Genomic DNA, 57,671 nt, shown 5'->3' with positions numbered 1-57,671 from the left:
TTGGAATTGTGACAGATCGAGAGCCATTCGACGGCAGGAACGTGATGAGTCATGTAGCCGATTTGCATCCCGATACCGCCGCGGTGTTTGCCGTGTCCACAGGAGTCGGTTCCGTGTCGGAAATATTGGTGGGTAAACGGATACTCGTTCTCGACGAACTCCATGTTCGAGGCGTGACCGAACGGACACCACGGGAAGATCGCCTCGTCCTCGCCGTCACGTCGGGCCTGACCGCCCATTCCGTCGGTGTTGAGGGCATGAGACATTAGATCTGCGACAGGCTCGCCGTGTTGGCTCACTGCACCGAATGCGTATCCTGCCCCCGTATTTGACATCGGTGCAGTGACGTGTTCGTTGCTGGTTTCGTCGTCGTACATCGATCGCGAGAATAACGTCGTCGTCGAGTCCATGACGACCTGATTGACCATCACCGCTTGAACAGTTGCTGCCTCTGCATCCGGATAGAGAACGGAGCCCTTCGGGATGTGAAAGTCGATCAAATCGTACGTTCCATTGCTTTTCGGAAGATCGTGGAAGGGGACGCTAAACAGGTAATTCGCCGTGTGAGCGATCGATGCGACCGGTTGTGAGTTGAACGAGCCATCGTTCTCCGGGGACGTGCCGGTGTAGTCGATGGATATCTCGGGGCCGTCCTTCTCCATCGTCGCATCGAGTTTCCAGAGTCCGTCCTCGTAGCCCACCGAATCGGCGAAATGAACCGTTCTGAAAGTCCCATCGTTCCATTCGTCGACGCGTTTTTTAGCACCTTCGCGCGCTTCCTCGATGTTTCGTCTTATCAGACCCTTGAAGAATTCCGGGCCTTTCTTCTCGATAATGAGCTCTTTCACACGTCGCCGGACTCGATCGCAGGTCGTTAGCCGAGCTCGCAGATCGATCTCGTGCATTCGGGGTGCACGGGAGATGAAGTTCTTTTGCATCTCCACCATGTCGCTTTTGAGCTGGTAGTCCTCACCAATCTTTATCGGCGAGAGCTTCATTCCTTCGTCGTGGCGCGTCCGAGCCGAAATCGGCATCCCACCGGGTTCGATCGCCCCGGTTTCAGTGGTGTGGACGGCTGCAGAAACCCACGCCATAATTTCTCCGTCGTGGAAAACCGGCATGAACGCGATCTGATCGGGATTGTGTATCCCACCGTACAACGCATCGTTTGCGTAGAAGACATCACCGGGTTCGACACCGACGGTCGGATCGTCGGCAAAATTATTGATGACGTACTTCAACGGTGGAATCCCCGTCACCACGTGAAGGTATGCTCCAGCGGCCGAATCGACGAGATCGCCGTCGGCCGTGTAAATCCCGACTGCGAGATCGCGAGCGGCGATGAACTGCGAGACGCCCGAGCGGACGAATACGTCTATCCCCTCGTCGAGGACGAGTCGCAGTCGTTCCGAGTAAATTTCGTAATCGCCGTGGTCCAGTTCGTCCATGCAGGCGAGTTCGTCGGCTGACGGTTCTTCGAGGTCGACCCAATCGATCAATTGATCTCTGTTGACTGTCATTAGTTATCACCGGTTGTTTTGAGGATTCCGTTGCGGTATTCGTCCAAGCTGTACGTCCACCCGCCGGGCACTGCCGTCGTGGTATAATCTGCATCGATCACTGCTGGCCCCTCGAGGTGCATGCCGGCTCTCAGATCATCGTATTCGAAGACCGGCGTCGACACGGAGCCGTTCGTGTCTGGCCAGAACACGTCTCGCGTGTCGTTTTTCGCTTTCGACGGGCCGGCGTCGATCATCTCGTCAGTCGGCAACTCGATGTTGGGGCTGGCCACTCGGGCTCGTAGCGCGAAGTTTTCGACGGTGATTCCGTGACTCGGCGTCACCGAGTACGAGGAGAATCGGTCCGTGTACTCGTCAATGAAATGATTACATATCGCTTCGACGTCAGCCTCCTCGGAGACTTCGATGACCGGCGACTGCACACGAGCGACGTGGATCTGTCCACCGAATCGCATGTCCAATTCGAGTTCGTAGGTGATGTTGTCCGGATCGTATCCTTCGCTTTTGATGTCCTGACGTCCTTTCGCTCGGAGCTCCTCGACGACGGCGTTGAACGTCTCGTAATCGGTGCTGTACTCGGGTTCTTCGCCGGAGTCTCGGAGGTACATCGAACGAGATTGCTCGTAGATGTGGAGCGTGTCCATCGTCGCAGATCCCATCGCACAGAACACGGGAGAGTACTGCGTTGTGACGATGGTATCGATGTCAAGGTACGACGAGAATGAAGCGGCATGCAATGGACCTGCCCCACCGAAGCTATACAGGATGAACTCACGAGGATCGTGCCCGCGGAGCATCGTCTCCTTGCGGACGGTGTTCCCCATGTTGCCGTCTGCGATACGTCGGATATTCTTGGCCGCTTCGACGGTGTCCATTCCAGCGGGATCAGCGACATGAGTCTCGATAGCTTCTCGAGCACGATCGACTGCTAACCGCTGGTTCCCGGCGTAGAACTTCTCCGGATCGATATACCCGAGTACCACGTCGGCGTCGGTCACCGTTGGTTTCGTCCCACCGCGGTTGTAACAGGCGGGCCCGGGATCAGCGCCGGCGCTCTCCGGACCGACCTCGATCCTGCTACCGAGTTCCTCGTTGACCGAGGCGATCGAACTGCCGCCGGCCCCGATAGATTTGGATTCGATCATCGTTCCGGAGACGCGCCACCGGTCGATAATCGGCTCGAATTCGTAGGATTGAACGCCGCCCTGGGTGAGGATCCCAATGTCGAAACTCGTTCCACCCATATCGGTGACGACGGCCTTCTCGTAGTCCAGAAGATCGCAGAGATACTCCCCACCTTTTAACCCTGCGACCGGCCCACCGTTGAACGTCTCGACGGCGGTCGTCTTGTAAGACTCCGCCATTCCGCCCGTGTTGTGGAGCATCTGCACGTCGCCCTCGTAGCCGTACGCCTCGAGACGCTCCTTGATGTCGGCGATATGCTCCTGCATTAACTCAGAAAGGTACGCATCGAGTAGCGTCGTGTTGGTCCGTTCGTACTCCTGTTTGGTCGGCATGACCTCCGAGGAGAGGAATACGGGGATACTTCCGAGGTACGACGGCGGGTATTCTTCTCGTACGAGTTCCCGAACGCGTTGTTCGTGCTCGGGATACTCGTACGCCCAAAGCAGGTTCACGACGATCGCTCGAGCACCGCTGTCGACGAGATTTCGAATCTGTTCGCGAGCGTGGTCTTCGTCGAGCGGGCGCAACACGTTGCCTTCGCTATCGACCCGTTCTCTGATGCCATTGGTTCGGGAATCGGGAACGAGGTGCTCGGGTTTTTTTGCGGCAGAGATGTTTCGCTGTTCGTTGTCGGTCAGCCCGTCGGCCCACCGCGGGCCGCGACCGATTTGGGGATAATCCTGAATCCCCTCGGTCGTGAGCAATCCGAGTTTCGGCCCTTTCCGTTCGATGAGGCGATTCATCGCGGTCGTCGTCGAGTATCGGATCGAGTCGACATCGCCGATGAGTTGGTTGAGGTCGACCGCGAGTTGGTCTGCGCACTTCTCGATCCCCCGGAAGAAACATTCAGACATATCGTGCTCGGTCGTCGGCGTCTTCGCGGAGACGGCTTCACCCTCGTGGATTGTAAAGCAGTCGGTAAACGTCCCGCCGGCGTCGATATTGATACGAGTCGTCATTGGTCCCCTCCGTGCTGTTTGACTAGTTTATCGACATCGAGTTCGGTATCGTGGGTGATCGGATGTCCAGGCGGGAGATATTCGTTTTCGACCATTGTCCCGCACCCTGGACAGTAGAACTCGATGATTCGAACCCAGTCTGGATCGGGTGAGAAATCGTACGCTTCATCCTCGAGGATCAGACGGTGTACCTCCTCGGGGTTTCGTTCGCGAACCAGACAGCCGTGTTTGTAGTTCTCTACGGCCGGTCCGATCGATTCCGAACACACTGTACACTGCCACTCTCGATTCGCGAGGTTGATCTCGAGGTACTCGGTTACTCGTTTCGTATTACTCATGCATCGTCACCTCTAGAGAACGGAATGTCTGCGAACTGTGCTGTCGTTGGGCTTTATTCGGGATCATAGCTCGTTAATTGTTCACACTTTCTGCGGCACGGTACGCGGTCTGGAGTTTCCGCGGGTGCGTATCGGGAGCAACCTCTCGGCCCGACGCGACGAACGCCTCTTTCGAGAGGTCGCCAACTGTCTCCGTAATTGTCCGTTCGATCTCGTTGTCGTCGTTCTCGAGCAGCGATGCGGTGATCGCTCCACCGACACGGACGTCGGGCAGGTTGTCGGCCACCGAGCTAGGATTGACGACATCGAGAAACACCGCGTCGAGCGCAGTGGCGTCGACGACCGATTCGACTGCAGCTGTCGAATAGCCGCCCGGTGCGAAACCGAGAACCGTCCCGAAGAACTCGCCAATGTTGTCGAGAACGTCGAGGAGTTCAACGGCCGGATCAATTACGTGCTCATTTCGATCGGTACCGTCTCGAGTCGGCGATTCAATGACGAGGAACCCATCGACACCGTTCCGGCCGAACGCTCGAGCGAGTTCTCCGGTGGCCGTCCGGATCGGCTTCATTCGCTCGTCCTCAGTCGATGGCCGTTCACCGAAGACGGTCTCGAATGTCGTGTGTGGACCCGGTAAGACGCCAAGGACTGCGGCGTCGTCCATGCTGGTAACCAACCGATCGGACGCTTCGATAACGGTCGGGACGCGACCAGTTTCCGTGATAGCGTTCGGATTTTCCACGTCGTCGCTGGTCGACAGGTGGTCAGTTGGAACGAACTGATCAGCTGTTTCGTCCCATTCTACGGTCACACCGAGCCCCTCGGCGACCAGCGTCGGATCGGGAACGACACAAACAGCGTCGAGATTGAACAACCGGTGGGCTCGCTGCAACCCGTTGGCGAGTCGCGTTGGATTCGAGAGGAACACGTCCGGCGGTACCTGGTCGACCGACGCTGCTAGCGTTCCAACGATGGGAATAAACGGCCTGTCAGCTGCTGGCCGCCCTTGCAGGTATGCAGAGGCTGTCGGTGTTGATCGGCTCATTGTTCGATTGCCCCGTTCTTATATTCGTCAATTCGGTACGTCCACCCCTGAGAGACGACATACGTCGTATCTTCGGCTTCGACAATAGCTCGTCCGTCGACAACGTTTCCTGGGGCGAGTTCTTCTCGTTGGTAGATGTCGGTTTCGACCCACCCGTCTTCCGGCCAGTAGGCCTCTCGCGTCCCCTTATGGGCCGGACCTGGATCTTCCCCCTGTAACTCGTGAGACTCTAATTCCTCCGTCTCTACAGGGCCGATCGCCGTGAGTACCAGTGTCTCGAGATCGATCTGGGATTCGTGTGCCGAATCGAAAGCATCGACAACCGGCGCGAGATCCGAGCCAGATTCGATGCGTGAGGGGACCGATACCTCCTGCAATTCGTTTCCTGCCCGCGCGAGGAGTCGATGGTCGAGGGTGATGTCGTCGACGGTGAATCCCTCCCCAGCCATGTCTTGTACGGCTTCATCTTCGAGCCGTTCAGCGGCTTCGTTGAACTGGTTCTCGTCGACAGTTATTTCGTCGGCTGAGATCGTCTGACCGAACGCCTCCGTGTATTGGTGTTCGACATCGAGGGTGGCTCCACCGAACGCGCTGAATTCGGCCGCAGACGGTGCCGTGATAATCCGTCGAACGCCAGCTTTCTCGGCGAACGAACAGCAGTGAGCGGGTCCAGCACCACCATAGGCGATTATCGTTATCTCATCAGGGGAAACGTCGTACTCTTCCAGTTGTCGTTCGATACTGTCTGCGATATTTTGGTCAACATCTTGGCGGATGCGAAGCGCTGCTTCGGCGACGGAAGTATCGAGTGGATCGGCCACTTCCCGCTCGATAGTTTCTCTCGCTCGCGACGCGTTCAAGTCCTGCTCGCCGCCAAGGAAATAATCGGGATCAATGTAGCCGAGAGCAACGTCGGCATCGGTCGTCGTTGGATCGAATCCTCCAAGATCGTAACATGCTGGTCCTGGTTCGGCACCGGCACTCTCCGGACCAACCGAAAGTGTTCCATTCTCGACGGAGGCAATCGAACCACCGCCAGCACCTGCAGTTGTGACGTCGATCATCGGGACGTGAACCGGGAGATCCGCCACAGTGGGACGAAGATCTCGTTCGACCTGTTCGTTGACTATCGTGCCGAGGTCGATACTCGTCCCACCCATATCAGTACTCATCACGGCGTCAAGATCGTACAGCTTCCGGAACGCCTCGGCACCGAGAACGCCGGCAACTGGCCCTGAATTATAGGTATGGAGTGCAACGGTCTTGGAGACCCCTGCAACTCCACCAGTGGATTGTCCGACGAGTAGGGAGTGCGAATAACCACTATCTCGGATGTCATCTTCAGCTTTGTACAGTGATCGAGCCATCGGTCGGTGAATGTAGGCGTTGATAAGTGCGGTATGTGTGCGCGTTTGATACCCTGGTCTACTGGTCACTTCATTAGCTGTCAACACTTGATTCGGGCCGAGATAATGAGGAGGATACTCGGCTTCGATGATGTGACGCGCTTGCTCCTCATTTGCCTCGTTAGCGAACGAATTATCGAAGCTAACAACCAATAGCTTAGCCCCACGGTTCATGAGCGTCTTGGCAGCATTACGAACGTCGTCTGCATCGACTGACTCGATAATCTCTCCGTCCGTCGTCGTTTTTTCGCTCACACCAACAATGAGATCGGTATGTGCAAGTAGGGTATCATCCTCGTCTTCCGTAGTACTCATCATTCCCGCTTCACCCTCAGAAACGATGAGACCAATCTGTGGACCAGTACGCTCAATGATTGTGTTCGTCCCGATCGTCGTCGAAAAACGGATCGTATCCGTATTTACCAGAAACGCTTCTGGTGATTGACCCAGTTTCTGGGCTGCTTTGTCTATGCAATTTCGAAAACAGACTGTGAGGTCGTGGTCTGTCGTTGGCACCTTTACTGTCGTCGCGCCACCAGAATAGGAGACGTAGCCGTCAGTGAAGGTGCCGCCGGTGTCGATACTGACGTAGTATCTCTCCTCTGTTGCCATGCGACTGGACTATCGTCAATATACATTATAAATATTGTGGTGGATGACAACATTTGACATTGTTGCGGTGAATATTCTCTCTTGCTCATCTCTTCTCGAAACGATACGGTTTGACATATACAAATAACTCTATCCATGATTCAAATAGTGACGTGATTCTCATGACCTCTATCCTATCTATTACACACATAGGTTTGTAATGTATTATTGGCTCGCAAATATTTGTTTGATATGCGAGAGGTGACCGCTATACTACATTAATTGAGTATTTGAGGTTGATCATTGCGTCCGCTCTTTAGAATGGATGTTAATCTCGATTGCGTTTGCAGCTTCGCTCACTTTTGCCGGTATCTTTTCGGTAAATCGGTCCTCTGACCAGTTCGCCGCAGGGCCTGAAATACTGACAGTACCGAGCACGCCGTCTTCATCATCCTTGCAAATCGGGACGCCAACCGCCCGAACCCCTGGCATATGTTCCTGATCGTTAAGTGCAAACCCCTGCTCGCGGACATACGCCAATTCGTCCAACAATTGATCGCGGTCAGTGATCGTATTTGAGGTGCGTTTGGGGAGACCGTGATTGTCGAGAAGTTGTTGCATATCCTTTTCAGGAAGATGAGCGAGAATTGCTTTCCCTCCTGCAGTACAGTGGATATGGTGTTGGAGTTTTCCACGTTTTTCGATATGAAAATCCATTCCAATTGCTGACTCACCATACACTTCCTCCAGAATAAGCAACCGTCCCTCATATTCGGTCATCAAGTGTACGCACCCACCGACTTCCAGCGCGAGCTCTTCAATCACGACTTTCGAACACTGGTACAGTTCGTTTTCGTTTCGTACACGCATTCCAAACGGAATGAACATCGATCCGAGCCGGTACACTGTCCCTTCTTTTTCGATGAATCCATGGACTTTCAGTGACGCAAGATATGTATGGATCGTCCCTGCTGAGACCTCGACTGTAGACTCGAGGTCTGAAATGGTCGACGGACCGTTTTGGCGCAGATACTCGAGTATTTGGGACGAACGTTCCACCGATTTGATCGTTCGCCTCGAATCATCCGAACTCATTATTCGGCATTCAATATTATCCATGAAATAGTTTGGCATTATCAAAGAGATCACATTCTATAGCTTGGCTACTTGATTAGCAAGATATCATATCTATACTTATATCAACAAACGAATCTGTACGGATTAGCGCAGATAGCACTGTCTGATTGAAGAAATCGCCATTTTCTGTCTGATAAGTCTCTAATATAATTATTACGGGTTATCGTATACTCACAACCGAGAACCTCTGTTCCAATGCGTCGACAATTGGAAGATCAATTTATCATAACTCATCATTGTTCAGATGTCCAATATACGGACGATCTCCTAAGCGCTCGAGCTACCTTACTCCGGAACGATATCACACGCCCCTTCTGGGAAAGTACCGAGAACATCATTTCTGAACAACCAACAGCCCGAACTGAAGTACGGCGGGCTACTGCAAGAGACTGAAGGAATCTTCGTCTAACGTACGAAGTCTATAAATTAAACCCTGGTAGTACTGTCCCAAATGTGGGCAGCCTAGGTTATCTACTTTGGACGCGTAACTGCACCAATGGGACGAAAGAAGCATATTGTCGATCTCTCAGAGGAAGAACGCAGTGAACTCACGGAGTTTGTTTCGAAGGAAAAACACCGAGCTGAAGCCATCACCCGTGCCAAAATCCTCCTCAAGAGTGATGAAGGGTTCACAGATCCTCAGATCTGTGAACACCTCGATTGCTCGATTTCCACACCTCACCGAACGCGTAAAGCCTACTCCGAGAGAGGGCTTGCGGCGATTTAGTGCTTGAGATAAGTATTGCAAGTCGAGAGTAATCGTGAAATTCTTACAAACAAGCGGACATCCATTCTGCAACAGTTGTCTGGTAACGGCAAAGAAAGCGTGCTGACTGCTCACACACATCAAATCAATGGCCCAGTCAATATATTTACTCCCATGTTTCTGTAATATAGCAATGTGGTACCATAGAACAGGAAGACGAACTCCTCCAAAAGTTTCCTTGAGTACTACATCACTGCAAGCCCGATCGAGATTACGAGCCGAAACTCGACGGCCGTGCTGAGCTCACCTCGTTGCACTCGCCTGTTCGGAGCCACCAGAGAACCGAAATCGCTGGACGTATGCTTTGCTCGACGACCGACTCGATCTCCGAGGAAACAGTGCGACAGCGTCTAAAAAATGACCTGAAGCCACACCGCTCTGAATATTGGCTCCCAACGAAAGAGAACGCTGAGTTCGTCTATCGAATGGAAACGATTCCCTCACTCTACCAAGAACCGTACGACGAGAACCGTCCAGTTATCTGTTTCGACGAATCCAGTAAGGAACTTTGAAAGCACACCCGCGATCCGCTCCCGGCAAAACCGGGAGCGGTCGTCCGGAAGGATCACCACTATGAACACACTGGACACGAATGCTTCACGTAGCGACCGAACCGCTGACTAGGTGGTGTCATTTTGAGGTAACCTAGCGGCGTCGGCAAGCGAGTGGATCGAGTGTATGCAAGCGATCGCCGATGACTACTACCCGGATGTAGCCAGCATTCGGGTAGTCCTGGACAACCTCAGTACAGACAATCTAGCAGCCTTCTATCGGTTATTTCCGCCTGAAAAGGCACGAGAATATCTGGACCGGTTTGAGTTCTATTTCACACCCACGCAAGGGAGCTGGTTGAATATGGCCGAACTCGTCTGGAGTTCGCTTCAGACACAGTGTCTCAAGCGTCGGATTCCCGACGCAGCGACTCTCCGTTCGGAGGTCGCTGCGTGGGAAGAGCACGCAATGAGCTGGATGTCACGGTCAACTAGCAATTCAGGTCTGAAGATGCTCAAACGAGACTTCATCGCCTCTATCCGTCCCTCGAAGGGAATACGAGCTAGTTACTCGACGCTTGGAACGGTACTAGTGGCGGTCCAAGCCTGAATTGATGGGTGAAATCGATAGCGTGTTCCCGATTTTACTCAGCAGTCGACGCTTGGAACGGTACTAGTACCGTCCCAAGTCTCGAGTGACTAGTTCTCTACCCCCTCAAGGGACGGATAAAGACGGTGAAGCTTCGTTCGAGCGTCCTCATTCGTGAATTGCCAGTTGATTGTGGCATCCATTCCATTGCGCTCGGTTTCCCACGCAGCGACCTCCGACTGGAGAGTCGCTGCGTCTGGAATGCGGCGGTTGAGACACTGCGTCTGGAGCGAACTCCAGACGAGTTCGGCCATATTCAGCCAACTCCCGTGCGTGGGCGTATAGTAGAACTCCAGTCGATCGAGATACTCGCGTGCTTTCTCGGGCGGGAAGAACCGATAGAATGTGGCGGGATTGTGTGTGCTGAGGTTGTCCAAGACTACCCGGATGCGGACTGCATCCGGGTAGTCGTCAGCGATCGCCACCATGCAGTCGATCCACTCACACGTTCGTCGACGTTCTGTTACGTGAAGGCGGCACTGGCCGGTCAACGGTTCAGTCGCAACGTGAAGCATTCGGGTCCCGTTCCGTTCGTAATGGTGGTCAGTTCGAGCGACCGCTCCCGGTGACGCCGGGAGCGGGTCGCGGACGTGCTTTCGAAGTTCCTTGCTGGACTCGTCGAAACAGACGACTGGACGGCTCTCGTCGTACGGTTTTTCGTACAGCGAAAGGATCGTTTCCATCCGGTAGACGAACTCAGCGTTCTCTTTGGGCGGAATCAGCCAGTACTCAGAACGGTGTGGCTTCAGGTCGTTTTTTTAGACGCTGTCGGACAGTTTCCTCGGAGATCGAGTCGAACTCGATCTCCTCGAGGGTAACGAGCCGTTCGGCGAGCAGGGCATACGTCCAGCGCGTTCGGCCTTCTGGTGGCTCCGAGCAGGCAAGTGCAACGAGGTGAGCTTCGCCTCGGCCGTCGAGTTTTGGCTCGTAGTCTCGATCGGGCTTGCGGCGGTGGATCGCCGCAAGCCCTCTCTCAGAGTACGCTTTGCGTGTGCGATAGGGCGTGGCGATCGAGCAATCGAGGTGCTCACAGATTGTCGGATCTGTGAGCCCCTCGTCGGTCTTCAGGAGAATCTTTGCTCGGGTGATCGCTTCGGCTCTGTGTTCGCCTTTCGAGACGAACTCCCTCAGTTCGTTCCGCTCCTCGTCCGAGAGATCGACAACGTGCTTCTTTCGTCCCATTTGTATAGAGATGTGCTCAAAGGAGATAACCTAGACTGTCCACGTTTGGGACGGTACTAGTACCGTTCCAAGCGTCGACTGCTGAGTAAAATCGGGAACACGCTATCGATTTCACCCATCAATTCAGGCTTGGACCGCCACTAGTAGTGCGCTCGCAAGTGTGGATAGCCTAGTCCTGCTCTTTCTCCTTGATGGTTGGATAGAGCCGGTGTAGCTTCGTTCGGGCATCATCGGTGGTGACCTACCAGTCGAGTGAGACGGTAGCCTCGTTGCGCTCGGTTTCCCACGCGACGACCTCCGTTCGGAGTGTCGCCGCGTCAGGAATGCGCCGGCTGAGGCACTGGGTGCTAACCGCACTCAGCTCGATTTTCGCCATATTGAGCCAGCTCCCGTGTTTCGGCGTGAAGTGAAACTCAAATCGGTCGAGATACTCTCGTGCTTTCTTCGGGTTACAAAACTCGTAGAAGGCAACCGAATTGTGCGTGTTGCGGTTGTCGAGAACTACCCGGATGCAGGCCGCATCCGGGTAGTGTTCATCCGCGAGCTCTTGCATTTGGTCGACAAACTCGCGCTTGCGTCGTCTCGGTGTGACCGTGACGTGGCGCCAGCCGGTGAGCGGTTCGATGGCGATATGGATTTTTCTCTCACCGTTGCGTTCATAATGAGTGTCCTCGCGTGCGACCGCTCCCGGTGCTAGTAATTCAACTAACTTTTGGGTAGACTCAACTTAGGAGTCAGCGGAAGAGCACTAGTCCTGGCTAAATGCGCTACATCTTGTACCAAATTCTTCTGTGAATTACTAGACCGGGAGCGGTCGCTCGCTACGACTACACGTATGAACGCAACAGCACGAGGAACTTTTTCATGATGAGTGAACCACGCAGCGGATGGCGAGATGTCGAAGTCCGAAGCACCGGCGCAAGCAAGAGTTCGTCCAGCAGATGCAGTCACTCGTTGATGAGAATTAACCACCAAATGCCTCTACCGGCGGATTCTCGACTCAGCGGCCTCATCACGGAGATTCGCTGCGTGGGGACGCACCCAAAGTGAGGATGAGTCCGCGATCGACTGGCAGTTCACGACCGAGGATCCACGTGTCAAACTCCGTCAGCGATACCCAATAAATCACGATTGGAACACTACTAGTTGGATACCTACTTTCTTCTGGAATTCGGGTTAGCACTGAATGGATTTACATTCATTAATGGTGAATCTCATTCACCGTTAAGTCCTACTTGGATACTATCATGAGATATGTTTCTTACAACCATACGATTATAATTAGTATCGATGCAAACATTTTGTAATCCAAATTCAACTATGGGAGCAATATCTGTGATCTGAATATCGCTAAATATGGTTGAAAAATGGAAGCTATTTTGACCGCTCATAGTTACGTTTAGTATTGGTGAAAATTTGTAACGGAAATATGCAAAGTTCTGGGATTGACTGGGACTCTCCTCTTGACTTCAGCGAGGCTCAAATCTACACCGTCGGTGAAACAGAGTGGACCACTCGCTACGGCTACGAACCGATGGTACGGGCGTTCTACTGTAAGGAATTCGCTGGCTTCACGACCGAGGAACTTCACGAGTACCTCGCCGACGCCGAGCGTGCCCGCACGCTCGGCTTCAGCCCCAATCAGTTCGCTGCGGATAAGACCGCGCCGGGGCGGATCACGCTCGGTCGTGCATGGCGTGACCAGTTTCCCGACCAGCTCAAGACGTTCATTCAGACATCTGCTGAGCATATCCCCTCGGACTGCGCGCGCTCAAACCTGAAGACAAGAGCGATCTCTCCAGCCGCTCGGAGCAGCGCTACATCGACAGCAAGGCGAAGAAATTGACCCAGGCGCTGTGTGAGTACATCTTTCCGGCGATGGACCTCGACCGACCGGGCGAGGGAACGCGGCATGACGATACCGCGTTTCTCGAACTGCAGAGCTACCTCGGATTGACGGATACAGCCGCCAATCAAGGTAGCCGACTCTTCACCGAGGAAACTACCCGCGAGAGCGGCGGTCCTGACAGTGACACCTATCTCTACTACATCAAGCAACTTGAGGCGATGGAGATCGCTTCGGTGGTCAATGGACGGTTGCAGAGATGGTGGACGTTGCCAAGCGGTATTACTCGATAGATCGCCATGTCGACATGGCGATCGACATCACCCACATTGCGTACTACGGTGATGGTGACGAGTTGGAGATGAGTACAGGTGCTCCATCAAGCAAATCGTATTCGTGGTGTTACAAACTGGCGACTATCCCGATCGTTGGAGAGGAGGTGAAGTTCACGCTGGGGATGCGGCCGCACAACGCGAACCTCGACGAACTCGCCCAACGGTACGCTGGTGCAGAAGCCGCAATTAAGGCGAACAGCAACTACTACCACATCCACGATACGCTATCAGAGCATTTGGATGTGACTGTTGCTCACCCGAAAGATCTGAACCAAATCGCTGACACTGACAAGAAAACCGATCGCGTTGATGCGAAGAAGTTGGCATGGATGGTTTGGTTGACTTCAGTGCCGGAAGGCTACGTTCCAACTGACGAGATCAGGGAAGTTCGTGCGCGGGCGACAGAAGTTGGTCGAAAACCGAACAGAGTACGCCAACAAGATTCACGGATTGCTGTCCGATCACGGAATTACTGAGGACGTGAAGCCGTTGAGTGTAAAGGGACGAGAGTTCCTGCGTGAACTCTCGCTCCGGCACCATGAAACACACTGCTACTGTAGCTTCAAGTTTGGTCTCGCTAGCCCTCATCGAGCGGAACAGGGTAGAGGGAACGGAGTTTGATGCGTGCATCGCCGGTGGTAAATTGACAGTTGATTAGGCCATCAGCACCATTCCGCTCGGCGTGCCACGCAGCGACCTCCGAAAGGGGGTCGCTGCGTGAGTAATTCGTCACCCAAGACACTGGCGTTTGAGCGCGCCAATCTCGATTTCGGCTATGTTCAGCCAGCTGCCGTGTGTTGGTGTGAAGTGAAACTCGAATCGATCGAGATATGCGCGTGCTTGATCAGGTAGAAAGAACCGATAGAACGCGGAGGGGTTGTGCGTGCTGAGGTTGTCGAGCACAACTCGGATGCACACGGCATCCGGGTAGTGCGTCTCCGCAAGTTCAATCATCTGCTCAATCCACTCGACTGTTCGGCGTCGCTCGGTGACTGTGGCGGTAACCCATCCGGTCAACGGTTCGGTAGTGAGATGAATTATCTGCGTCCCATGTCGCTCGTAATGAGTATCGATACGAGCGACCGCTCCCGGTTTTGCCGGGAGCTGGTCGCGTTTGTGTCCGTGGAGTTCCTTGCTGGTTTCGTCGAAGCAGATGACTGGACGGGTTTCGTCGTACGGTTCGTGGTAGAGTTCGAGAACGTCTTCCATATGGTAGACGAACTGACCGTCGTCTTCAGCTGGAATCGCCCAGTAGTCGTACAGATGGGGTTTCAGGGTGTTTTTTAAAGCCTGTCGAACGGTTTCGTGAGAGATGGACTCGAAGTCGATCTCGTCGAGGGTGACGAGTTCGTCGGCAAGAAGGTGAAGCGTCCAGCGGGCGCGTCCTTCTGGTAGGTCGGTACAGGCGAGTTTGATGGAGCGGGCTTCCGCGTCGCCGTCGAGCTTACGGTCGTACTCACGATCGGGCTTGCGGCGATGAATCGCCGCGAGCCGCCGATCATAGTAGGCCTTCTGCGTTCTGTATGGCATGCCGATACTGCACCCGACGTGCTCACAGATTTGGGAATCTGTGAGTCCGTCGTCAGCCTTCAGGAGAATACGCGCCATCGTGATATCTGATATCTTTTGCCTTTCGTTCTCCGGTCGAAATGAACCACTCAAGCGTGTTGCAGTCTTCCTCGGAGAGATTGACGACGTGTTGTTTTCGTCCCATTCCTGTAGATACGCTCTCAGAGAGCATAACCTAACCAGTAGAGATCTGAAGCTACACTAGAGTCGGGCCTTAGCGTGATCAAGACGCTTACAGATGAAATTGAACATGTTGAAATGACGATTGAAGAGCGCGCTGAGTCTCTGAAGGAGACCCAGCTGCTCATGACTATTCCGGGGGTAAGCTACTATTCGGCACTGACGATTTATGCAGAGATAGGCGAGATAGATCAATTTGATGGACACAAGGAAGTCGTGAGCTACGTCGGATTAAACCCAGTAATCCGCGAGCCAGACGGCCCGCGGATTGAGGGGAGTATCTCGAAACGTGGATCAGGTCGGATGTGATGGATTCTTGTCCAGTCTGCATATGTCGCGATACACACCTGTAATGACGAGTACCTGAGTCGATTCTACAACCGGATAGCAAGCCGGAAGAACTCGAAGAAAGCGATTGTGGCAACAGCTCAAAAGTTGCTGGTATTAATCTACCATATGATGCTCGATTGGGGAGAAGTGTACAATCCGTCAGGTGTGAGTACGTAGCCGAAGACCGATCTGAGGGCCGCCTGATCGGCGGCCCTCAGTGGCCGGCCGAGGGAAGCATTAACGACTGCTCAACTCTGCCAGCAACCGCACCGTAATATGAGATTCCGACCGCCTGCCGACTGCGAAGGCGGCAGCCCTCAGTTTTGGCACAACTATTTGTGGTCAGCAGTGGTTTGTTTAGTCAGCAGCGTTTCTATAGGTGAAGTACTGATACTAAACTAGTAGTAGTGCTCGTGGTTCAGATCCCTCAGTATCAAGAGTACCTGCAAACGCGTTTCTATACAATAGTAGTCACTTGTATGATTATGTTTATTTGACTCTGATGAATCCTAGATTGCGTCGAGTTAGTCTGTCAGAACTAGGAAGTCGAAGCGGGAAGACAACACCTATCTCAGTTGTCAACTCGCCCACCGCAACGTGGGCGAGTTGAACAGTCTCGCATCCGACTAGGTTACGACTGGCATCAGTTACGTGAGAGACTGTGGGAAGAGGGCGTAAGACCGCTGATCAAACATCATAGCTTCTACCCATCAATCACGCGCATAACGCGCGGACCGATGTAACAGAGAACGGTCTCACACAACGCTCTCTGGCCGTAACGACGGTGATTAAGCGCACGCTCGGCGACGCCGTGCGTGCACGAAGCTGGTATCGAGAGTTCCGTTAAATCGTCCTGCTGTGCGTCGGCTACAACATCAACTGCACCGTGAGCTAGGAAAATCGTCTGCCGTATGGTGATTCACCACGGCCGTTTATTTTGAATACGCCTCGGACTTAATGATGGTAATGGCCATAGTCGGTCATGCTTTCGAAACATCAGCAATCACAATCTCCTCCATCGATTACAAAAGTATGGATGTAATCGCATGATACTCTTCGAATTGTAGTTTCCAAGACTGGGTTGGATTACATAGAGACCCTTGACATACTATAGCCGAATATTCTTCTGTTCGCTTCTTGCGAACAGGACCTATCAATTATGTATATGTGATAGGGTGTAGGTGGACCTATAGTTGAAAAATATAGCTACTATTAGTCGATGAACGACAGTATTTTCTCAGTCAGTTCTTTCGAGTACTCCTTCGCAAACTGGTGACTCAGTCATGTGTGACGACGATCACGTCGTTGCGACGTACTCTCTTAGGTCTGGACCACTTCATCAATGAAGGAGTGCCTCCGACAGTGTACACTGGGTGTTCGAGTTTGTCTTCGGTTATAGCCTCGAAGAATTGGGTTTGGAACATCGTGTACATAACGTTTGATCAGAGATTCTGGCGTACGTAAACCATTGGACAGGATGCCTGTAGAAGAACTGACTGAGCACGGTCGCCGAATACAACTTTTCCAGTTGAGACCGCCTTCCCCTCAATCAACATCATATCGATATTCAACTGACTGGCTCTGTGTGTGACTTGATCTGTCGGGTCTCCATCAGCTATCCCGCGTTCCTCATAATTGATGTCGCGTGCGTCGAATAGATTGAGTTAGCTGGACTTCTGCCGACCGTGTCGCCAGTTCGTCCGGTGGTAGTGCTCCAGATGTCGAATCGTGGTCCATTTCAGCTAATAGCTTGTTGTAGCCGTCTTCGGGGATGTTCTCTGAGCGCGAACGGGGGTCTTGCAATTACTCGGCTCTGCACGTTTAAGTCGGAACGCGATGTAGCCAATATTGACGGACGATGATGCCGATTACGTGCTTCCTGTCCTGTACCGACCCGTTGGACGAGTTTGACTCGCTATCGTACCACCAGATTCAGCATCCAAAGCGTACGTGACAGGTCTTGCTGCGGCCAGCAGCAAGACCGTGACCGGAATCGCCCGTGAAGTCCTTCCCAGGGCGACCGAGCGCTCAACAAGTTCATTACTGAGTACAACTGGGACGAGGACCAACTCAACCACGAGCGGTTAGATGAACTGCAAAAACACAGTGAGACGCGGTGGTCACAGGATAGCTACATCGTCATCGACGATTCGGTATTCCAGCGAACCGGGAAGGAACTTCCCGGTGCTGGAAAGTTCTACGATCACGCCGAAGGTAGACCCGTCTGGGGACAGAACCTCGTCTATTCGTTCTTTACCGACGACAAAACCTCCTATCCGCTCACCTTTCGGCAGTACGAGAAAGCCGACGACGCAGACCAGGATGATGCGGACGAAGACGAAACGAAGTACGATCTCTCCCGGAAGATGATCACTAAATTCGAAGAAGAGGTTCGCTCATGACTCGAAGCTGATCAAACACATCGAATCCCACGGCAAAGACTGGGTTGGACCGTTGCGGAGCAATCGGCAAGTGACCTACGCCAACGAGGAGATGCGAGTCGATGCGCTGGAAGAGCGCATCGACAAGGTAGAGCGAAAGATCGATGAGGAAACGTACAAGATCTGGACGAAGACGTTACCGGTCTCGAAGTTAGGTACGGTACGTCTGGTAATCGCCGAGAAAGTCACTGACGACGACGAAGACAACCCGGTCAAGTACCTCGCGACGAACAAGATCGACGCTCCCTCGGTACACATTATTCGGAGCTATTCATATCGGTGGCGAATCGAGACGTTCTTCGAGGACTCGAAACAGGATCCCGGCCTTGGAGACTGTGAGGTGCATGATTCTGACGGTGCCAGTCGTCACTGGCACCTTCAGATGCTGACCTACAGCCTTCTTCGTCTTGGTCCCGAATCGAGTGCCTCGGAGCGACGAGGCTTTCGAGACGAGTTGCTCCGAGCACAGCTCGAACACGGCCTCAAAGAGGCGATCTACAATATGTTCTCGTGGGTACGCGACCAGCCAGACCGCAATCTCGACGGATTGATAGAGAAAATCGACCACCTCTTCCTCCATTCTGAAGGGAGTTTATGAACGTGCAGAGCCGAGCAATTAGTAAAACTCACGAGGAACGTGTGACCCCTGTTCGAGGGCTTCGCGGGCCCGCAGAGAGTATTTCACTTCGATGAAGTTGGTCGTCTGTGTTATCATCTCAGGTAGCTGGTCTCGAAACCGAGTATCTGGGAGCAATGATACCGGTCCGGAGATTGCGACTGCACCGAGAACACTGTCTTCGGGTCCAAAAATCGGCTTTCCAACAGCACGCATTCCACGGACGTGTTCTTCGTTCTCGAATGCGATTCCTTCTTTCTGGATCGATGCAAGCTCCTCCTGTAACTCGCCGGGTTTTGTAATAGTCATCTTCGTATTAGTAGCGAGCTCTGATTCGAATAGTTTATTTTTCTCATCTGGCGGGAGGTGGGCAGCGATCGCCTTTCCAGCTGCGGTGCTGTGAAATTGAACGGAATCGCCGACATCTATATCGGCTGCAACGGAACTCTCACCCTCAGATTTGTATACGCAGTACGCTGTGTCGTTCTCAAAAGCGACAAGGTAGGCTCCGTTCTTGACGCCAGCTGCCAACGAATCAATCTCGGAGGTACTGATATTGTACAATAAACTGTTTTGCTTGACAAACTCTCCTTCTCCTACAAATTTGAAGCTCAATCGGTATTCTCCTCCATCGTTCACCAAATATCCTGCTTCAACCATCGTCGAGAGATGCTTGTGAACACCACTTTTTGACATTTCGAGGGCATTTGATAGCTCCGTCACTCCGGCTCTGTTACGTTTCTTAAGGAGGCGGATGATTCTGAATGTCCGCTCTACCGCATCGACAGTTTCGGACTTTGAGCCGGTGGGCATCGTAGCATGATCTTCAGAATTATTCTACTTAGGTATTTGGTCACGGATGCAACCATTCTCCACGCCAACAAGACGTACCCAACAACTATGAACCAGAACCACTATCGGATTATGTATGGATCTGTCCGATATTACGGTTGATGGGCTGGCCGGTAGCGGCCCAGACGGTGAGAGACCTGCTCCGAACGACGCCGTTAGACTCTCCACGGAACAAGTAAAGACAGTCAGAAACGGCGATTACACCGTCGCAATCGTATTTCACCACCTGAAAACAGCGTGGACTGAGCTACAGAGAAAAGGGCTGGAAAGCCGATTCGAAGAACTTTCGATCGAGGTCACGGATGTTTACGGCGCGAGGTTCGACGCCAGCGAGCAAACCGAAATTCTTCAACACCTCGATTCGAGTGACGTTGACGCTGTAGTTTCCATTCCAGTGGATACGTCAGAAACATCTGAGGCCTATCGTACTCTAAACGAATCCGATACTGAGCTGGTCTTTATGGATAATATCCCCGATGGATTTGAGCATCCATCGGATTATGCAGGCTGTGTTTCCTCTGATAACAAAGGTGTAGGTATCGTCGCTGGCCGGCTCCTTCGTGAATTTCTCAATGGAAGTGGAAAAGTAGGAATAATAACGTTCGATGCGCCGTTCTATGTGAGCTCCGAACGGGAAAGTGGTGTTCGTGAGGTTTTGGAACAGACAGACGGAATCGAGATCAGCGCGGAAAGCGGATTTACTGATCCTGACGAAGTCTACGACATCGCGCAATCGTTGGCTGTACAGAATCCAAATCTGGATGGATTGTTCGTAATCTGGTCGGATCCACCTGCTATTCAGGCAGCGCGCGCGTACGAGGATTTAGGACTAGACAATATCGTTATCACGACCACTGGACTCAGCTCTCGGACAGTTGAGTACATCGCTTCCGATCGGTTGATCAGAGGAACCGGGGCACAGTACCCATACCAGCAAGGGGAAATTGAAGCAAACATGACGGCCCACGCGCTGCTTGGCAACGACACTCCACCGTTTATTGCCTCAGGGTCACTCCCAGTCTATCGTGGTAACCTTCAGGAGCAATACCCGAAACACTACCAAGAACCGTTTCCGCTGAACCAATCTCTATAGCACGTGTATAGCGTTCTCTCGGAGAGAACAGCTTTTTGATTGAACTTTTCAGCCAACGATCCATCGGACTTCAAAGAAACATAGATAATCTTATACAAAGTTTTATAACCTTTCAGTTTTGTATTCAACGTGACGCCACCCATGAAGGGAGTAGTCCTACCCGGTGACAAAGAAGCGTATGTACAGGATTGGGAACACGACTCCGTCGGCGACGACGAAGTTCGAATCGATATCGGCGCAGCTGCCATCTGCCGGAGCGATATGAGCCTCTACTATGGGGACCCCCTTGTCGGAAGCAAACCGGTCGGTGAGGTGATTCCCGGGCACGAGTCTTCTGGAACGATCAGTGAGGTCGGTGACAACGTTACTCACCTTGAGGTGGGTGATCGCGTCGCCATCAACTGCTTCGCTGGCTGTGACCACTGTGAGTACTGCCATCGCGGCGAGCCTAACCTCTGCCCAGATGTTAAAATTCTCGGCTTTGACCGAAATGGCGGGAAAGCCGAGGAAGTCGTCACCCCCGTATCGACTTGCCATCCCATGCCTGATGAGATGAGTATGCCAACGGGAGCAATTGCAACAGACCAGTTGGGCAACCTCTACAGCACAATGAAAGAGTGTAATGTCGATGGCTCGGATACAGTCGGGATTGTCGGACTCGGGCCAATGGGTCTGAGCGGCGTCGTCAACGCGGACGCACTCGGGGCTGAAGTCGTCGCATTCGATTTGATTGACCATCGTCGTGAAAAGGCCCTTGAACTGGGGGCAGACCACGGTATTGACCCTGTCGAAGAAGATACAGAAGCAATCGTCGATGATCTAACCAACGGTCGTGGCCTAGACGTCGTCGTCGAATGCTCAGCCGCTCAAAGCGGGATCGAGATGGCACTCGAACTGGTCAAAAAACACGGTGTCATTTCCCAAATCGGTGAGACCGACGAGGCAACAATCAACCCGAGCGAGCATCTCATCCACAAGAAAGTCACGTACGTCGGCTCTTGGTCGTTCAAAACATGGGAATGGCCCGAAATTGCCGAGTTTGTCATCGACAAAATCGGCAACGATCGTGCAGAGGAAATAGTCTCTCACGAGTATCCACTGGAAGAAGAGAGCGTACAGGAAGCGTACAAAAAATTCGACAACCGCGAAACCCAAAAAGTTGTCTTCACACCCTAAGACCAACTACTCGATGTAGCAGAGAATGACTGCTAACGTTCAGTGTAGGTAACACTCGTAATCGTCGTGTCTGTAGGAGTTTCTCTCACAGTCGTCATGAGATCCGTCTGAGCACGACGGATTACGATTCAAGCGCAATGGTTGTTCTAGCTAACTGTGACCCTAAAACCGTTCAACGAATTCGTATCGAGACCGATCTCCGTACTGTAGGGTACATTAACGAAGGCGACTTCAATACACTACTGAGTACTTGTCTTGCGTGGCTATAATAACAATTTGAGTTCTAAAACAGCAGAAGAGATGACGCTTATTCAAGCATCGACTCAAGATTCTGTCTTGTAGATAGTGCAGTTTCGTCGGGATTGAGATGCCCACCAAAGATCTCTGCGGTGTAATGACCATCGTAGTCTGCAGTTTCGAGCTTGTCAAACATCGGCTGGAACGATATGTCGCCCTGTCCCGGCGGCAGACGATCAGTGTCAGCGAGATGCAGGTGGACGAGATGGTCGGCAAGAAGGTCGACGTAGGAGGCCGGTGAGTCACCGCGGTGAGCGGCGTGGGCCGTATCGAACATAGCCCCGACGTTTGGCGAGTCTATCTCTTCGATCAGACGAAGTTGGTCGTTCGGGGTTTCGATGAGGTTTACGTCTGCTGCATTCGCTTCGATGGCAATTGTTTTGCCTTTGCGCTCGGCCTCATCGACGACAGTTTCCAGAACCGATCGTTGATTCTCCCATGCATCTTCATATCGCTGGGTCTCATGGTGCCATCCTCCTACCCAGAGTACGATATTGCTATCGAACGACTCTGCAACGTCAAGACATCCCAAATAGTGGTCCCGAGCTGCCTCTCGTTCCTCTTCGAGGGGGCTTGCCGGGTTCGGTCCGGGCCCGCCACCCAGTGCCGGGCAAATACTGGAGACCTCGAGCGAACTCTCGTCGAGGTGCTCACGGATCGATGCTACTCGTTGGTCGTCCATGTATGGCGGCCATGCGTGTGGGGATGCTGCACCAAACTCGATCGAATCGAACCCGAGTTCGTCGACTCGATCGATTGTTTCTTCGAGAGTGTAACTCTGCGTCCAAGTCGGGAAACTGGCGTATAACCAGGTGTTGATACCTATATCTGCCATTGCGTTTCAGAGTTTCTGGTCATCATATTAATAGTTTGCGGAGATAGCAATCGATGGTTATCGAACGATGTGCTAGTGAAACCAGCTGGGTAACAATACCGACTATTATGCCCCAAGGTTATGCAAAATTAGCAAAAATATATATACCATTAGTTGAGTATGTTCGTTCATGGCTGATAATAGCCACCACATGCCAGTAGACCGGAGAATGGTTATCAAAGTATTGGGGGCAAGCGGGTTAGCCGCCCTCGCAGGGTGTGCCAGTGGAGATGACGAGCCCGCGGGCCAGGATGTCACGTTTGATCTCGACGAAATCCAACCTGACGAACTCGTTGGAGAGGGGCCGCACGGTGAGGGGCCAGCCACGGCGGATTCCGTTGCACTCACGGAAGAGGAAGAAAAGCAGATTCAGGATGGAGACTTCAGAGTCGAGATCGTCTTCCACTTCCGTGAAGACACATGGACCATCCTTCAGGAACAGGCGCTCACTGAACGGTGTAGCGAACTCGGAATTGATGTTACAGGGATCCAGTATGCAGAATTCGACCCGGAGATACAGAGTAATATTCTCCAAACCGTGGCAAGTAAGGACGAGGTCGATGGTATCTTTTCAATTCCAGTTGACGTCGAAGCGACTTCTAGCGCATATCAGGAAGTTTCTGACGCTGGGAAAGAAATTGTCTTTATGGATAACGTTGCTGCGGGGTTCGAACACCCGGACGACTACGCAGGTCTAGTCGCAGCAGACAACCGCGGAATGGGCGTTATCGGCGGTCGCATGCTTCAGTCTGTGCTCGATGGGGGGAAAGTGCTACTACTTGAGCATGACATCTCGTTTTACGTCACGAACGAACGGTATCTCGGTGTTCGGAGCGTCCTCGACGAGGATGATGACTTCGAGACTGAAACCGTTGGTTTCACCGACGAAGGAGACGTGCTGGGGATTGCGCAGGACGCTCTCACCGCGAACCCGGACATAGACGCTCTCTGGGCCCCGTGGGTCGATCCACCAGGTGCACAGGCGATTCAAGCTATCGAGGAACAGGGGCTCGATATCCCTGTCGTTTCAACCGATCTGGGTGAACGCAGTGGAATACTGCTAGCCGAGGGCGAGTTTCTCGTCGGTGTCGGTTCTCAGAACCCGCTTGCACAGGGGAGAGCTGAAGTCGATTTGATAGCAAAGCGGTTCCTCGGCGAGGAGACCCCCCCATATATCGCACTTCCGTCCCCAGCAGTTGCACGGCAGAATCTACTCGAGATGTACCCTGAACTGGTCGGTGAAGAGCCACCGGAATCAATCACACAGCACTTCGAATAAACATGTCTGTAACAAGAAAAATAAGAACTAAAATCGATGAACCCAGTGAATTCCTACTACTAGCGGGATCTATAGTCGTTCTTGCCGCGTTCTTTTCGGTCCTGGAATCCAATTTCTTCTCCACCAACAATTTCATAAACATTATTAGGCAGACTGGTACTGTTCTCGTTATCGCCCTAGGAATGACGTACGTAATAGTCAGTGCGGAGATCGACGTCTCGGTCGGGGGAGTCATGGCTTTGAGCGCAGTCATCGGGGGGATGGCGATAACTGCATACGGTGCTATTGCTGGCATCCTCGTGGCCCTAGCTGTCGGTATAGTGTTCGGTATGCTCAATGGTATAATCACCATTAGGTATGGCATTCCCTCATTCATTGTGACGATTGGATCGCTCGGTGTGGCCCGCGGAACCGCATTCGTCGTTTCTGGTGCGTCCCCAGTTGTCATTGATAGCCCATCATTCGAGTTTGTCTTTGGAGGGGCAATTGGCCCCTTCCCAATGATTATCGCCTGGATGGCAGTACTTTTGATCATCTCTGCGACCATTCTCTCGAAAACACGCTTTGGCCGGCACGTCTATGCGACAGGTGATTCACAGCAGGCAGCAGAGTATTCCGGGATCGATACTGGTCGAATCAAGATCATGACGCTCACTATCGCTGGACTCTGTGCCGCTCTTGCTGGTCTGCTGTACATGGCTCGGCTCGGTGTCGCTCGGCCTGGAATGGGCTCTGGAATTGAGCTTGCAGTGATTGCAGCGGTGATCATAGGTGGGACATCGCTGTTCGGTGGAAAAGGAACGATCATCGGAACGGTCCTTGGTGCGTTGCTTATTAGTGTCATAGATAACGGGATCATTCTACTCGGATACGGCCAAAGTTCGCAAGAACTCATCCGGGGGATCGTAATCATCGTGGCAGTTGCGATCAGAGCAAAGGATGAAGAGGGTGATTGGCTATGAGTGAAATTATTAGATTCAATAATATCTCCAAACAATACGGAATGATTCAGGCGCTCGAAGATGTGTCGTTTGGCATCGAGGAAAACGAAGTACTCGCGGTTGTCGGCGACAACGGTGCCGGTAAGTCAACGCTCATCAAAATCTTGAGTGGTGTCGTCGAGCAGACCTCTGGAAATCTCCGCGTTCGCGGTGAGCAAGTCGATATTGGTGATTACAATACTGCCGAACAGCTAGGTATCCAGACGGTGTACCAGGATCTAGCGATCGCACCGAACCGAACTGTCGCCGGGAACATTTTCCTTGGAGACGAAATCCTGTTGAATAACCCTCTCGGTAGGTTTCTCAACTTCGTCGACGACAAGCAGATGGAGGCTGAATCCAAGGAACTACTCTCACGTCTCGAACTCGATCTGGACCCCAAGAGCAAAGTCAAGAATTTCTCGGGAGGAGAGCAACAAAGCGTTGCCATTGCAGGCGCACTGCAACCGGATCCCGATATCGTCATTATGGATGAACCGACGAGCGCACTTTCGATCGATGCGACCCAGCGGATCCTTGATCTGATCCAACGGCTCAATGAACAGGGTGTAACGATCATCCTGATCAGCCATGATCTGGAAATTGTCTTTCAGCTTGCTGACCGGGCTGCAGTCCTCGCGTCTGGAGAACTGGTCGGTGTCGAAGACCTCACAGATGTTACCGAGGACGAGCTCGTAGCCATGATGATGGGGCGAACAAAATTCGCATGATGATAGTTAATCGGTGAACTCATGAATATCGGCGTACATACCTCACCGCTGTACAATAGATCGTTCGAAGAAGCGCTAGCGTATCTGGACGAACTGAACGTCGACGCAGTCGAACCGGGCGTCGGCGGCTATCCGGGCAACGAGCATCTCGACCGGCAGGCATGTCTTAATGACAAGGAGGTTCAAGCGGAGCTCGCCGAACTCCTCGACGAGCACGAAATGCAGATCAGTGGGCTGGCGGCGCACAAGAACCCGCTGCATCCGAACGACGAGCGGGCTTCCCAAGCGGATACCGAATCCGAGAAGCAATTGAACTCGCCGCACAGTTTGAGGTGAATACGATAACGTGTTTCTCGTGATTTCCCACAGGTAGCCCGACTGTCGAGACACCCAAACTGGGTCACTGCACCATGGCCAGACGAGCACGCCGATGTCCACAAGTACCAGTGGGAGAAGGTTGCAATCCCGTACTGGCAGAAGGTGGCCGACCACGCAGCAGATACGGCGTCGATATCGCTATCGAGATGCATCCGAACATGCTCGTTTACGAGCCACACTGACTGCTCCGCCTGCGTGAGGCGACCTACGAGCGGATCGGCGCAAACTTCGATCCTCGCATCTGTACTGGCAGGGTATCGAGATCACTAATGCGATCCGACTGCTCGGCAAGGAAGACGCAATTCATCACTTCCACGCAAAGGACACGCGAGTCTACGAGAAGCAGGCTTGCGAGAAGGGGATTTTGGACACGACGCCGTACACGACGGAGGCGGACCGCTCGTGTTCCTCAGAGGTGAGGTGACACTTGCCCCTTTTGGCACCGTATAGTTAGCGCAGTTTGAGGAACGAGCAGGTCGTAGAGTTAGTTTGGAATGTTGCTCTCAGACCTGCGCCTGCGAGAAGCACGACGCGACGTACCTCAACCCCGGAAAAGTTCGTTCCAGCAGCGACCACGAGTACAACATCGCTCGGCTCGCAAACGAGGACAAGGACTTCGACGTGGTTGAACAGGAGCGTCTCGACGGCGGCCCGACGCGGAAGGCGATCTACCTTTCGAGAGGACTACGAACTCGTTGACGTTGACCCCGACGACCGGACCGAGATGAAGCACCAGATCGGGCGCATGATGGCGAAATACCGGCGCAGGTGGGGTATCGAGAACGGGTTCAAGAAGCTGAAGACCTTCCTCGCCGAGACCCAGTCACCGGATCACCGATTCCGGTACTTCAACTTCGCGTTCGCGTGCGTACTGTACAACTGTTGGCGACTCGTCGATATTCTGGTCCAGCTGGAACTGGACGGCGAGGTCTCGGACGAGCCGTCAATCACGGCGAACTCCTTCCTGACGTTCGCCAAGAAGAGCTACGGGCTCGACCCACCCGACTAACGGCTTCTCCCTTCGGCTTGCTCTTCTCGTGAGCGGCAGCACTGTCCAGAATACCGATTTGTTCGTATAGTTTTAAACAATACTCGATAAGTTTCTCGGAAGCACGTTCTCGAATTCTCTTACCGTCTTATTTCAACACCCTTATTGCTAGAACCTATGTATTATAAAGCCATCTTAGCAACATCAGGTTCATCGACCTCTTATAGCGTCGCGCTGCCTTCTTCAAGGTAGTTGATTGCCGCCATAAGCCGTTGTGACGGTTTTCCCTCGACCTCCACCAAGACCTGGCGGAGGTCGTCGGTAGAGACGTTGTCGAGAGAGGTCATATTGGAGGAACGTACTTTTATTTTGAATGTTTTTAGCCGGTAATATCAGTCACGGACCTCATCAATTCCTTTAGCGACATCCTTCGCCTGGATATCGGAGTACGACTCGTGGGTCGTTTCGATCGATTTGTGCCGGAGCGCTGATTGTGCCAGTTCGGAATGGCCTTTCTCGTAGAGTTCAGCTCCAAGTGCTCGCCTCGCTCCGTGGGGTTTCAGATACTCGCCGTCCTCAAGGTCAATGCCAGCTTCCCGTGTAAGCCGTTTCATCACTGACCGGCCGCCAGCTTTCGTGATCGATGGTGGCGGCACTTCGACCGTTCGAAGGGCATCGTCGATCGCCACCTCTGGATCCTCCTCGATCGCTTCACGATACGCTGCATACTTCGACGGGGCGTGATCAGTCGGAAAGAGCGGCCACTCGTCAGTCGGCGGCTCAGCAACGCGTCGATATCGCTCGAGCGCGTCTCGAGCATCTGACGGCAGACCAACGCGTTCATACTGACGGGACTTCCCAAACACCTCGAGTGAGTGATTCTCGAGATCGACATCGCTCCAGGTCACACCGTTTCGGGCGTCGTCGCGCGGATCGCGGAAGAGTTCAGCGCCCCGAACGCCGGCGTCGGCGAGCAAGACCACGATCGCCCGATCTCGGTATGCGATTTTCCGAGAGACGTTTATGGACTCCTCGAGAGCTAAATCCACGCGTTCGGTGACGTAGTTGATGAGCTGCTGGCGGTGTTCCGGTTTCCAAAACTGGCGGTTGCGGTCGCCTTTGTCTTCGGGCAGAAACTCCTCTGCCCGCTGTGTATTCGCTGGATTGGTGTCTAACAACTCGTCACGGACGCAAAAAGAGAGAAACGCGCGCACGTATTTGAAATACGTATTCGCTGTCGACGCTGTCAACTCTTGGTCGATGGCACGCTCGCGAAGGTACATCCCATACTCGCGGAGCGTGTTCGTCTCGAGTTGGTCGACTCGCTGAACATCCTCTGCGTCACAGAAGTTCGCAAATTCGGTCAATGGCGATCGCATCGTTGACCGAGAGCCACCCGAATTTAGTGATCCGAGATAGCGCGAAACCGCCGCTTCGACGGTCTTCCCCTCGCGATTAGCCCTTCGATCAGTTGATCCAGACATTCGTCTGTCGGGTACAGTATCGACCCATATAAATCCACTTGGTTAAACTGGTGTTTAACGAAGTGGATGTGGTTTTGCCTCTATCACCAGTTTGAGCTAGTTTTGAGTGTTCTATCACCAAATCAGAGATGTATACACCTTATTTCGATATATAGAATAGTGGATGAGATGTTGAGCAGAGGTTCGGAGTTTGGTTCTGCTACAAACGAAGAGACTTTCAATACAAGAGAACTATCTCTGAAATATTGTAAAGAAGACTAACTGGACTGCACGGATTACACATACCATTCAGAGACGACAAGTCCAGTGCGAAAATAAGGGAAGAAAGAGAAAGCTGCTACTACCCGAAATTGAGAACTCGAGAAAAGTAGTGTTGCTTAGTCCGGCGGATCGAAGCCGTCGAGGAACGTATCGATACACCCCGACGAAGTAACTAACGGCTTCAAGCGAATCTCGTCATCACCCTTCTCGTAGTCATCATAGGTTGCCTTGACGAGCACCTTCACGAGGTGATCAACCATTCGCCAGAGGTTGTAAAGCAGTACACCGAAGATGAAGCTGAAACATCGCATTCGATAGTCCGTCGACGCGATCGACGGCAGGAACGACTTGATCGACTTATACTCATTTTCGATGTCCCATCGACGAGAATACTGTGACGTCAACCCCATCGCTTCATCAGGAGATACCTCGTCCCGGTTCGTGATGAACACGGCATAGTCGCCTCCATCTGTTGCAGAGAACTTCTTGTTTCTTGAGGGGACGAACATGAAGTTCACATCATGACTGTGTTCATCATCAATGTGTAACGGAACATCCGGGAGGACAGCAGCATCTGCAACTGGATGATCTTCGACCTTCTCAATATCCTCCAAATCCTTCTCGTATTTCTTCTTCGGAATGAGATACGTTACTCCCCAGTGATCAAGTACGTCTTGAACACCGTGTGAGTCGAACTCTCTATCTGCCATCACCTTATGAATATCGACATGTTGGGTCGCCTGCTCCATTAGCCGATCGACAATCTCGTGGTTCGGAATTGATTTCCCTTCATCGCCTTCCCATCCCGAGTTCCGCCGGACTGGTTCGACGGCGATGACGATTGGAGCGTTGCGCCCAACAATTGAAAGTGTTGCATACTCATACCCGTATGAGTGCTTGTCCTTCTGCCCGTGTACCATTTCTGGGTAGTCTTCTTTCGGAACTTTGGTCTTCCCTGTTGTCTCGTTCACAACAATTCGTTCGTCATCTGGTTCGATATCTTCGGGCGATTTCCACGGTGACGAATGGAATGGGACAACTGTGTAGTCTATCGCAGCGATTACTGGCTCTTGAAATCCCTCGGTTCCTCGAATTGAACTTAGTAGCCATGAGGTCGCCTCATGGAACGGATCTTGAATTGTCGCCGTGATTCGATTTGGTGATGGGATCGCGGACTGATCAGGAGTGGTAAAGTCAGTTAACGTGTACTGGTATGTTGTCGGTGTAGCCAACTTTTTGATAGCTCGTACGTGCGTATCATTATGAAGTGCATCCTCCTGTTTTCGATTCATCGTTCGATAGGCACTTCGTGAGCCAGCTCGATCCATCAGGCTCATTTTTGTCTGGGATTCCCAGACTGCCATATCACTGTGTTTGGCATTCGATGCTCTCCCCGTATCAAACGCTGAGAAGATATGATCCCGTCCGAGATCGATAATCTTGGAGGCGTGCTGGTCCACGTAGTGATGCAGTGGTTGTGGAGTCTCAGACTCAGTATCGTCGGTGAGCGGCGGTGCAAGCTCTTTTGAAACAATATTTTGTTCGTGTGCTTCTGTATGGATTGCTTCTGCGATTGCTTTGATCACTCGTCGAAGGGGAGATGTGAATCGTTTTCTCCACGTGTACGAGAGTGTTCCTTGTGACGGTCTGTTCTTGAGCCCGAACCGCTGTTGAAGATATGCCCAGGTCTCGAACCGATCGGCGAGTTTGAGATCGCTAAAGCCACCAACTTCCTTGTAGATGAACACCCGAATCATCGACTCGAGTTCAAAGATCCGATCGCCCGATTTGTTGTAGGTGTCGTCGATCTTGGAAACGGGGATCTCGAGTTCCTGAACGACTTTTGAAATGCTGTCGTGGACTTGGAGAAGGGTATTCGCCTGCTCGACGAGATTTTCTGTGAGTTCAGGATACTGGTCTCGGCTCATCTGAACACCACCAGAAGAATAGATGGAATGAAGGAACTGAGCGGCTCAGCGACTGCTAAAGACGCATAATTAGTTCGCGAACCGTAGGGCGTTCCTTTCATAGAGGGTAAGACAATTTTACTTTGGTATAGATCTATATTCTACAGTGATTTGCTCGCTTTGCTTGTTTGACCGTTAGGACTCCAGCCGTATGAAGGGTATACAGTGGTTTAGAGTTAGAATCGGTTGGGTTGGATAGTGGGCCCACTCCAAGAATTACTTTGATTTAGGAATCGGTCTCATCTATATCCGCCTTTGGCTATTTATCTCAGCCAGTAATGGACCAAGGGCCGATAGAAGAGTACTTGCGGAGAAAAGGAGCACTTGAGATCATCGTTGAAATCGGAGTCGGAAGTGCAACGTTCCAAGATATCGAAGATGCTGTGCTCGTGAGTTCGTCTACCGTTTCGACGCGCCTTCGCGAAGGCGTTGAAACTGACCTACTCGAGATTACTCACCGACCAACTGATCACGGGACGCAGAAACGCTATACGACGACTGGGTTGGGAGAGCGTGTTGTCCATCGGATTCGAGAGATAGATCTCGATAAGACTGTCGAAAAACTTCAGCGACTTCAACGCGAGCGCGATACTGAATTAGAACAGCTTATCGGTCGACTCAACCGTGATAAAGAAATTGTGAGTTATGAGCACAGCCGAAGGCCTCCTTCAGTTCCTGAAGAAACTGATTTTGATACCCACTCAGAGTATACAGAACCCTCTGAAAGTGAACTTCAGGAAGCCCATCAGGAAAACTTGGAAGAAAAATTGGACAATGATCTCATTGGGGAGAAAGAACTAACAGGAGATGATGAGGAAAGCTCAGTAGAGTAGTTCCCGACTCTGTTGGAATTTTTATTTAGATGCTTTTCTCAGAAACTGTTGCTCAGTACACGTGCGTACTGACCATGTCGTTCAGCCCAAAATAATCTGCAAAATAAGAATATCGGTCATTCTGCAGACTTGTATACTGAGTATTACTTCCTTGACCCAGGGAAGCATCCGTCGTAATTTACATAGAGCGTTTGGAACTGCTTGAGCCTAAGAGTGAACTCAGTTGAGACTCCAGTATCAACCGAAGACAGATTCTATGGATTTCAACAAAGTCAATGAGTAGTTGTTTTGATTATCCCTGTCTCACTCGTAGTCCGTTTCCAATGGCCAGTAGTTCAGATCCTTCATGCGCGACTACAGCAACGGCGATACCGAGCAATCCAAGTAATGCACCGGGAATGAGCACGGCCAACACGAGTAACGAGAACACGATGTTCTGCCGGCTGATCTGCTGTGCTCGCTGCCCGAGCGACAACGCGTATGACACCTTCGTAATGTCGTCCGCCATTAAGGCAATGTCTGCTGCCTCAATCGCAGCATCTGTTCCTGCGGTCCCCATAGCAATCCCGACCGTGGCTTGGGCCAGTGCCGGAGCGTCGTTAATCCCGTCGCCCGCCATCCCGACCGCCTCGTACTTCGTCGTGAGGTCTTTGACCGCCTCGACCTTCTCTTCCGGTTTCAGATCCGCTCGGACATCGTCAATCCCGAGTTCAGACGCGATTGCCTGCGCTGTTTCCTCGTTGTCACCTGTGAGCATGAGGACTTCAACTCCTCTTTCGTGAAGGTCGCTGATGACTTCCTTTGCTTCCGGCCGTGGTTCATCGCGGAGGGCGATTATACCCATGACTCGGTCTCGTGTTCCGACAAGCACGACGGTCTTCCCCTCGTTTCGTAGCGTTTCGGCGTCGGAAATCCCTTCTACGTCAACCTCGAATCGGTCGAACAACCCAGGTTTTCCCACGTAGACCGTTTCCTCCATGAGTTGAGCTTGCGCACCGTACCCAGTGATCGAACTGAATTCGGACACCTCGGTCTGTTCGAGTCCGCGCTCAGCCGCAGCGTCCATGATCGCCTCGGCAAGGTGATGTTCGGAGTACTGTTCAACACTCGCTGCTTGTCTGATCACGTCGTCTTCGGTTCCTTCGAGTGCAACGACATCTGTTACCACCGGTTCACCTCGCGTAAGGGTCCCCGTTTTGTCGAATGCGATGGCTTCAATTTTCCCGAGGTTTTCGAGGTGAATCCCGCCTTTGACGAGTACGCCTTCGCGGCCTGCTCGCCCAATGCCGGATGCGATTGCGATCGGCATAGACATCACTAGAGCGCACGGTGCCGCGGCGACGAGCAGTACGATCGCGCGTCTCGTCCAGTAGTCCGGCAGGCCAATTACGAACGGTGAGACCATGAGTCCAAGAGCCACTAGGAGAACAATCGGGGAGTAGACACTACCAAACTTCTCGATGAACAACTGCGACTTCCCTTTTTCTTCTTGCGCCTCTTCGACGAGATGGATCATCTTCGAGAGCGTGTTGTCCTCGAAGGTGGTGGTCGCTTCAATATCAAGGGCACCTTCTTGGTTGACGGTGCCAGCAAACACCTGATCGCCTTCTTGCTTATCGACGGCTGTGGATTCGCCGGTGACCGCTGCCTGATTAACCGCGGAACGGCCATCGATAACACGACCATCTGTAGGGATGGATTCGCCGGGCTTGACGCGGAACATGTCACCGATGTCGAGTTCTCGTGCTGGGATCATCTCTGTGTTCCCGCCCGTGGTGAGACGCGCTTCTTCGGGCGCAAGATCGAGCAGACTTCGGATCGAAGCACGCGTTCGGGCGAACGTGTATTCTTCGACGCCTTCCGCAGCACCGTAGAGGATGGCGAGGAACGCTGCTTCCTCCCATAACCCCAGGGCTACCGCACCGCCGGTGGCGGCTAACATCAGAATCTCAATATCGATCTCGTACTCTCCAACCAACTCTTCGAATCCTTCTTGAGCCCAGTGGAAGCCGCCGAGTACCATCGCTACGGCATACAGGCTATTTTCGGCCAACGGTGGGAGGTAGTTGAAGAGACTGAGTCCGAATGTGAGAATAGCGATGACAGCTGCGATGAGCGCATTTCGAATTGGCGGGAAGCGGTACCACGGCCCGCTCCACTGCGCGTGGCTTTCCTCCGGATCGTCCGAATCTCTCATGTCAGGAGAGAAGTGGACTGACAGAATAAGGATTGGTTTGGAATACTCTAAAACTGGTTAGAGTATACCAATCACGAGGTCGGCACCGAGTCCGTTACCGGATCGTGATCCGTGAACTGCTTGATGATTTCTGCCTCAGCCCGTCGCACGCGGTACGTAAGCGTTGACCGCGGCACATCCAGTTTCTCAGCAAGTTCACCAAGATCGATCCCCCGAGGCGTTTCGTAATACCCATGTTCAGCAGCAGCAGTCAGCGCCTCGCGTTGTTCACGGGTTAACGTTCCCTCCTCAGCCGTGAACGTGGCAGTAGTGGATGATGAGAGCCCCGTAAGACGGACGATTTCCACATCGACATCGGATGAGAGTTCCGCGTGTAATGCATCGAAGAACCCGTGGATGTTGGCGTCCTCTGGATGAATGACTCGCCAAGTGTGTCTATGCTGTACGTGCTGTGTTTCAAAGAGGAGCCCGTCACCAAGGTGTTCAAGTGCGAGATGTGGGATTGAGACACAAACCGGTGTTCGTTGCCAGTATGTGTAAAGGACGAGCGTGTCGTCTGTCTGATCGAGAATCTGTGTCTCGGACTCAGCCCCACATGGTTCAGTTGCGAGACAGTCTGCGTAATAATCGGCCGTGAGAAACGCGTCTTTGATTGCTGAGAGGGCATCCGGTGACCCAGTTGTATGGTCAACGCGCCAGAGGCTGTCTACTGTGGCGTGAAGAGAAAGCGACCGAACCCGAGCGTCAGGAAAGTCAGCCAGCGTATCCGCGAGCGTGTTCTGCCCTGGGTCGTAATCGAGGGCAAAGACGAGTTCTCTCATGCTCCGTCGTAGGGTTCCCATCGATAAAATACGCCGGACTTCTACCCGGTATGGGCCGTCCGTTGTCTTTGAGTTGAGGTGTGAATGCGTGCAGGAGCGTTAAATCGCGTCGTCTGGTTTGTGGGTTTCGGCCATTCGAGTGGCTTCAGCAGCGTACCGCTCTCGTTCGGCTTCATCATCAACAGTGCCCAAATTACCTGGGTCAACATCCAGTGCTGCGGTCGTATCGCGTACGTCAGTGAAGCTCGTGAGTGCACGTTCTTTCCTGAAATATTGTTCTCCGTCCGGAGTAGCGTAGACGAGAATGATCAGATTTTGTTCGTCGTCAGAGTACGTCCGTTCGACCAACCAGACACGTACATTGTCGTCTTCCATACCCTGCTTTAGTGGGATGGAGTGAAAGGAGTTCAGTTGTTTTATTCCAACCGGGGAGATTAAAAGACGGAGTCAGACTGGTTTGTGGATCCCGAGATCTACTGCTCGTCGTGATAAGTCCTCATCCTGTACTGAGCAATTTGACCCGACACTAGCTTAACGCAATCCATGCTGAATACGTGCCCTGTACTGAACACGAGTTTCACAGCCAGCTCTGAATGAAGAACCGTGCTACTATCTACTGCTATACTAAGAGATCTCTGGGAGGTCTTCAAGTGTAACAACCCTTGTCTGATTACACTAACCGGTGTCTGAGATGGCCACTAGTGAAACGACTCCCGTCTCATTACACTAACGGACGTAAGAAAGGGGGTGGGATTCTGAAAGGCAGACTGATGGTGAGGCCAACAAGGAACTGCCTCATCAGAATCTTGTTCGTGTCCTGTTTACCCGCTAGCCGACCATTCTACCATCGTCTTTGATATACTCATAGAGATGCCCATAGAGATTTGCACAACTGGTTTCTGTATCTCGGTGCGGGGCGATCGACGAAAGGGTTTCCCAGTTCCCAATCAAAACAAGGCGTCTTTTAGCGAGAATTGAGCCGGGTGCGATTGTTGCAGTGTTACTGCCAAGACGAGAGCATCGGTAATCCGATGGTTCCTTATCCTGTGAATCTGTTATTCGAAGTGATGGAGAAGGCGCTGTGGTATCTCATTGCAGGGACGAGGGGTGGGCCGATCCGTGCTCAAATAATTCGCCTTCTCAGTCAACAGCCGCGAAACGCCAATCAACTAGCGAATGAATTGGACGTCGAGTATAATACCGTGCGATACCATCTTGATAAACTCGTGGAGCACGATGTTGTTGAATCAGGGGGTAACGAATACGGGGAACTATACTTCTTGACTGATCAATTTGAACACCACCGCGATGAATTCGAAACAATCACTGATACTATGGAGGACGTAGATTGAGTATGATCACGATCGCAACGGCATTCTCAGCGCTCACCGTCTTGTTACTGGCAACACTGACAGTTGTTTGGATTAATAATTATCGGACATTTCGGACGAATCTCATACTGGGACTCATTGCGTTCAGTTCAGTGCTTCTTATTGAGAATTTGGTTGCAATATACTACTTTTTCAGTATGGGCATGCTTTATGCAGCTGATCCTACCATTGAACGAGTTGTAACGCTCTTGCGCGTACTTCAGTTTCTTGCAGTCCTGTTCCTGACGTACGTCACTCTCAAGTAAATTTTTGAGGGAATTGCGGGTGTGTTGGTGCGAATTCGAGAGAAATTCTAGAGAGTGTTGCAATAGAGTTGCAATTCATTTTGAAAAATTTTCATTAATAGCCCAACGGAACTACGGAAACGAGCATGGCTGTAACAACACCATCACAGTGCTCGAGTATCGGTTCTGAAGGACTGTCGAATACGGAGGTTATCCATGACTGAAAACCACACTCGCCGTCGATTCCTTATCGGAGCTGGAGCAGTATCAACAATCGCGCTAGCTGGCTGTACGAACGATGATGACGAGGAGATGGAGAATGGTGAAATGGACGATGGCGGGATGGACGATGACGGGATGGACGATGACGGGATGGAGGACACTAACATGCTCGAAGGCCATCCTCTCGGCCAGGATCTCGACGAATATCCACGGCTCGGTGAGGATCCTTTCGATGCGCCAGCAACACTCATCGTGTTAGACGACCCGTCTTGTCCACGGTGTGCTGCCTTCCATGAAGATACCGTTGCTGAACTGGAAGCGAATTATGTCGAGACGGGCGACTTGACTATTGTCAATCGTCCGTATCCAGTTGTATATGATTGGGGAGAACCCGCAGCCAACGCGCTAGAAGCAGCTAATGATCGGGACCAAGATGCCTATTGGGATCTTCTGGGCTACTACTTTGCTGAACAGGATTCGTTCGATGCCGATAACGTGCTCGATCAGACCGAAACGTGGTTGAGTGATAATACTGACTTGGATGCAGAAGCTGTCGTTGAAGACGCTCGTGAGGAAACATATGCAGACCGAATCGATGCGACGCTTTCGGCGGCCGAGGACGCTGGTGCCGGCGAGGTGACCCCGTCGACGTTCGCCTTCCAAGATGGAGAGCTCCAGACGTCGCTGAATGGAAGTGTAAGTCCCGTCACAATTGAAACGGTGTTAGGACTCTGACATGGTGAATATTCAACTACCGACTGGGCGTCAGGATATTCGCCTCATGCTTCGAACAATACGGCTCGTGCTGTCGATTCCAGCATATGCTGTATTCGCAATCTTTACTGCATGGGCCTCTCTGACGCTGTTCTCGCTATCTCAGAATTTGACGTTGGTTAATGATTTGATTATTGGTGGTCCGTTATCACTCTCGGATCGGTTAGTTCTCATCAGGGAACAGTATCCGTTTTTGGGGACGAATTTTAGCACGATCGATGGTATAGCACTCTTAGTTGTAGTTACACTTGTGGGAGCTAACCTATCTCTCGTTGTATATCACCTCCGTGAACACGAATTGTCTGCTTCGGGTAGCGGTGGAAGCATGGTAGGTGTTATTCTCGGGTTGATAGGCGCAGGTTGTGCTGCATGTGGTTCTGCTATCTTACTAGGCGTTCTATCCCTGTTCGGTGCAAGTGGTCTCATCTTACTGCTTCCCTTTGACGGGCTTGAACTATCATTACTTGCAGCTATTGCACTCTTGCTGTCAACCTATTGGTTAGCAGAAGGGATGCGTGGCGGACAGATAAAAGGTTGTCCAGTAGATATCACATAGTGATAGTGATTTGGAAAGTCATGGGAAATGTGTAGTAACTATGGTCTCGATCGCAACGATTTTTGCGGTGTTCACCGTTGTGTTACTGGCAATACTCACAGTCATATGGATTAACAACTATCGAACATTCCACGCGAATCTCATATTAGGGCTTATTGCCTTCAGCGTAGTTCTCCTTGTTGAGAATCTGGTAGCAATTTACTTCTTTTTCAGTATGAATATGCTTTATGCGGCAGGTCCGACTATCGAGCGGGTCGTGACTCTCTTGCGTATACTCCCATTCCTTGCTGTTGTTTTCCTCACATATGTTACTCTCAAATAGCCGTTCATATGTGGTTTAGAGATTGTATCGGAAAATAGATATGAATCCTAGAGAGTTTTACAATGGAGTTCCAACTCATTTTGAAAAATTCTTATTACCGACTCAGCCAAATCGATTGAACGAGTATGAACGTAAAACAGTGTTACAGATGCCACGGATCGTTTTCTGATCAATCGACAGAACGAAGTGAACCATGACTGATAACTCGACGCGATGTCGATTCTCGTCGGAATCGGTGTCACATCAACCGTAGCTGTGGCTGGTTGTATGGATGATGAAGAGGATAACGGAGAGATGGACGACGAGATGGATGATGGTGAATGATCGAGAACCATCCTGTTGATCAGAGTTTCGGAGATTGGCCGCGACTCGATCTGGATCCATCGATAGTTCGGTAGTGTTTGTTGCGCTGTAAACACACGCAATAACAGAATCCCCTGGGGATACGCATCATGAATTTGAACTCAACACACTTGAGACGAATAACAGTAGGAACAATTATTGGAGCAGCATGGATCGCTGGGTTGGTTGTTGCTGAACCGGTAGTAGGAGAGTTTGCGATCACAGCGATAGCCCAAGAAATCATTTTCCAGTCACCTGGGTGGCTTGCAACTACAGCAATTGACCTTCTTGGGTTTTATGCCCGACCAGCTCTCGTAGCCAGCGTTATTGTTGCTGCTCTTGCCGTAACCAGTTTCACAGCTCTTGTTTGGCCGCAGAATGCAGAATTTGCTACTCCAGTCGCCATCATTATTGGCGTTGTTGTAACTACTGGATTATATTTCGCAGTTGGAACCGGTCTTTCAGTTGAATTCTTTGGAGGGCTTGTTATTGCAATTGTTCCACCTTATCTCGTAGCTCGAGTATTGACGAATGCGCCAGCAGCAACGGATCAAACAGATCGTCGATGGTTCCTCCGCCGTGTTGGTGGTGTTACAGCTGCTGGAGCAGTTTCGGTTGTGGGACTCCGTGTATTGTTTGATCGGTTTGCCCCAGACGAAGCCGAACGGGCTGGGGAATCGTTGGAACGATCAGTGTCACCACCTACTGGTGATCCGGAGTTCGATTTCGATGGAATGTCAGCTGCTGTCACTTCTATTGAGGACCACTATAATGTTGATATCAGTGTCAGTAATCCCACTATTGATCCCGAATCGTGGACACTTGATATTGACGGTGAAGTAGAACAGCCATATTCGTTGTCGTATGACGAGTTACTTGATCATGATGAACATGTCGAACAAACAACGACAATGCTCTGTATATCGAATGAAATCGGGGGAGACTTGATTGGGACTGCCCACTGGACAGGTGTCCAACTGATGGATCTGATCGAGGCAGCCGAGCCAACTGATGAAGCAGTCGATATTGTCACGTACGCTGATGATGGATATAGTGAGGCGATCCCACTTGAGCTCGTCGAACGTGAGGATATCTTGATCGCCTACGGAATGGGTGATCGAACGCTTCCGGTCGCTCATGGCTTCCCCGCACGGTTACTCGTCCCTGGGCGGTATGGGATGAAAATGACCAAATGGATCACTCGAATTGAAGTTGCTAGTGAAGAACACGAGGCCCATTGGGAGGAGCGTGGCTGGAACGAAGAAGCAGTTGTCAATACAATGTCCTACGTACGCGGGGCACAACGAGATGGTGATCAAGTTATGGTTGGCGGTGTTGCGTTCGGTGGCCTTGAGACGGGGGTTGAAGAGATCAGTGGCGTGGAAGTCAGTGTCGATGGAGGTGAAACGTGGAACGAGGGTGAACTAGAATCGCAACTTGCCGAACATGCGTGGCGACGGTGGAGATACGTATTCGAAGCGCCCGATCAGTCGGAGTTCGATGTTGTTGTGCGAGCACTCGAGCGCGATGGGACGGTGCAAACTGAAGAGGAAACAGATCCCACTCCACATAGGGCGACAGGATGGCATCGAGAGACTATTCAGGTATAGCATATCGATTTCTAGTTCAACAGAATATATTCCAATATGCCTGAGTGTTCCAACTGTGGGGGTCACGTTACCTCGACATTCGTTCGTGTCTTTGCCGGCAACAAAAACAAGGTCCACGGATGCCCCTCGTGTATGACCTATGCCGAGATCGCAGACGGTGAACCAGCAGAAGAGTCGTGAGTCCATCAATCTTTAGCGGAAGTGCAGTTAGCTACTCGAACTATTCAACCACGAAAACTTTAGAGACCACGGCCCTAGAACTGTGTATGGGGGAAGATTGCTGCGACAATCGTGAGATGGAGATACAAGAAGCAACACAGGATGAAGTAGTTGCCTCACTCGAGGAGATTGAATCTGAGAATGATGAGTCCGATACGATACTCATTGCCGGCTCCTCTGACCAGGAGTAGTCTCTCCAAGAAACGATCCAATGAAATCTGAATTCGTTCTTCCAGCTCACGGCCTTGAACACGGTCACATTCCAGCCCCTGCTGGACATGCACCACGATTGGCGGTGACCTTTACTCGAGCGGGGCTCTGTGTCCACGAAGAAGGAAATCCAGACACATATCTACTGGCGAAAGATCCAGTCGAGATCCAGCGCTGATCGCGGAAGATCGTCGATAAAGCCCATTATGAACGGGCAGTTTTATTCTTGTGAGCGAGAAATTCACTCTCATGTATGATCTAACAGCCTTCCAACGCGACTTGCTGTACGTCATTGCTGGCCATGAAGCGCCTCATGGCTTGGCGATAAAAGATGAACTCCAAAACTACTACGAAGCAGAAATCAACCACGGACGACTCTACCCCAATCTCGATACGCTCGTCGAGAAAGGGCTGGTTGAGAAAGGCTCACTCGACAAACGGACGAATTCATACACGATCACTGATCGGGAATCCCGAGAACTCGAGGCCCGCCGTGAGTGGGAGGGTCAGTACGTCGAAGACGTATAGGCAGATAATAGCACGATTTCTTTCTTTAGAACTATGATGGAAACTAAATTGGACGATTCAGTAACTATGTATGCGAACTTTTTCCGCGTCGGGTTCGCCGCAGGCGAACCACTCGCACAAAAACTTCGATGAAAAAGGCCGACGGCTCGGCCTTCGGCCTCGCGTCGGTGAACCGAACTCGCTACGCTCGTTCGGATGTTTCAGCAGTAAGTCCTCCGCCTGTACTTACCGGCTGATTCGACCAGAAACGAGATTATATAAACCGGCTGTGGATCTTTCTACGACACGCTCTACCATGCCTATCTGAACACTAGGTTCAATTGTGGTTGACATTGGAACGGGGACCACCACATTGTACATTTGATCGGTAGGTCTCTACCCTGAAATCCCATAAGACGATTTATTCCTCCGAATAACCATATGTGATCTAGTGGTTTGTAGGAATCTACCTTCCGAACCTCTGGTTGAGAGTACCGTAGATTTAGTATCACCTTAAGTAATCCAATAGAGATGTCTTCTGTGTGGACCCACGACGATGCTGCCGACGAGTCAACGCTTCCGGGAAAAGCTCCGGACAAGACGGTGTGTTCAGGATTTACCGGTTATTGAAAGTACCAGCAAAACGATTGCTAGTCCAAGGAGCAAAGTCCCGAGCCTCCCTGTTCTCACCCGATGAAAGCCTACGAAGTACAAGAAGCCACGACCGACTACGACGGAGTCGTCCAGATCGACCGCGAACGCCCCGCGCCGAGCGCCGACGAGGCGCTCGTCCGCATCCACGCGGCATCGCTCAACTATCGCGATCTGGCGATCGCAAACGACGATCTCGTCTATCCCGGCGCGGCGCTGCCGGTCGTCCCGCTCTCCGACGGGGCCGGGGAGGTCGTTGCAGTTGGTGACGACGTCGAGCGGCTTTCGGAAGGCGATCGAGTCGCGACGCCGTTCGCGCCCGACTGGATCGACGGCCCCGGAACGCGGGCGAAGATGGGACGGATGACCGGAGGGAACGTCGATGGGGCACTCGCCGAGTACACCACGTTCCCCGCCGAGAGCCTCGCGATACTCCCCGAGCACCTTTCCTACGAACAGGGGGCGACGCTTTCGTGTGCCGGTCTGACCGCATGGCGGGCGCTCGTCGAAGACGGAACCATCGGCGCGGGCGAACGCGTCCTGGCGCTCGGAACGGGCGGCGTCTCGACGTTCGCGCTCCAGTTCGCCACGATGCACGGGGCGGAGGTGTTCGTCACCTCCTCGAGTGACGACAAACTCGAGCGCGCCCGCGACCTCGGTGCCGCGTGGACGCTAAACTACGAGGAGACCCCCGACTGGGGCGAGGCCGTACAGGAACGGATAGGCGGGGCCGATCACGTCGTCGAGGTCGGCGGGCCGGGAACGCTCGAGCGATCGCTCGAAGCGGCCGCCGTCGACGGGCACGTCCACCTCATCGGTGTGCTCTCCGGACAGGACGGGCAGGTTCACCCAGGTCCGATCCTCCAGAAGGCGCTCACGGTCGAGGGCGTAATCGGCGTCGGCAGCCGCGCGATGTTCGACCGGATGAACCGAGCCATGGCCGCGACGGAGATGGAACCGGTGATCGACTGCACGTTCGACTTCGACGAGGTCCGCGAGGCGTACCGACACCTCGAGGCGGGCAAGCATCAGGGAAAAGTCGTCGTAACGGTTGAATAGCCGTTGGTAGCAGCGGAAACGGCGGTATCGAAGTATACGTTCTGAAGCGGCCGGCTTCCTTGATATTGACGACTAAAATGTCATGGATCTCTAGGCACGAAGAACGGTATAGCGACGTTGGAGAACTTCTCTGTAGAATAGCCCGTTAATGGTTTCAAAATTAGCTACGGTATCTCACGAGACTGTCACTACCGTGTGAAACAGTCATTTTAACTAGACTAGAAGTCGGTCGATAGTATGATCAATACCCAATCCAACACAAGTGAAAACACAAGCACTTCCGATAAGATTGTTGTTCGTAGGTTTCTCCACACCGATGGTGAAGTCGTCTCGAAGAATCAACTCGGCGCTGGCATCAAGGCACCAGCGTAGTATATCCATCAGATCGCTTTCGAAAATTCCTTCTACACCTCGCTGAACTCTCGCGACAAATACTTTGAGCTATTGTTGGGATTGAATCGGGGTACTGTCGTATCCATCGACCAGATTTGGATCGATACCGAACGTCGTGAATTTATCAGGAATTGTTCTGGTGTGAACATCACAGCCCGCTCGCCTATTAAGCGCGTCTCGAGGACTGTTTGACCGTGAAGTTTCGTCCGGTATTTACGGCCGGATCTATAGTTCCAAATCAGAATATACGTAGACATATATCAACGTAAACGCCCGATCGTATACAACTTTAATTTAGTATGTTGAGATAGTACACACTACTAGCGTGACGTGGCTATTAATCGATATTAGGCCATCCGATTATTTCGTTTTTATAACTGGCTCCTCTGATAACATTACAGTCATATGTTCGTATAATGTTGCCATATCGAAGCTACATTCACTAGATGATCCGGATATATCGAAACACCGGCACAGTCTAGTTCAAATCCTTCCCAGCAGACATTCAGCCATTTGAGGCTGGATTCTTCCAAATCGGAGTAGTAATGGTATCTCAACCGTCTCAGCCGTCTGCCGGCGCTGGTTGGACAGCAACCAGAATGGATGGAAGTGATCGATTTGTACGAGATAGTTCGAGACCGCTTTTCGATGTGATTTCGATCGCGGTGTTGAACTGGCCGCTTACTCTCGACGAGTGAGAGAATTAGCTAGCCATCATCCACGAAAAACGCTGTTTCGCCGATTTCGTGTTTCTGTTGAAGTCGGTGAAAGAACGCGGTCCTCAAAAATCTTGATTGCTAATGTGCAAACGAGGGCGCGCAATTCACGTTACTGGGCAGTGTTAAATCGAGACTGAAGGAGATAAAGTTCCTTCTATCAAGTCGTGGCTGTAGTGTGAGAAGAGTTCTATAACACCCTCGAATTAATACGAGACGAAGGGGAGACGCTCGAGTAGCGCGATCACCATCACTTCACCCGATACGGTCTCACTTTACAATCGTGACGAACGACTCGTTTTCAACGCTAAAAGGGTTGATCGAGTGGTCGAGACCCGTAACACGTGACGGCCTCGCCGAGGGCGACAACAGCACTCACCCTTCGAATTCCAGGTTAGCGTGGAGGCGTTGTTGAAGTGCGTCAATGTCAACTTCGTGAACTGGTTCCGTCCCAGCGAGATCCAACGCGTGGGCCGCAGCCGCCCCCATCGCAATGCAGGGACCCATGACTCGAATGGCAGAAAGCGCGTGCGTATCAGCGTCTACGCACCGTCCTGCCGCGACGATGTTGTCCGCTTTGGCGGGAATCATACACGAAAGCGGAATGTAGTAGACGTGCCCCCAATCGAACTGCTCGAGGTGAAACTGCTCTTCGGAGTCGTGGAGTTCGACCCACCAGGCCGCTCTCGCCACCGCGTCGTCGGGTCGCTCGCCCGATCTGAGTTCGTCGACGGTAAGCTGATCACGGCTCTTGATCCAGCGCGTCTGACGGATTCCCGGATCGCCATAGGAACGGACCCGGACGTCCGCAAATATATCGGGAAACTCCGCGCGGAGAAACTCGACGACGTTGTCCACCTGCCGTCGGCCCTCGAAGACCATCTCCGCGTACCCCGACGGGTCGACTGGCGTCTCCATGTGGGTGATGTTAGCGAGGAGAAATTCCGAATTGGGATGATGGATCAGCTGGCCGTCCTCGCGAACGAGTCCGTACTCATCGCCGACTTCCGCTAGACGTTCGTGAACTTCCTCGACCGCTAACTCGGAGACTGCTTCGGTGTCGTACCCCTCCATCGTGAAGCTCAACGTTCCGTAAACGGGAGCCGTCGGTTCCCGCATCTCCAGTCCCGCTTCCCAGGTTAGGCTTCCGTCGCCGGAGGCGTCGACGTACCCGTCCGCCTCGATCCGGACCGGTCCGAAGCGGTTGACGCAATCGAGGTGCTGAACCCTCCCGTCCTCGAAGGCGACGTCGGTCAACACCGTTCCTAACAGCGTCTCGATTCCCGCCTCAGCAACGGCGCTTTCCATCCACCGGGCGAGTCGAACCTCGTCGTACTGGTAGATGTTGGTCTTAAAATAGCCCCCGGTGCGTTCGACCATCGCGCCCTCGTCGAGGAGGTCAGCGACCATGTCGTCGGCGATGCCGTGAGTGAGCTGTCGGGGATTCTCGCCGTGATCGTAGAGGCCGATTATCGTGCCGATGATCGAGTTGACAGCCTGGCCACCGATCGACGAGGCGGCATCGACGAGCACAACCTCGTTGCCGGCTCGAGCGGCTTCGAGTGCGGCAGAGACGCCGGACACACCGGCACCTAAGACGCATATGTCCGCCTCGAACGTCTTCCGTGCCGGCCCCTCCTCGCGGCGAGCGGTTCGAGTATCGATGTCCTTTGGAGGACCCTTCGGCGTCTTGATTTCTTCGGGCGGATCGATATTGTTTGACATAGGTATTAACTACCGTGGTTATAAGTAACGTCGGTTAGTGAAATAACTTTTGACAGGCGCAGCTAACTACCGCTTGCTACTCGATCGCAGTACAGCACGATTACGAGCGATGTACACTCATTCGACGAGACATCACGGTAGTTGAAGTTCGGCATTGTTCCGGTAATACTCTCCCCTTTCTGCCCAATTTTACAGTATTATACCATTTAGTAAAGCGCCATGTCGAACGACCTAACGATCGATGACGACTGGAACGCGCTGTATATCGATGGCGACTGGGTCTCGAGCGAAGAGGGAGAGAGCCTCGCCGTCGAGGACCCATCCACTCGCGAGGTAGTAGCGGAAGTTCCGTCCGCGACTGAAGCGGACGTTGACGCGGCGTACGAATCCGCGGCTGCCGCCCAAGAGGAATGGGGCGAACAACCGCCTGCACAACGTCAGGCGGTTATCCAGCAGCTCATGGAGGCCGTCGACGAACACAGCGACGAAATCGTCGAACTACTCACCGAAGAGGTCGGTGGCACCCACGTCATGGGCCATACGTCGATCCACATCGCGAACGATCACGCCGGCGAGGCGGCGACGCTCCCACGTCGGATGAAGGGCGAACACGCCGATTCGAACATCCCCGGGAAGGAGAACCTCCTCAAGCGCGGACCGAAAGGCGTTGTGACGGTGATTTCGCCGTGGAACTTCCCGCTGAATCTATCGATGCGCGCGGTGGCACCCGCGATTGCGGCGGGCAACAGCGTCGTTTTGAAACCCGCTACGAATTCCCCAATCACGGGCGGGCTGCTGTTCGGAAAACTCTTCGAAGAAACGGACCTTCCGGACGGGGTCCTCAACATCGTGACGGGCCGGGGCTCCGAAATCGGCGATTCGGTCGCCAGCCACCCCGAGAGCGACGTCGTTTCGTTCACCGGATCGACAGAGGTCGGACAGCACGTCGCGGGACTCGCCGGCGAGAACCTCGCCGTTCCGGCGATGGAGCTCGGCGGGAACAACGCGTTCATCGTCACTCGCGACGCCGATCTCGACAACGCGCTCGACGCTGCGACCTTCGCGTCGTTCGTACACCAGGGACAGGTCTGCATCTCCATCAACCGTCACATCGTCCACGAGGATATTTACGACGAGTACGTCGAGCGCCTTACCGAACGTGCAGAGGAACTTATCACCGGAAGCGCACATAAACCCGATACGGATGTCGGTCCCATTATCGACGAATCGCAACGGGACGAAATGCTCGAGTACGTCGAGAGCACGATCGAGGCCGGCGCGACGCTCGAGACGGGCGGGGAAATCGTCAACATCGACGGTGTAGACGACTCGCTGATTGTTGCCCCGACCGTACTGTCGGACGCGACGAACGAAATGTCCGCCGCGTGCAACGAGCACTTCGGCCCGATCGCACCGGTGATTCCGTTCTCCGACGTCGACGAGGCGGTCGAAATAGCGAACGATACCGAGTACGGCCTCTCCGGTGCCGTCCACGCCGACGATCTCGCGGTCGCAAAGGATATCGCAGAGCGGATGGAAACCGGGAACGTTCACATCAACGATCAACCCATCAACGACGAAGCGCACGTGCCGTTCAGCGGTATCGGCGCGTCCGGAATGGGTTCGTACAACAGCGACGCGTTCCTCCACGAGATCACGGAGACGAAGTGGATCTCCATCCAACACGAGCCGCGAGACTACTCCCTATAACGCCGCGGTCTCGAGAGATGAGCCGAATCGATTGCCCGCGGTTATCGCCCTATGTATCCGTCTACTCTCGCTCTGACTCCGTCGATCTCGAGTTCGCTATCTAACCGAGCGTTCCGCGTTTTTGAAGTGGTGAAATGGTTAGATGTCTGATCGGTTCCGAAGCTCGTTCCCGCTAACTCCGTTGGCGCAGCGTTTCGTATCCATCGAGTACCTCGATTTGTCGACCGATGTGAAGGGGTTCCGCTGTGAATTGAATCACCACGACTCGAGGAGAATTTCATATTTTGAATTACCATCTCGAGAGAGTTTGAACGCGGACATGCTAGCGTAGCACCGCTAACAAATTGTATCGATCAAGAGACCAGTAGAGTTAACGCGTCTACTAGTAGCGTACGGAACATTCAGATTATTCGTCGACGTTCAACCGACTTCCTATCTACGGGTTGGAGCGGCACATGCACGATTTGAGAGCGTGAAACGACTTTTCGATCGGGACGTATTCGACGGAGTCGAGTTCATCGCTAAATTCCACCCTGACGGATACAGTCGGATACCAGTAAATATCAACGGATAAGATGCTCTTAGAGGGAAATTTCCTTCACACAGGCTCGACCTGATCACCTGACAAACCGGTCGGCTAGACGCTGCCGTTCGGAAATTTTGCTGGGGCCTTAATCGTAGAATTGGGAGTTATCGACCCACTCGCGTTCGACCGTATATTCTTCGAGAAGGTCGTCCCAGTTGTCGGGGTACGTTATCTGTTTGGTCACCGGTCCGCCGATAGAAGGTCCTATCGTCGCGTTGACTGTCCCGGGACCGCCGATGGTGAGGATATTCAAACACTCGGGGTCCGAAATCTGGGGCAGTTGGAGATTCGGAACGGGTCCCGAATTCTGTTGTTCTAATTCCCTATCCTGATACTTGCCGCGAGCGTATTTAGAAGCGGGCAGATACGAATTCTCACAGATATACTCTTTTACGTCTTGTTTTGAGAATCCCGCTTTGCTTAACTGCTCAGCGCTATACGGGCAGATAATCTGCCACACGGTCTTTGCGCCGTTATCCCTTTTCGATGCGGTCATGTACGGGTCCATGTGATCGACCATTCCTTCGAGGATATACTTCGGATCGTTTCGATACGGTGTCCAACTAATGAAACAGCTCGGCCCCGCGAGTGTTATCGTGCTCTCGTTCGACTCGTACCCTTTCGACGTATGATAGGGGTCCCACGGACTCTCCTCCTCATTTTCGCCGGCGAGCAGGCTGAATTTGAACGGATTGCCGAGTGTCGCCATGTCCTTTTCACCTGGCTGGATCCGAGTCGTATTCTTGTAAGCGAGTCCGAGCGCTCGACCGATCGAACGGTTAGCACGGAATCCCGGACCGAACGCGCCACTTCCGGATTGAATATCGATATCGTTGCGTATGGGTCCGTTGACGGTCCAAAAATAGGACCACCCGGTGGTGCTGACCGAAAACGCCATACTGTTTGATGCAGGGTCGGTCAGTGCTCGTGCACCGGCTAGTAAAACGGGCATGTGGATAGGGAGACAGCCCGCCATAACCGCATTCGTCGCAAGTCGCTCGACAGTGAGCGGGTCGTCGTTGTTCCCAAGACGACCGATAACGTCGTCGGACGGACGGTCCGTTCCGGTGAGCATTTCCTCAACTCGGTCGTCAGTAGGCGGAACGACCGGAAGCCCGTCTGTGGTCCCCTTCTTGTACAATAAATCGTTTATTTCCCCTAACGACTGTTCATTTTGTGATTTTTCGGTCATGTTTGATTGAGTTTCCGTGTATCGTCTATTCGGACGCCGTCATCCCTTTCTCTTTCTCGCTAAGCGGACGAGTCAGCTCAGCTTCAATAGCATCAAGCGTCTCGGGGGTGAGCTTTTCTGCGATTAGCTCTGGGTCACGAACCTCCGAACGAACCGCGTTTTTGTTGTACCGAAGGACCATTCCCCGCTCGATCGCGTTCGATTGCCAATCTAGTTCGAACCCCTCATCGATGAGACCGACTGCCGGGACGCCAGCTGCTTCGATCGTCTGTATCCCCCACGTAAGGAACTTTGTACACGAACCGCAATCCCCGATCGCCCCGATGCACACGTCTATCTCGTCGTTCGCCCAGTCTTCAATCTGGGACAATTTATCCGGGTCCTGCACCTGTCCTTTCGTCTCTAAGGAAAACGATTTGAACGTCGCGTCTTCAAGCCTCTCATCTAATTTTTCTTGTAAAACTTCCAATACGGGCTCTGCGGCCATTTTCCCGTTGTCGTATAATCCAATTCGTTTCCCCTCGAGACCGTCGGTCCGGGGAGATAACGGCGTAATATCCGTCGAACCCGCCGGTGACATTGGATTTGAGATATCCATGATACTACCGTTATCTCTAGTCGGTTAAAAAGATTATGTCACATGTATTATGTTCAGACGACCGTCATACCGGACGACACAACGAGGAGAGACGAGTGTCACCTGCTACACCGAGGTGAGACGCGGACCCATAAACTCGTCTCCGTCTCGGAGTCGGTGTTCTCCCGTGAACGTAACTCGAGAGCCGACTTCGGCGACATCGTCGGCCAATTGTGCTATCAAGGTTAGGTCACCAAATCGGACGAGTCCGAGGGCGTTCGGAGTGCGAACGTCGGGTGGGGTCATCGAAACCTCGGTCCGCACGACCAGTTCGCCGTGAGAGAGTTTATACGTTTCAACCTCGTTTTTCGCGCAGTTAGGACAGCGGCTCCGCGTATAGTACCACCGATGTCCGCAGTTCTCACACGAAAATGCGTGGTCGACGGGGATCGTCTCGTCTGCGGGGGTTGCATTCGATTCACTCATGATTCCAGAAGGGTGCAGACACTGTTGTTACCAAATCCTGCGACGTTAACCGCGAAACTGGTCGTTGCATCCGGGACCTGCCGGTTATCCGGCAGATCACCACGCAATTGCCACGTCAACTCGATTATTTGAGAGAGACCGGTCGCACCGAGCGGGTGGCCGCGCGCTTTTAGCCCGCCGCCCGGATTTACCGGCAGTTCGCCCTCGAGTTGGGTTTCGCCGTTGAGCGTTGCTTCCCAGGCCGTCCCTCGGTCGTAAAACCCGAGCTCTTCGAGCTCCAATAATTCGAGAATCGTAAACGCATCGTGGATGCACGCGACGTCGACATCGCGAGGGGTCAACCCCGCGCGGTCGAACGTTCGCTCGCCAGCGGTTCGGACGCTTTCGATCTCGAGAAGATCCGTTCGATCCGCCACGGCGTGAGTTCCCGTCGCACTACCGATACTCGTAACCTTCACGCCATCTCCGCTCGAGAGGACGAGTGCCGCAGCACCGTCCGACATCGGACAACAGTCGTACAGCCGCAGCGGATCAGCAACGACCGGTGATTCAAGCGCCTCTTCGAGCGTGATCTGTTCGCGAAACTGAGCGATCGGGTTGTCCGCTGCATTTTTGTGGTTCTTTACCGCAACCGTCGCAAGCGCATCACGGGGCGCGTCGTATCGATCGAGATACGCGCTCGCGGCCAGCCCACCAAATGACGGCAGAGTCAAACCCTGTACGTACTCTCGCTCGTGAACGAGTTGACTAATGGACTCGGTTACGTCCGACGTCTCTCCGTGAGACATTTTCTCGACGCCGACGATGAGTGCGACGGTAGACTCGCCACTAGCAACCGCTTCGACACCACGATGTGCGGCGCTTGCTCCGCTCGCACTCGTATTCTCGACGCGATCGGCACGAACCCCCTCCATACTGAGGGTGGACGCCAATGCGTTCCCGAGACCGGACCGAGTTCCGAGGGCGTTACCAACGTGGATCGAAGTGACGTTGCTCGATGAGAGTTCGCAATCATCCAGGGCTCGTTTCGCCGCGGTAGCCGCGAGCTCGAGGATCGATCGGCCAGCGGCACTTTCAAACTGAGTGATTCCAACGCCGGAAATCGTTACGCTCGTCATCCGACTCACTCACCGCCGCGATACTGATCGCCAAAAACGCCGCTTTCTTTCATCGCACTGAGCGTTTCTTCCGAGTACCCCAATTCCAGAAGGATCTCTCGGTTGTGTTCTCCGAGTTGCGGCGGCGGCAGATCGAATCCAGAATCAGCGGTATCGAATTTTAGTGGGTGTTCGACCGTCGGAACGGTCCCGAGTTCCGGGTGCTCGAGTTCGGTCAACACGTCGCGTGCGTTCACCTGTGGATTGTGCAACGCTTCTTCGACATCGAGCACCGGCCCTGCTGGGACGCCGCCCTTTTCAGCGATGATCTCGACCCATTGGTCGGTAGTTTTCGTCCGAAGGGTCGTATCGATTTCGCACTCGAGTTCGTCGAGGTGTTCGACGCGGTCGGCGTTCGTCTCAAACCGCCCGTCTGCGAACAAGTCCGGCCGGTCGATCGCCTCGCACAATTCGCGCCAAAGCTTGTCGTTGAGGACGCAGACGTTAATGTAGCTGTCCGCCGTCTCGAACGTCTGGTAGGGAGCAAGGACCGGGTCTTTTGTCCCCATTCGGCGAGTGTCCTCGCCGGCGAAAACTTGTCCGGCCTGTTTGGTAAGCCACGGAATCGTGGCGTCGAGCATACTCAGATCGATATATTCGCCGTCGCCAGTCAGCTTTCGTCGATACAGAGCGGTCGTTACGCCGAACGCGGCCCACATTGCCGTAATGAGGTCCGTCATCGGTAACCCGACTTTGAGAGGCTGTCGTCCCGCTTCGCCAGTAACGCTCATGATCCCACTCATTCCCTGAACCAGAAGGTCGTATCCTGGCCGTTCTCGCCACGGGCCCGTCTGGCCAAACGCAGAGATAGCAAGGTAGATGATGTCTTCGTTGTGTTCTTTGATGGTTTCGTAATCGACATCGAGACGCTCTGCGGTTCCCGGTCGGAAGTTCTGAATGAAAATATCCGTCTCTTCGACGAGTTCGTACAGTAGCTTCTTCGCTCGCTGATTCTTTATGTCGAGTTCGAGACTTCGCTTCCCGTAATTCACCGTCCAGTAGTACGGGGATTCGTCCTCGATGAACGGCGGTCCGGAGTGGCGGATCGCATCGCCGTACGCTGGCTGCTCTACCTTGATAACCTCGGCTCCCTGATTCGCGAGCATCTCCGAGCAAAACCCTCCGGTAACGAACGTCGAAAGGTCCAATACTGTTATTCCGTCTAACGTTTTTTGTTGAGTATTCATGTTAGTTTCGTCTAAACGCTGTCTCGATTGCGACGAAGTGGGCATCACGACGGCTTCGTGACCGCACACCAAAACCGGCACTAGTAGTAACACCGGCACTAGTAACCCGACTCACGATCGGTGATGCGCCCAGCAGTACCTAAACCCACCGATGGTTGGGCCCTCGAAGTGCAAGTCGCCTGCTCTATTCGCTGAGAGCAGGGAAGAGTCTCGGTCAAATTGCGGTGTTCGTCCGGGGATCGAATCGAACACCTGTGGAACAGACATCATTCGGTTACGATATCGGCAACCGCTCGAACTGCGACAGACGCATCGCCGACAGCCGACACGATATTTCGGGCGGAATGTCGTCGAATGTCTCCCACTGCGAATATTCCGTCGACGTTCGACTCCATTTTGTCGTCCACCTTGACGTACCCGTCCTCGTCGAGCGGGACGGTATCCTCGAGGAATTCTGTATTCGGTTGGACGCCGGCGTAGGCGTAGAGACCGCCAACTTCTTCGGTCCACTCGGCACCGGTGTCTGTCTCTCGGAGTTCGATCGAATCGAGAACGTTTTCCGCACCGTCGACGGCCGTAATTTCCGTCCCGGTATTGACGGTGACGTTCGACTTGCTCGAGAGTTCATCGCGGAGGGACTCGTCCGCGGTCACTTTCGAACCCGGATCGATCACGATCACTTCTGTAGCGAACGTAGCGAGGTGAAGCGCGTCAACGATCGCGTGGTCCGTTCCCCCTACAACTGCCACGACTTCGTCCCGATACAGCGGCCCATCACACGTGGCGCAATGAAAAATACCCTGTCCGTGGAACCGGTCCGCCCCGGGAACGTCGAGCAGTTTCGGCCCCCCGCCGGTCGCAAGGATAACGGCGTTCGCCTCGTAGTTGCCGGACTGCGTTCGAACGATGTGGGGCTGTCCAGGGACGATGTCTTCGACTTCGGTGAGGAGCACCTGTGAATCGTATCGATCCAACGCCTCGATCAGGGTAGAACGAAGCTCCGTTCCCGGTACGCCGTCCGGAAATCCAGGGTACCCTCGTATTTCGTGTCGATTGACTAACTCTCCCCCGATACTTTCTTTTTCGAAAAGGGACGCTTCCAGTCCGTGTTTTCCAGCGTAGATGCCAGCCGTCAAACCGCCGGGACCAGTTCCGACGATGATCACATCGCTCACGCGCTCATTCGACGTCGTCGACTCGTCTGTTGAGCGTCGAGCTGTCGATTGGTTCACCATGTGTGTGGTTTGGTACTGTGTTACTTGGCTCTTGCTTTCCACAGCGCTATTTATTATGCACCGCTCGAGTTTCGATTCGTCGACGGCTCGATTCGCGTGGCGTCCGTCGTACGGATCGAACGATCACGTCAGAAGGTATCGATTGTACGAACCGCGCGAAACGATTATTCGGGTGGGCCGAGACATCCCTCGTTACTGTGGGGAGCCGAAAGGCGAGACGAAACGGACGTCCCATGACGGAACTTGCGGGCGTCTCGCGCAGAGAACAATTTAGCTCCCTCCTCTTCGAGTCGAAGATTCGGACAGTTTCACTCGAGAGAGGAGGTGATAAAACCAAAAAGTTATTCGAGATAGCGGGATGTTGTATGGATACGAATGACACGGAAGGTCAAATCACGGGCGAAAACGACTGAAACCACCTTCGCAGTCGTCGACGCGTTAATGGAGTTAAAGGGGGCGACGATCGACGAACTATCCGACTATATGGGATTGGCACCGAGTACGGTCCATCGCCACCTGGTAACCCTACGAGAACACAATTACGTGACGCTCGATGGGAATACGTACACAGTCGGCCTCCAATTCCTTACGATCGGTGGATACGCGCAGCGTCAAATTCCGGCGTACAACATGATAAAGGAGAAGGTCGACTTTATGGCCGACGAAACCGAAGAGCGGGCGCAGTTCATCGTCGAAGAAAACGGGGAACGAGTGTATCTCTACACCGAAGTCGGGCAGAGTGCGGTCCAAACGGGAGCGCACATCGGAAAACGAGGACCCCTTCATACTAGCGCCGCCGGAAAAGCTATTCTGTCGGAGTTGCCACGGTCGCGCGTGAACCAGATAATCAAAGAACGGAAACTATCGAGACAAACGCCGCACAGTATCACGACTCGAGAACAGCTTTACGAGGAGTTAGATCTCATCGCTAATCGCGGTTATGCGACCAACAAACAAGAGACGACAGAGGGGGTTCACGCTATTGGCTCAGCAGTTACTAATTCCAATAATGAACCCATCGGAGCACTAAGCGTGTCGGGACCTGCAAATCGAATTACCGAGGAACAACTCCACGACGAGTTACCTCAACTTATCTTGGGAATTGTTAACGAGTTAACCCTCCATATCGAACATGCTATCGAAATGGATTGAGGCGTTCGAACGAGTAACGTGAGAATCACCATTACCGAAGCAGAAGGACGAACTTCCGACATTATTGTATGCGTTTTACCAACTAATATATTAGCTTTATGAACAGATCCGAATACGTGAGACGGTATTTGGTATATCTCCACCTAGGTAGGCAAGATATTTACACCAGTATTATCGTAATGAATCAGGGTGAGATTGGATCCAATCCGCTAGTACATATAATATCCGAGTATACGGGATGGCAAGTGCGTCCCGATGCAATCACAAGCGTGGACGATCGACCGGAAACTGCATCAGCGAGTCTTATGAACGTGTACACGGCAACAACCGGTGTCTCGACATGATCATCTTCTCAACGCGCCATACTGAAGGCTTTGAGAAGGATAAACGAAAATTAGTCTACCGCTTGCAAGGAAGAGCATCGGTAATGCTGTGACCGAAGCTTTTATACCTTCTTAGGGGAGTTCCATAATTGACCATGACGTTAGCACGACGCAGTGCACTTAAAAAAAGCGGAGCGGTTATTGCATCGGTAGGTATCGGAACGACTGCTGGCTGTATCGCACAAGAGGGCGGGGGTGAGGGGGAGTACCCTCAAGAAACGATTACGTACTTAGTTCCAGCCCCTGCTGGAGGGGGGATGGATTCGTACGCGCGCACGTTGGGACCAGAGATATCCGACAGTTTAGGCGTGCCGGTACAGATCGAGAACAATCCAGGGGGCGGTCAGTGGAACGCGCTCGGTTCGCTAGCTACCAGTGAACCGGATGGGTACACGGTTTCGGCGGCTATCGTTCCTGGGGCGGCGGTAAACGCGATGGTCGAACCCCCGGATGTCGACATCGACGATATCGGATTTGTCGGCGGGATGGGGGTCGAACACAGTCTACTCGTTACCAATCCCGACCTCGATCAATTCGAGAACGATATGGGTGCCGCGTTCGATGCGGCCGAAGACGGCGAGTACACACAAGTTTCCGTCGCAGAAGGAACGATGGAATACGTGTTACCCACCCTTGCACCGTTCGAACCCATCGCGTACGGTGGTTCGGCCGAACAAACGCAAGCCGTGATGAGCGGCGAGGTACCGTTCGGAATTTCGTCCGAAGAAGGCGCGTTGGATCTAGTCGAAGAGGGATCCCTGGTTCCAGTCGGCGTTCTCTCGAGCGAACGGATCGATACGTTCCCCGACGCTCCAGCTCTCGTGGACGATCTCGGCTATGAATCCATCGATTACGCATCCCAGCTACTTCGACCGCTTATGATTCACACCGATACGCCCGACGATCGAAGGGATCTACTCGAGGAAACGCTTCAGGACGTGATCGAGTCGGATATTATCCAAGATTGGTCAGATGACACGGGACTGGACATCGAATACCTCTCGTCCGAAGACGTTACCCAGTCCTGGAACGATGCATTTGATCAATTAGAACAGTTCATCGACTAGCTCAATACATGAATTTCGACATGGAGGCGTTAAAACGGATTGACGACGAAAGAACGATAGCGCTCCTCTTTTTACTGGTTGCGACATACATGTTTATTGGGAGTTATTCCTATTCGGCTCGAGCGGCGACGTGGCCTCGGTTTATCGCACTAGCGACGATATGTGGTAGTATCTTGGTTCTCTTTCAAAATCACTTACCCGGCCTGATCCGGACGCTAGTTCAAGAAGAGTATCAAGCGATCGAAAGAGACGAGGACATGAGCGACCAAGCTGTAGACGACAACGTAACGTTTAATTCGAGATATGCGGTTTTGACTACGGCACTAATAGTCGGATTCGGGATCGCGATCGTCCTGTTCGGGTACGTGGTCGCGACGGTGTTCTTCATTTCGATGTATACCTACTACTTTGATATGGATGTCCGATATTCGGCGGTTATTCTCCTTGCTTGCTTGGGAATACTGTACGTCGTCGGTCCCTCGTTGAATATACCGATCTTCGAGGGACTGGCCGACGTAATCCCGCGGGTGACAGTATGATTGAAAGCCTCGTCGATGGACTGTTCCTGTTGTTTAGTTGGCCGGTTATCTTCTTTGCGATTCTCGGCCTCCTGTTCGGAATAATCGTCGGGATAATTCCCGGTATCGGACCCGCCGTTGGAATGACGCTTTTGCTCCCGTTCACGGTGGTTCTCGACGGGCCATCTGCGATCATACTGCTAGTCGGCGTCTACATGGGCAGCGCATACGGTGGCAGCGTTTCGGCGATCCTCATGAACGTGCCGGGGACGGCGGCGTCTGCGGCTTCGACCTTCGACGGGTATCCGATGTCTCGGAAAGGACTCGCGTTGAATGCGCTTGCAGTTTCTGCGACCGCTTCCGCAGTCGGAGGGGTACTCGCAGTTGTCCTCATATTCCTCTCGACGCCGTTCGTAACGGAGCTAGTTCTGTTGATCGGGTCTCCAGAGTACGTCCTCGTCGCCTTTCTTGGCCTTTCGATGATCGTCATCGTCGCGCGAGGCTCGATCGTTAAAGGGCTCACGGCTGGAATGATCGGAATACTACTCGCGACGTTCGGACCGGCGGAGGCTACTCCCGAAGTCCGTTATAATTTTGATTTGATGATACTATATGACGGAATCAGTCTAATCGCCGTCATCATAGGGTTGTTTGCGATATCCGAAATGATCAAGTTATCAGGTGAGTCGGGAGGGATAGCAAA

Annotated in this window: 46 protein-coding genes and 10 pseudogenes (2 of these 56 running past the window's edge); 30 read left to right on the top strand and 26 right to left on the bottom strand. The window is 52.9% G+C overall.

Annotation, left to right across the window (positions count from 1 at the left end):
* The 6 genes from ACZ5C7_RS03785 to ACZ5C7_RS03760 form a co-directional block, all read right to left on the bottom strand.
* A protein-coding gene (locus ACZ5C7_RS03785) for a hydantoinase B/oxoprolinase family protein (protein ID WP_464374803.1) crosses the window boundary here: on the bottom strand, positions 1 to 1,520 show its 5' portion. The gene continues 541 nt to the left of window position 1, outside the view; 1,520 of the gene's 2,061 nt are visible here — the first part of the coding sequence; it begins with the start codon at positions 1,518 to 1,520; its stop codon lies beyond the left edge, outside the window.
* Positions 1,520 to 3,664 carry a hydantoinase/oxoprolinase family protein gene (locus ACZ5C7_RS03780; RefSeq protein ID WP_464374802.1) on the bottom strand — a complete coding sequence of 715 codons (2,145 nt, stop codon included), beginning with the start codon at positions 3,662 to 3,664 and terminating at the stop codon, positions 1,520 to 1,522. The genes ACZ5C7_RS03785 and ACZ5C7_RS03780 overlap by 1 nt, the downstream gene beginning before the upstream one ends.
* Positions 3,661 to 4,002, bottom strand: a complete 342-nt coding sequence (locus ACZ5C7_RS03775; RefSeq protein ID WP_464374801.1) for an acetone carboxylase subunit gamma — start codon at positions 4,000 to 4,002, stop codon at positions 3,661 to 3,663. The genes ACZ5C7_RS03780 and ACZ5C7_RS03775 overlap by 4 nt, the downstream gene beginning before the upstream one ends.
* 73 nt (positions 4,003 to 4,075) lie before the next feature.
* Complete coding sequence (locus ACZ5C7_RS03770; protein WP_464374800.1) at positions 4,076 to 5,047, bottom strand: uroporphyrinogen decarboxylase family protein; 972 nt, start codon at positions 5,045 to 5,047, stop codon at positions 4,076 to 4,078.
* Positions 5,044 to 7,065, bottom strand: a complete 2,022-nt coding sequence (locus ACZ5C7_RS03765) for a hydantoinase/oxoprolinase family protein (protein ID WP_464374799.1) — start codon at positions 7,063 to 7,065, stop codon at positions 5,044 to 5,046. Before ACZ5C7_RS03765 ends, ACZ5C7_RS03770 begins: the two co-directional genes overlap by 4 nt.
* Before the next feature lie 279 nt (positions 7,066 to 7,344).
* A complete protein-coding gene (locus ACZ5C7_RS03760; RefSeq protein ID WP_464374798.1) occupies positions 7,345 to 8,139 on the bottom strand; it encodes an IclR family transcriptional regulator in 795 nt (264 codons plus the stop codon).
* A 538-nt stretch (positions 8,140 to 8,677) separates the two neighbouring features.
* On the opposite strand from ACZ5C7_RS03760, the gene ACZ5C7_RS03755 reads away from it, so the two are divergent.
* Both ACZ5C7_RS03755 and ACZ5C7_RS03750 read left to right on the top strand, forming a co-directional pair.
* Positions 8,678 to 8,908, top strand: coding sequence for a helix-turn-helix domain-containing protein (locus ACZ5C7_RS03755; protein ID WP_464374797.1), 231 nt, complete (start codon positions 8,678 to 8,680; stop codon positions 8,906 to 8,908).
* 705 nt (positions 8,909 to 9,613) lie between these two features.
* Positions 9,614 to 10,048: pseudogene (locus ACZ5C7_RS03750) on the top strand (transposase); the annotation flags it as partial.
* An 89-nt stretch (positions 10,049 to 10,137) separates the two neighbouring features.
* On the opposite strand, the gene ACZ5C7_RS03745 reads toward ACZ5C7_RS03750, so the two are convergent.
* The 3 genes and pseudogenes from ACZ5C7_RS03745 to ACZ5C7_RS03735 form a co-directional block, all read right to left on the bottom strand.
* Positions 10,138 to 10,806 carry an IS630 family transposase gene (locus ACZ5C7_RS03745; protein ID WP_464375248.1) on the bottom strand — a complete coding sequence of 223 codons (669 nt, stop codon included), beginning with the start codon at positions 10,804 to 10,806 and terminating at the stop codon, positions 10,138 to 10,140.
* Positions 10,807 to 10,816: 10 nt separating this feature from the next.
* On the bottom strand, positions 10,817 to 11,269 hold the full coding sequence (locus ACZ5C7_RS03740; protein WP_464374796.1) for a helix-turn-helix domain-containing protein: 453 nt from the start codon (positions 11,267 to 11,269) through the stop codon (positions 10,817 to 10,819).
* A gap of 241 nt (positions 11,270 to 11,510) precedes the next feature.
* A pseudogene (locus ACZ5C7_RS03735) lies at positions 11,511 to 11,948 on the bottom strand (transposase); the annotation flags it as partial.
* A 789-nt stretch (positions 11,949 to 12,737) separates the two neighbouring features.
* Here ACZ5C7_RS03735 and ACZ5C7_RS03730 point away from each other — a divergent pair.
* Both ACZ5C7_RS03730 and ACZ5C7_RS03725 read left to right on the top strand, forming a co-directional pair.
* A pseudogene (locus ACZ5C7_RS03730) lies at positions 12,738 to 13,581 on the top strand (ISNCY-like element ISHwa15 family transposase); the annotation flags it as partial.
* Positions 13,576 to 13,981: pseudogene (locus ACZ5C7_RS03725) on the top strand (IS110 family transposase); the annotation flags it as partial. The pseudogenes ACZ5C7_RS03730 and ACZ5C7_RS03725, both read left to right, overlap by 6 nt.
* Positions 13,982 to 14,179: 198 nt before the next feature.
* Here the strand turns inward: ACZ5C7_RS03725 and ACZ5C7_RS03720 are convergent.
* Together ACZ5C7_RS03720 and ACZ5C7_RS03715 are read right to left on the bottom strand one after the other, a co-directional pair.
* Positions 14,180 to 15,058 carry an IS630 family transposase gene (locus ACZ5C7_RS03720; protein WP_464374795.1) on the bottom strand — a complete coding sequence of 293 codons (879 nt, stop codon included), beginning with the start codon at positions 15,056 to 15,058 and terminating at the stop codon, positions 14,180 to 14,182.
* Positions 15,033 to 15,164, bottom strand: a complete 132-nt coding sequence (locus ACZ5C7_RS03715; protein WP_464374794.1) for a hypothetical protein — start codon at positions 15,162 to 15,164, stop codon at positions 15,033 to 15,035. Before ACZ5C7_RS03715 ends, ACZ5C7_RS03720 begins: the two co-directional genes overlap by 26 nt.
* A gap of 47 nt (positions 15,165 to 15,211) precedes the next feature.
* Here ACZ5C7_RS03715 and ACZ5C7_RS03710 point away from each other — a divergent pair.
* The 3 pseudogenes from ACZ5C7_RS03710 to ACZ5C7_RS03700 all read left to right on the top strand — a co-directional run.
* Positions 15,212 to 15,706 (top strand): annotated as a pseudogene (locus tag ACZ5C7_RS03710) (transposase); the annotation flags it as partial.
* Positions 15,707 to 16,075: 369 nt separating this feature from the next.
* A pseudogene (locus tag ACZ5C7_RS03705) lies at positions 16,076 to 16,376 on the top strand (IS5/IS1182 family transposase); the annotation flags it as partial.
* Between the two features lie 1,011 nt (positions 16,377 to 17,387).
* Positions 17,388 to 18,568, top strand: a pseudogene (locus ACZ5C7_RS03700) (IS701 family transposase).
* A gap of 18 nt (positions 18,569 to 18,586) precedes the next feature.
* Here the strand turns inward: ACZ5C7_RS03700 and ACZ5C7_RS03695 are convergent.
* Positions 18,587 to 19,399: an IclR family transcriptional regulator gene (locus tag ACZ5C7_RS03695; protein WP_464374793.1), complete on the bottom strand. Its 813-nt coding sequence runs from the start codon at positions 19,397 to 19,399 to the stop codon at positions 18,587 to 18,589.
* A 115-nt stretch (positions 19,400 to 19,514) separates the two neighbouring features.
* Between ACZ5C7_RS03695 and ACZ5C7_RS03690 the strand changes: the two genes are divergently transcribed.
* Entirely contained in the window at positions 19,515 to 20,531 is a 1,017-nt protein-coding gene (locus tag ACZ5C7_RS03690) for a substrate-binding domain-containing protein (RefSeq protein WP_464374792.1), read from the top strand.
* Positions 20,532 to 20,672: 141 nt separating this feature from the next.
* Positions 20,673 to 21,707: an alcohol dehydrogenase catalytic domain-containing protein gene (locus ACZ5C7_RS03685; protein WP_464374791.1), complete on the top strand. Its 1,035-nt coding sequence runs from the start codon at positions 20,673 to 20,675 to the stop codon at positions 21,705 to 21,707.
* A 307-nt stretch (positions 21,708 to 22,014) separates the two neighbouring features.
* Here the strand turns inward: ACZ5C7_RS03685 and ACZ5C7_RS03680 are convergent, their stop codons facing one another.
* Entirely contained in the window at positions 22,015 to 22,839 is an 825-nt protein-coding gene (locus ACZ5C7_RS03680) for a sugar phosphate isomerase/epimerase family protein (protein WP_464374790.1), read from the bottom strand.
* Between the two features lie 169 nt (positions 22,840 to 23,008).
* Between ACZ5C7_RS03680 and ACZ5C7_RS03675 the strand changes: the two genes are divergently transcribed.
* The 5 genes and pseudogenes from ACZ5C7_RS03675 to ACZ5C7_RS03655 form a co-directional block, all read left to right on the top strand.
* The gene (locus tag ACZ5C7_RS03675) at positions 23,009 to 24,157 is read left to right on the top strand and encodes a substrate-binding domain-containing protein (RefSeq protein ID WP_464374789.1); all 1,149 of its coding nucleotides are present in this window, start codon (positions 23,009 to 23,011) and stop codon (positions 24,155 to 24,157) included.
* Between the two features lie 2 nt (positions 24,158 to 24,159).
* On the top strand, positions 24,160 to 25,119 hold the full coding sequence (locus ACZ5C7_RS03670; protein WP_464374788.1) for an ABC transporter permease: 960 nt from the start codon (positions 24,160 to 24,162) through the stop codon (positions 25,117 to 25,119).
* Positions 25,116 to 25,868 (top strand): ATP-binding cassette domain-containing protein, encoded by a 753-nt coding sequence (locus tag ACZ5C7_RS03665; RefSeq protein WP_464374787.1) that lies wholly within the window; start codon positions 25,116 to 25,118, stop codon positions 25,866 to 25,868. The genes ACZ5C7_RS03670 and ACZ5C7_RS03665 overlap by 4 nt, the downstream gene beginning before the upstream one ends.
* 21 nt (positions 25,869 to 25,889) lie before the next feature.
* Positions 25,890 to 26,649 (top strand): annotated as a pseudogene (locus ACZ5C7_RS03660) (sugar phosphate isomerase/epimerase family protein); the annotation flags it as partial.
* A gap of 113 nt (positions 26,650 to 26,762) precedes the next feature.
* A pseudogene (locus tag ACZ5C7_RS03655) lies at positions 26,763 to 27,255 on the top strand (ISNCY family transposase); the annotation flags it as partial.
* 203 nt (positions 27,256 to 27,458) lie between these two features.
* Here ACZ5C7_RS03655 and ACZ5C7_RS03650 read toward each other — a convergent pair.
* The 3 genes and pseudogenes from ACZ5C7_RS03650 to ACZ5C7_RS03640 all read right to left on the bottom strand — a co-directional run.
* Positions 27,459 to 27,581 (bottom strand): annotated as a pseudogene (locus ACZ5C7_RS03650) (IS630 family transposase); the annotation flags it as partial.
* 45 nt (positions 27,582 to 27,626) lie between these two features.
* Positions 27,627 to 28,718 carry a tyrosine-type recombinase/integrase gene (locus tag ACZ5C7_RS03645; protein WP_464374786.1) on the bottom strand — a complete coding sequence of 364 codons (1,092 nt, stop codon included), beginning with the start codon at positions 28,716 to 28,718 and terminating at the stop codon, positions 27,627 to 27,629.
* A 377-nt stretch (positions 28,719 to 29,095) separates the two neighbouring features.
* Entirely contained in the window at positions 29,096 to 30,907 is a 1,812-nt protein-coding gene (locus ACZ5C7_RS03640; protein WP_464375243.1) for a transposase, read from the bottom strand.
* 317 nt (positions 30,908 to 31,224) lie between these two features.
* Here ACZ5C7_RS03640 and ACZ5C7_RS03635 point away from each other — a divergent pair, with 317 nt between their 5' ends.
* Positions 31,225 to 31,779, top strand: a complete 555-nt coding sequence (locus ACZ5C7_RS03635) for a hypothetical protein (protein ID WP_464375242.1) — start codon at positions 31,225 to 31,227, stop codon at positions 31,777 to 31,779.
* A 292-nt stretch (positions 31,780 to 32,071) separates the two neighbouring features.
* On the opposite strand, the gene ACZ5C7_RS03630 is transcribed toward ACZ5C7_RS03635, so the two are convergent.
* The 3 genes from ACZ5C7_RS03630 to ACZ5C7_RS03620 form a co-directional block, all read right to left on the bottom strand.
* Complete coding sequence (locus ACZ5C7_RS03630) at positions 32,072 to 33,976, bottom strand: heavy metal translocating P-type ATPase (protein ID WP_071400918.1); 1,905 nt, start codon at positions 33,974 to 33,976, stop codon at positions 32,072 to 32,074.
* Between the two features lie 71 nt (positions 33,977 to 34,047).
* Positions 34,048 to 34,797 carry a helix-turn-helix domain-containing protein gene (locus ACZ5C7_RS03625; RefSeq protein ID WP_071400917.1) on the bottom strand — a complete coding sequence of 250 codons (750 nt, stop codon included), beginning with the start codon at positions 34,795 to 34,797 and terminating at the stop codon, positions 34,048 to 34,050.
* A 99-nt stretch (positions 34,798 to 34,896) separates the two neighbouring features.
* The gene (locus tag ACZ5C7_RS03620) at positions 34,897 to 35,172 is read right to left on the bottom strand and encodes a hypothetical protein (RefSeq protein WP_071400916.1); all 276 of its coding nucleotides are present in this window, start codon (positions 35,170 to 35,172) and stop codon (positions 34,897 to 34,899) included.
* Between the two features lie 692 nt (positions 35,173 to 35,864).
* Between ACZ5C7_RS03620 and ACZ5C7_RS03615 the strand changes: the two genes are divergently transcribed.
* The 10 genes from ACZ5C7_RS03615 to ACZ5C7_RS03570 all read left to right on the top strand — a co-directional run bounded on the left by ACZ5C7_RS03615 (position 35,865) and on the right by ACZ5C7_RS03570 (position 42,884).
* Complete coding sequence (locus ACZ5C7_RS03615) at positions 35,865 to 36,149, top strand: winged helix-turn-helix domain-containing protein (RefSeq protein WP_464375241.1); 285 nt, start codon at positions 35,865 to 35,867, stop codon at positions 36,147 to 36,149.
* A gap of 2 nt (positions 36,150 to 36,151) precedes the next feature.
* Positions 36,152 to 36,433, top strand: coding sequence for a hypothetical protein (locus tag ACZ5C7_RS03610; protein WP_464375240.1), 282 nt, complete (start codon positions 36,152 to 36,154; stop codon positions 36,431 to 36,433).
* A 195-nt stretch (positions 36,434 to 36,628) separates the two neighbouring features.
* Positions 36,629 to 37,369 carry a DsbA family protein gene (locus ACZ5C7_RS03605; protein WP_464375239.1) on the top strand — a complete coding sequence of 247 codons (741 nt, stop codon included), beginning with the start codon at positions 36,629 to 36,631 and terminating at the stop codon, positions 37,367 to 37,369.
* 1 nt (position 37,370) lies between these two features.
* Positions 37,371 to 37,964 (top strand): hypothetical protein, encoded by a 594-nt coding sequence (locus ACZ5C7_RS03600; RefSeq protein WP_464375238.1) that lies wholly within the window; start codon positions 37,371 to 37,373, stop codon positions 37,962 to 37,964.
* Positions 37,965 to 38,004: 40 nt separating this feature from the next.
* Positions 38,005 to 38,286, top strand: a complete 282-nt coding sequence (locus ACZ5C7_RS03595) for a hypothetical protein (RefSeq protein WP_464375237.1) — start codon at positions 38,005 to 38,007, stop codon at positions 38,284 to 38,286.
* Between the two features lie 452 nt (positions 38,287 to 38,738).
* On the top strand, positions 38,739 to 40,238 hold the full coding sequence (locus ACZ5C7_RS03590) for a molybdopterin-dependent oxidoreductase (protein WP_464375236.1): 1,500 nt from the start codon (positions 38,739 to 38,741) through the stop codon (positions 40,236 to 40,238).
* A 36-nt stretch (positions 40,239 to 40,274) separates the two neighbouring features.
* Positions 40,275 to 40,418 (top strand): DUF7563 family protein, encoded by a 144-nt coding sequence (locus tag ACZ5C7_RS03585; RefSeq protein WP_464375235.1) that lies wholly within the window; start codon positions 40,275 to 40,277, stop codon positions 40,416 to 40,418.
* An 86-nt stretch (positions 40,419 to 40,504) separates the two neighbouring features.
* Complete coding sequence (locus ACZ5C7_RS03580) at positions 40,505 to 40,648, top strand: hypothetical protein (protein ID WP_464375234.1); 144 nt, start codon at positions 40,505 to 40,507, stop codon at positions 40,646 to 40,648.
* Positions 40,649 to 40,916: 268 nt separating this feature from the next.
* Positions 40,917 to 41,195 carry a helix-turn-helix transcriptional regulator gene (locus ACZ5C7_RS03575; RefSeq protein WP_464375233.1) on the top strand — a complete coding sequence of 93 codons (279 nt, stop codon included), beginning with the start codon at positions 40,917 to 40,919 and terminating at the stop codon, positions 41,193 to 41,195.
* A gap of 672 nt (positions 41,196 to 41,867) precedes the next feature.
* On the top strand, positions 41,868 to 42,884 hold the full coding sequence (locus tag ACZ5C7_RS03570) for a zinc-dependent alcohol dehydrogenase family protein (protein WP_464375232.1): 1,017 nt from the start codon (positions 41,868 to 41,870) through the stop codon (positions 42,882 to 42,884).
* 1,484 nt (positions 42,885 to 44,368) lie between these two features.
* On the opposite strand, the gene ACZ5C7_RS03565 is transcribed toward ACZ5C7_RS03570, so the two are convergent.
* On the bottom strand, positions 44,369 to 45,718 hold the full coding sequence (locus ACZ5C7_RS03565; RefSeq protein WP_464375231.1) for an FAD-dependent oxidoreductase: 1,350 nt from the start codon (positions 45,716 to 45,718) through the stop codon (positions 44,369 to 44,371).
* Between the two features lie 219 nt (positions 45,719 to 45,937).
* On the opposite strand from ACZ5C7_RS03565, the gene ACZ5C7_RS03560 reads away from it, so the two are divergent.
* The gene (locus tag ACZ5C7_RS03560) at positions 45,938 to 47,428 is read left to right on the top strand and encodes an aldehyde dehydrogenase family protein (protein WP_464375230.1); all 1,491 of its coding nucleotides are present in this window, start codon (positions 45,938 to 45,940) and stop codon (positions 47,426 to 47,428) included.
* A 671-nt stretch (positions 47,429 to 48,099) separates the two neighbouring features.
* Here ACZ5C7_RS03560 and ACZ5C7_RS03555 read toward each other — a convergent pair.
* The 6 genes from ACZ5C7_RS03555 to ACZ5C7_RS03530 form a co-directional block, all read right to left on the bottom strand.
* Positions 48,100 to 49,206, bottom strand: coding sequence for a hypothetical protein (locus ACZ5C7_RS03555; RefSeq protein ID WP_464375229.1), 1,107 nt, complete (start codon positions 49,204 to 49,206; stop codon positions 48,100 to 48,102).
* Between the two features lie 25 nt (positions 49,207 to 49,231).
* Positions 49,232 to 49,804 (bottom strand): UGSC family (seleno)protein, encoded by a 573-nt coding sequence (locus ACZ5C7_RS03550; protein WP_464375228.1) that lies wholly within the window; start codon positions 49,802 to 49,804, stop codon positions 49,232 to 49,234.
* A gap of 105 nt (positions 49,805 to 49,909) precedes the next feature.
* Positions 49,910 to 50,269: a PhlB family protein gene (locus ACZ5C7_RS03545; protein ID WP_464375227.1), complete on the bottom strand. Its 360-nt coding sequence runs from the start codon at positions 50,267 to 50,269 to the stop codon at positions 49,910 to 49,912.
* Positions 50,266 to 51,387 (bottom strand): thiolase C-terminal domain-containing protein, encoded by a 1,122-nt coding sequence (locus ACZ5C7_RS03540; RefSeq protein ID WP_464375226.1) that lies wholly within the window; start codon positions 51,385 to 51,387, stop codon positions 50,266 to 50,268. Before ACZ5C7_RS03540 ends, ACZ5C7_RS03545 begins: the two co-directional genes overlap by 4 nt.
* 5 nt (positions 51,388 to 51,392) lie before the next feature.
* Entirely contained in the window at positions 51,393 to 52,613 is a 1,221-nt protein-coding gene (locus ACZ5C7_RS03535; protein ID WP_464375225.1) for a CaiB/BaiF CoA transferase family protein, read from the bottom strand.
* A 266-nt stretch (positions 52,614 to 52,879) separates the two neighbouring features.
* The gene (locus ACZ5C7_RS03530) at positions 52,880 to 53,788 is read right to left on the bottom strand and encodes an NAD(P)/FAD-dependent oxidoreductase (RefSeq protein WP_464375224.1); all 909 of its coding nucleotides are present in this window, start codon (positions 53,786 to 53,788) and stop codon (positions 52,880 to 52,882) included.
* A 435-nt stretch (positions 53,789 to 54,223) separates the two neighbouring features.
* Here ACZ5C7_RS03530 and ACZ5C7_RS03525 point away from each other — a divergent pair, with 435 nt between their 5' ends.
* The 4 genes from ACZ5C7_RS03525 to ACZ5C7_RS03510 form a co-directional block, all read left to right on the top strand.
* Positions 54,224 to 55,000 carry an IclR family transcriptional regulator gene (locus ACZ5C7_RS03525; RefSeq protein ID WP_464375223.1) on the top strand — a complete coding sequence of 259 codons (777 nt, stop codon included), beginning with the start codon at positions 54,224 to 54,226 and terminating at the stop codon, positions 54,998 to 55,000.
* Between the two features lie 478 nt (positions 55,001 to 55,478).
* Positions 55,479 to 56,450 (top strand): Bug family tripartite tricarboxylate transporter substrate binding protein, encoded by a 972-nt coding sequence (locus ACZ5C7_RS03520; RefSeq protein ID WP_464375222.1) that lies wholly within the window; start codon positions 55,479 to 55,481, stop codon positions 56,448 to 56,450.
* A gap of 8 nt (positions 56,451 to 56,458) precedes the next feature.
* Positions 56,459 to 56,989: a tripartite tricarboxylate transporter TctB family protein gene (locus ACZ5C7_RS03515; protein WP_464375221.1), complete on the top strand. Its 531-nt coding sequence runs from the start codon at positions 56,459 to 56,461 to the stop codon at positions 56,987 to 56,989.
* A protein-coding gene (locus ACZ5C7_RS03510; RefSeq protein WP_464375220.1) for a tripartite tricarboxylate transporter permease crosses the window boundary here: on the top strand, positions 56,986 to 57,671 show its 5' portion. It continues 790 nt past the right edge of the window; 686 of the gene's 1,476 nt are visible here — the first part of the coding sequence; the start codon lies at positions 56,986 to 56,988; the stop codon falls past the right edge of the window. Before ACZ5C7_RS03515 ends, ACZ5C7_RS03510 begins: the two co-directional genes overlap by 4 nt.

It is taken from the genome of Halostagnicola alkaliphila, assembly GCF_055379965.1.
Note: the sequence above shows the minus strand (reverse complement) of the source record. Positions and strands in the feature narration are given on the sequence as shown.

What these genes read in the sequence shown, in the direction of transcription:
- ACZ5C7_RS03680 (WP_464374790.1), bottom strand. Translation starts at nt 22,839, where the DNA reads ATGGCAGATATAGGTATCAACACCTGGTTATACGCCAGTTTCCCGACT.
- ACZ5C7_RS03630 (WP_071400918.1), bottom strand. Translation starts at nt 33,976, where the DNA reads ATGAGAGATTCGGACGATCCGGAGGAAAGCCACGCGCAGTGGAGCGGG.
- ACZ5C7_RS03585 (WP_464375235.1), top strand. Translation starts at nt 40,275, where the DNA reads ATGCCTGAGTGTTCCAACTGTGGGGGTCACGTTACCTCGACATTCGTT.
- ACZ5C7_RS03675 (WP_464374789.1), top strand. Translation starts at nt 23,009, where the DNA reads ATGGCTGATAATAGCCACCACATGCCAGTAGACCGGAGAATGGTTATC.
- ACZ5C7_RS03560 (WP_464375230.1), top strand. Translation starts at nt 45,938, where the DNA reads ATGTCGAACGACCTAACGATCGATGACGACTGGAACGCGCTGTATATC.
- ACZ5C7_RS03540 (WP_464375226.1), bottom strand. Translation starts at nt 51,387, where the DNA reads ATGACGAGCGTAACGATTTCCGGCGTTGGAATCACTCAGTTTGAAAGT.
- ACZ5C7_RS03555 (WP_464375229.1), bottom strand. Translation starts at nt 49,206, where the DNA reads ATGACCGAAAAATCACAAAATGAACAGTCGTTAGGGGAAATAAACGAT.
- ACZ5C7_RS03545 (WP_464375227.1), bottom strand. Translation starts at nt 50,269, where the DNA reads ATGAGTGAATCGAATGCAACCCCCGCAGACGAGACGATCCCCGTCGAC.
- ACZ5C7_RS03610 (WP_464375240.1), top strand. Translation starts at nt 36,152, where the DNA reads ATGATCACGATCGCAACGGCATTCTCAGCGCTCACCGTCTTGTTACTG.
- ACZ5C7_RS03565 (WP_464375231.1), bottom strand. Translation starts at nt 45,718, where the DNA reads ATGTCAAACAATATCGATCCGCCCGAAGAAATCAAGACGCCGAAGGGT.
- ACZ5C7_RS03525 (WP_464375223.1), top strand. Translation starts at nt 54,224, where the DNA reads ATGACACGGAAGGTCAAATCACGGGCGAAAACGACTGAAACCACCTTC.
- ACZ5C7_RS03595 (WP_464375237.1), top strand. Translation starts at nt 38,005, where the DNA reads ATGGTCTCGATCGCAACGATTTTTGCGGTGTTCACCGTTGTGTTACTG.
- ACZ5C7_RS03685 (WP_464374791.1), top strand. Translation starts at nt 20,673, where the DNA reads ATGAAGGGAGTAGTCCTACCCGGTGACAAAGAAGCGTATGTACAGGAT.
- ACZ5C7_RS03645 (WP_464374786.1), bottom strand. Translation starts at nt 28,718, where the DNA reads ATGTCTGGATCAACTGATCGAAGGGCTAATCGCGAGGGGAAGACCGTC.
- ACZ5C7_RS03690 (WP_464374792.1), top strand. Translation starts at nt 19,515, where the DNA reads ATGGATCTGTCCGATATTACGGTTGATGGGCTGGCCGGTAGCGGCCCA.
- ACZ5C7_RS03635 (WP_464375242.1), top strand. Translation starts at nt 31,225, where the DNA reads ATGGACCAAGGGCCGATAGAAGAGTACTTGCGGAGAAAAGGAGCACTT.
- ACZ5C7_RS03665 (WP_464374787.1), top strand. Translation starts at nt 25,116, where the DNA reads ATGAGTGAAATTATTAGATTCAATAATATCTCCAAACAATACGGAATG.
- ACZ5C7_RS03770 (WP_464374800.1), bottom strand. Translation starts at nt 5,047, where the DNA reads ATGAGCCGATCAACACCGACAGCCTCTGCATACCTGCAAGGGCGGCCA.
- ACZ5C7_RS03590 (WP_464375236.1), top strand. Translation starts at nt 38,739, where the DNA reads ATGAATTTGAACTCAACACACTTGAGACGAATAACAGTAGGAACAATT.
- ACZ5C7_RS03695 (WP_464374793.1), bottom strand. Translation starts at nt 19,399, where the DNA reads ATGCCCACCGGCTCAAAGTCCGAAACTGTCGATGCGGTAGAGCGGACA.
- ACZ5C7_RS03760 (WP_464374798.1), bottom strand. Translation starts at nt 8,139, where the DNA reads ATGAGTTCGGATGATTCGAGGCGAACGATCAAATCGGTGGAACGTTCG.
- ACZ5C7_RS03625 (WP_071400917.1), bottom strand. Translation starts at nt 34,797, where the DNA reads ATGAGAGAACTCGTCTTTGCCCTCGATTACGACCCAGGGCAGAACACG.
- ACZ5C7_RS03575 (WP_464375233.1), top strand. Translation starts at nt 40,917, where the DNA reads ATGTATGATCTAACAGCCTTCCAACGCGACTTGCTGTACGTCATTGCT.
- ACZ5C7_RS03570 (WP_464375232.1), top strand. Translation starts at nt 41,868, where the DNA reads ATGAAAGCCTACGAAGTACAAGAAGCCACGACCGACTACGACGGAGTC.
- ACZ5C7_RS03775 (WP_464374801.1), bottom strand. Translation starts at nt 4,002, where the DNA reads ATGAGTAATACGAAACGAGTAACCGAGTACCTCGAGATCAACCTCGCG.
- ACZ5C7_RS03580 (WP_464375234.1), top strand. Translation starts at nt 40,505, where the DNA reads ATGGGGGAAGATTGCTGCGACAATCGTGAGATGGAGATACAAGAAGCA.
- ACZ5C7_RS03535 (WP_464375225.1), bottom strand. Translation starts at nt 52,613, where the DNA reads ATGAATACTCAACAAAAAACGTTAGACGGAATAACAGTATTGGACCTT.
- ACZ5C7_RS03740 (WP_464374796.1), bottom strand. Translation starts at nt 11,269, where the DNA reads ATGGGACGAAAGAAGCACGTTGTCGATCTCTCGGACGAGGAGCGGAAC.
- ACZ5C7_RS03765 (WP_464374799.1), bottom strand. Translation starts at nt 7,065, where the DNA reads ATGGCAACAGAGGAGAGATACTACGTCAGTATCGACACCGGCGGCACC.
- ACZ5C7_RS03720 (WP_464374795.1), bottom strand. Translation starts at nt 15,058, where the DNA reads ATGGCGCGTATTCTCCTGAAGGCTGACGACGGACTCACAGATTCCCAA.
- ACZ5C7_RS03620 (WP_071400916.1), bottom strand. Translation starts at nt 35,172, where the DNA reads ATGGAAGACGACAATGTACGTGTCTGGTTGGTCGAACGGACGTACTCT.
- ACZ5C7_RS03670 (WP_464374788.1), top strand. Translation starts at nt 24,160, where the DNA reads ATGTCTGTAACAAGAAAAATAAGAACTAAAATCGATGAACCCAGTGAA.
- ACZ5C7_RS03600 (WP_464375238.1), top strand. Translation starts at nt 37,371, where the DNA reads ATGGTGAATATTCAACTACCGACTGGGCGTCAGGATATTCGCCTCATG.
- ACZ5C7_RS03515 (WP_464375221.1), top strand. Translation starts at nt 56,459, where the DNA reads ATGAATTTCGACATGGAGGCGTTAAAACGGATTGACGACGAAAGAACG.
- ACZ5C7_RS03755 (WP_464374797.1), top strand. Translation starts at nt 8,678, where the DNA reads ATGGGACGAAAGAAGCATATTGTCGATCTCTCAGAGGAAGAACGCAGT.
- ACZ5C7_RS03605 (WP_464375239.1), top strand. Translation starts at nt 36,629, where the DNA reads ATGACTGAAAACCACACTCGCCGTCGATTCCTTATCGGAGCTGGAGCA.
- ACZ5C7_RS03520 (WP_464375222.1), top strand. Translation starts at nt 55,479, where the DNA reads ATGACGTTAGCACGACGCAGTGCACTTAAAAAAAGCGGAGCGGTTATT.
- ACZ5C7_RS03640 (WP_464375243.1), bottom strand. Translation starts at nt 30,907, where the DNA reads ATGAGCCGAGACCAGTATCCTGAACTCACAGAAAATCTCGTCGAGCAG.
- ACZ5C7_RS03615 (WP_464375241.1), top strand. Translation starts at nt 35,865, where the DNA reads ATGGAGAAGGCGCTGTGGTATCTCATTGCAGGGACGAGGGGTGGGCCG.
- ACZ5C7_RS03550 (WP_464375228.1), bottom strand. Translation starts at nt 49,804, where the DNA reads ATGGATATCTCAAATCCAATGTCACCGGCGGGTTCGACGGATATTACG.
- ACZ5C7_RS03780 (WP_464374802.1), bottom strand. Translation starts at nt 3,664, where the DNA reads ATGACGACTCGTATCAATATCGACGCCGGCGGGACGTTTACCGACTGC.
- ACZ5C7_RS03715 (WP_464374794.1), bottom strand. Translation starts at nt 15,164, where the DNA reads ATGGGACGAAAACAACACGTCGTCAATCTCTCCGAGGAAGACTGCAAC.